Genomic DNA, 50127 nt, shown 5'->3' on the forward strand with positions numbered 1-50127 from the left:
ATTTCGAACCGGGTTGTTCTGTAACGTAAGTTTATTGTAACGATAAAGTTCCGTTTTTTTAGAACTTTCGGCTTCCGCAAATGCGGGCGCGTTAAAAACGGAAAACCAAAAAACTAAGATAAGGCAGGTTCTCCAAATGTTTAGGGAAGTCGGATGGAAAATTTTCTCTTTTTTCGCGAAAAGAAATTTTCCGGTCGAACGGTTCAAAGATGAAAAGAGATTAGGGTTCACTTTTTTTACTTGAACGCTACGCTGGATCACTGACAATTCTTTTATTCTAACTTCATGACTTTTCAGGAAACTCTGATCCAAATCCTCAGCCGCCTTTCCGAAACGGACCCGATCTTCCTCTGGCTCTTTTTCGCGTTTTCCAATTTTGCGGAAAACGTTTTTCCGCCTTGGCCCGGAGATACGATCACAGTGTTCGGGGGTTTTCTCGTGGCGAGAAATCTAAATTCATTCGGCTGGACCGAATTGATCACGAGCACCTTGGTGGGAAACGTATTCGGCGCCTGGATCATGTATCGTTTCGGACAAATTTTTCTGCATTGGGTCAAAGAAAAAGAATTTCCGTTTAAGGATTCTTTATACGATCCGGAATCCATCGAAAAGACCCTCTCTTGGTTTCGAAAGAATTCCATCTTGGTCGTTTTGTTCAGCCGGTTTTCGGCCGGGATTCGATTTTTTGTTTCGATCGTCGCGGGAATGGTAAAGATGAATCCGATTCTTTTTTTCGGATGTTTTAGCGCGGCCGTCGTTCTTTGGTGCGGAGTTTTAATCGTTTCCGGTTTTTATCTGGGTTCTCACTGGGAAAACGTTTTGGTTTTTTTAGAAATTTATAATAGAATCATCATTACTCTAGCGGTTATTGTTGCGATTTTGTTTTTTTGGCATCGAAGGCAAAAGGCCGTAAAACAAAATTCGTAACCTCCTTTGACAAACGATCAAAAAAATTCTTATGATCTTTTCCGTAAAACCTTAAACGAACGGGAAGAATCCTTTCTCAACAAATACGCGTTATGCGTTCTTTTATACGGATCTTAAATCTTAAGAAATTTCCTCCTTTTCCAGCGCTTTTTTGAGTCCTTCCAAAATCAGATCCTTTTCATCCTGATAATCTCCGGGAAGAGTCAGGTTTCGAATCCAATCCATCAAAGCCTGCGGATCGATCACGTGACCTTCCATCCATTCTCCCGCCATTTCGGCCACGATCCGAAATACAGCAGAAGTATCTAATATTCCATTATCTTGAAGTACTACCGCAAATCCCGGCGCTCCTTCCGTGAGAATGTAAGGATGAATCTCTTTTTGTTGGAAAGGATCGATTCCCGCCGGAAGTGCGCTTTGTACGTTCCAGTGCATTTCCTCCTCGTCGGGTCCGTGGGCCGTTTTATTAATGAGAACTAAAGAAACCGAATTTACGTCTCCGTGAATTTTACGGTTTTCCTCTCCGAGTTCTTGAATCGTTTTTGCGGCGTCTCTTGTGATCGCATCTCTTCCTAAAAAGTTTAGGTGATATAGATATTCTTCCAAATTTTGTCCGTGCATCTTACCGCAGAGAATGTATTGATAAAGAATGAAAATCAGATAATCGCTTTCGGTATTGTCCCCGATCAAAATTTCTTTTGCGTTTGTGGGAAGATACAATCTGTCCCGGAGTAAGATCGTAAGTTTGTAACTCATCTGATCAAACAAACTTTGAAACGAAGCCCCCGCAAATTTACGGATTCTTTCCACGGATCCCAAAATTCCATCCGTAATAAACTTAGCGGGATGAGTCACCGAATTCCAAAACTTTTCCACGATTCCTTTGATCGTTCCTTCCAGATATTTGAGATGTAAAGATTCGGTTACGATGGAATGACTTCGGATCGTGGTGAGCAACGTTCTTCTAAAAAAATGAGGACTTGCGGAGATAAAACAAAGCGGGGAGTCGTTCGTCGCCGTCCGAATCTCTCGATAAAGTGCGGGCATTCCCGGGAGCGGAAGTTTTTGTTGGGGTGTTTCGAATAACGTGGAAAGTTTTCCCTTATTGGAATGAATGTCCGTGGCGAGATACGTCTGGTCTATGTCCGAAGTTGTCACATAACCGTCGAAGTTTTCGGAAAGAATTCTGAGTTTTCCCTTTCCGATCAGAGTATGACCGGAAATTTCACTCTTTCCTTTTTGATTTAAGTAGGCGATGTCTTTTGTAAACTGTCTGTACGAATCCGGTTTTCGAAATTGAATTTGAAACGTATACTTGCCGGGCTGGAGAGGTTTCGTAAACTCATGAAAGAAAAATCCTCCGTCGTCACCTTTGATTTCCGGGGATTGATGTACCAAGTTATCGGATTCGTCCCAGATTTCTGCGACTAAGATCGGCTTTCGAACCGGTTCCAATCCGTAATCCAAAAACGGAGTGATCTCGTTTTCCTGACCTTCAAAAAGACCGTTCGTCAAATCCCAGCGGGAATCGTCCCTCATTTCCTCGGTGATTGCAACGTCCACAACCTGACCCCGAACGTAATAACGATTTTCACGTCCGAGAGTCCCGCCGCAGATCGCGATTCTTTTTTTATCCACTAACTTTGCCGCTTCCGTTTTGGATTCTGGTTGTTCGCTCAAGGTTTTAGAACCTGCCTATTTTTGATAGAATGGATGGATTGAAAATTGTACCGAATCGTTCGGAGAGTGAAAGCATAAAAAATGAAATTCTTTGTTTTCTGTACTCCCGAATGAAAAAACACTGGTACGAAGAAGAGAACCCGGATCGTATGAAAAAAAATTCCGTCAAATCTGGATATTCGGGAGCGAAAACGATTTATATCCGAAAGCTCAGGTTCGAAGAGGCCCAAGAGAAACTCGAAAGGGAAATTCAGGAAGCCTTTTTGGCCGGAGAAACTCTAGTCGAAATCATTCATGGAATCGGAGAAGGAATCCTCAAAAAATTAACGATGGATACGATCGGGTCCCACGATTTTTTAAAGGAAGTCGATTATTCCCGGTATGGAATTTCCAATCCGGGTTCCACCTTGGTGGAAGTATTAGGCCCGGATAAGAACACTCTCAAAAGGTATCTCAGATGACAGAAATAAAAACTTCGTTGGAAATTTTAGACGTAACACTGAGAGACGGAGAACAAACGAGAGGTGTCAGTTTTTCTACTTCCGAAAAACTGAATATTGCAAAATTCTTATTACAAAAACTCAATGTGGATCGGGTCGAGATCGCATCCGCGAGGGTTTCCAAGGGAGAATTTGAAACGGTCCAAAAAATCATAGAATGGGCCGAGACCGAAAAACTTACGGATCGAATCGAAATTCTCGGATTCGTGGACGGAAATAAAACCGTAAATTGGATCCGAGACAGCGGAGCCAAGGTTCTAAATCTTCTCACCAAAGGTTCTCTACATCACCTTGAAAAACAGCTAAACAAAACTCCGAAAGAATTTTTTACGGACGTTTCCTTTGTCATCGAATACGCGATCAAAAACGGACTTAAGATAAACGTATATCTCGAAGACTGGTCCAACGGATTTAGAAACAGCCCCGATTACGTTGCGGCCCTTGTGGAACATCTAAGCAAGGAACATATAGAAAGAATTTTCCTTCCGGACACGTTAGGCGTTCTTTCTCCCGAGGAAACGTTTCAAGGAGTGGACGACCTCGTTCAAAAATATCCGAATCTTCATTTTGAGTTTCACGGACATAACGACTACGATCTTTCCGTAGCAAACAGTTTACAAGCGATTCGTGCGGGAGTAAAGGGTTTACACGCTTCCATGAACGGGCTCGGAGAAAGAGCCGGAAACACTCCTTTGGAAGCGCTCGTCACGGCGATCCACGATAAGTCCGAAACAAAGACGAATGTAAACGAACTTTCGATTACGGAAGCGAGTCGCCTCGTGGAAGTGTTCAGCGGAAAAAGAATCTCCGCGAATAGACCGATCGTAGGCGAAGACGTGTTCACTCAAACCGCGGGTGTTCACGCGGACGGAGACAAAAAAGGAAATCTCTACGCGAATCCGATTTTGCCCGAACGTTTCGGTAGAAAAAGAAGTTATGCGCTCGGCAAACTTGCGGGCAAAGCGAGTATTTCCGAAAACGTAAAACAACTCGGGATGGTGTTAAGCGACTCGGTTCTTCAGAAAGTATTACAAAGGGTGATCGAACTCGGAGATCAGAATAAACTCGTAACTCCGGAAGACCTTCCGTTTATCATCGCGGACGTATCGGGAAGAACCGGTGAAAAAGTAATTACTATCAAATCTTGTAATATTCATTCCGGAATCGGAATTCGTCCCCACGCTCAGATCGAACTCGAATACCAGGGAAAGGTTCACAAAGAAATTTCCGAAGGAGACGGGGGTTACGATGCGTTTATGAACGCTCTTACAAAAATCACGAATCAACTCGGAATCGGCATTCCGAAACTCGTAGATTATGAGGTTCGGATTCCTCCGGGAGGAAAAACCGACGCTCTTGTGGAAACGATGATTACTTGGAATAAATCTCCGGACTTAGACGAAGATCTTACTTTCAAAACGATGGGAGTTCATCCGGATCAAACGATTGCAGCGGTACACGCGACCGAAAAGATGCTCAATCAGATTCTCCAACCATGGCAAACTTAAAACTTTTATTGGTGGGAATCGGAAATCCCGGCCAAAAGTATACACATAACCGGCATAACATCGGTTTTGTGATTTTAGATTCGTTTTTAAATTTTTCTTCCGGGGGACATTATCAGAGTAATTCTAAATATTCCCTCGCGAGGACCGACGAGGACGCGGTTACGATTTTTTATCTAAAACCCCTTGAGTTTATGAATCTTTCCGGAAAGGCCGTCGCCGAAATCGCAAAAAAAAACGGAATTCCTCCCGAGAACATTTTAGTCATTCACGACGAGATCGACTTTGAATTCGGAAAATTGAAACTCAAAGGCGGAGGCGGTCACGCCGGTCATAACGGACTCAGAAACATCGTGGAAAAACTAGGAACCAACACATTCTTTCGTTTGCGGTTCGGAGTCGGAAAACCTTCCATAACCTCGGAAGTTCCGGACTATGTACTTTCTAATTTTCTTCCGGAAGAAAGGGAAAAAATCCCGGAGTTAGTCAAAATATCCGTGCAAAAAATCTCCGATTGGATCCGAGAAAGAAAAAACGGATTTCGGAAACTCTCCGATACTCAGTAAGACGGGCGTTGACATTTTCGTAAAATTTGCGAAATGGCGGAAACGCGATCCGTGCAAAGAAGAATCTTTGACGTTTTGAAAATATATACGGAGATTTCCATTGGGCGACTATCCTTTCCAATTTCCCGAATTTACTTCCGAGTCGCTAAACAAAGCGGCTGAGAAATTCATAAACTACTTAAAAATCGAAAAGAATTATTCTCTGAATACGATCAACGCTTACAGTATCGATTTGAAATTCTTCTTCGAGTTTTGCGAAAAGGAACAACTGGATATTTTTCAGATCGAACCCGTGGACATTCGATCTTACTTTGCCTACCTCGCAAAACAACACGAACTCGACCGAAGGTCTCAAAGTAGAAAGTTATCCTCTCTCAGAACCTTTTACAAGGTTCTTCTCCGAGACGATCTGGTCTTATCCAATCCTGCGACTCAGATCAGTTTTCCGAAAGTCAGAAGGGACGTTCCTAAAAATTTCAGAATCATCGAAACCGAAGACATCCTGGAATTCGAAGCGGAAAAAAGTTCGGAAGTTTCCGAGATACGAGACAGGGCCATGATCGAAGTTTTATATTCTTCCGGTTTACGCGTATTCGAGCTCGTAAACGCAAAACTCGGCGCCCTTTCCAAGGATTTAACGATTCTTAAAGTTCTCGGAAAAGGACAAAAAGAAAGATTCGTATATTTGGGAAAAGAAGCCGTGGATTCTTTGCAAAAATATTTGGAATATAGAAACGGTTTTTTCCCGGACGAAGAGGAAATTTTTCTGAATCAAAAAGGAAAGAAACTGACGACTCGGGGCGTTCGTTATATTTTGAATGAAAGAAGAAAAAAAATGGGTTGGGAAAAAACGATTACACCCCATAAATTCAGACACACCTTTGCGACCGATCTCCTCGATGCGGGAGCCGAAATCAGGGCGGTGCAGGAATTGCTCGGACATTCTTCTCTTTCCACAACTCAGATCTATTTGAGCGTGAGTAAGGAAAAAATCAAAGAGGTTTATAGAAGGGCTCATCCACATGCCAGAAAATAAGATTCGTTCCACTACCATTCTTTGCGTACGAAAAAACGGAAAAGTAGCCATCGGAGGAGACGGTCAGGTTTCTATGGGAAACACCGTCATGAAAAACAGCGCGAGAAAGATCAGAAGACTCTACGACGGAAAAATTCTTTCCGGATTTGCGGGCTCCGCCGCAGACGCCTTCACTCTGTTCGAACTTTTCGAAAAGAAAGTTCAGGAATTTGGAGGAAGTCTTTCCAGAAGCGCGGTGGAACTCGCAAGAGACTGGCGAATGGATCGAATGCTTAGAAGACTCGAAGCTCTTTTGATCGTAGCCGACCAAGACGAATCTTTTTTGATTTCCGGAACCGGAGACGTGATTTCGCCGGACGAAGGTGTGATCGCGATCGGCTCCGGCGGTAATTATGCGTTAGCCGCCGCTAAAGCTCTCTACGATCATACGGATTTGTCCGCGAGAGAAATCGTAGAATCGTCCATGAAGATCGCGGCAAACATCTGTATCTACACGAACGATCATATCACCGTAGAAGAAATTCTTTAAAGATAAAAATATATGACAGATCACACCAAAGACCAGGACCTTATGCTGCCGATCGAAGAAGAACTAACTCCTCGGCAGATCGTCACAAAGTTAGACGAACATATCATCGGTCAGAAAAACGCGAAGAAAGCGGTTGCCGTCGCCCTTAGGAACAGGACCAGACGTAAAAAACTGGATCCGGAAATGAGGGAAGAAATTTATCCGAAAAACATCATCATGATCGGACCGACCGGCGTAGGAAAAACGGAAATTGCAAGAAGACTTTCCAAACTCTGCGGAGCTCCCTTTTTAAAAGTAGAGGCCACCAAATACACCGAAGTCGGTTACGTCGGAAGAGACGTGGAATCCATGATCCGAGATCTTGCGGTCATATCCATGAATCTTGTAAAACAGGAATTCAGAACGAGGGTGGAAGAAACCGCAAAACAAAAAGCGGAAGACGCGTTACTCGACATTCTGCTTCCGTTTCCGAGTGAAAACAAACATAACTCCGGACAAATTACAGGATTTGCAGCTTCTCCGCTTCCCGACGAGGAAGAAAGAAAAACTCATTTTCTTGAAACCAGAGAGTTTATGAGAAAGAAATTAAAAACCGGAAAGTTGGACGAGCAAGAAGTAGAACTCGATCTTCCGAATCCTAGTATGTCTCAGATTCCGATGCTTCAAGTTTTCGGAGCGGGGAACTTGGACGACCTCGACAGTCAGCTTCAAAATGTTTTGGGAGATATGATGCCCAAAAAAAATAAAAAACGCAAACTCAAAATCCCCGAAGCTCTCAAAGCTTTGGAAGAATCCGAAGCCGAAAAGCTTCTCGATCCGGATAAGGTGCAAAGGGAAGCCCTTCGAAGAGTGGAAGAAATGGGAATTATCTTCTTAGACGAAATCGATAAAATCGCCGGAAGAGAAGGGAAAAGCGGCGCCGACGTTTCCAGAGAAGGAGTTCAAAGAGATCTTCTTCCGATCGTGGAAGGGGCGACGGTCAACACAAAGATCGGTCCCGTAAAAACGGATCACATTCTTTTTATCGCGGCGGGGGCGTTTCACATGACAAAACCTTCCGATCTCATTCCGGAGTTGCAGGGAAGATTTCCGATTCGCGTGGAACTCGAAAAACTTTCAAGGCAAGACTTTGAAAAGATTCTCACCGCGCCTCGTTCTTCTCTTACAAGACAGTACGAAGCCTTGCTTTCCACGGATGGAATTCAATTGGAATTCACCACGGATGGCATTCAAGAAATTGCAAGAATTGCATACGATATGAACGAGAAACACGAGAATATCGGCGCCAGAAGACTCAACACGATCCTGGAACGTTTACTTGAAGAAGTAAGTTTTGAAGGTCCTGATCTTCCTGAAAGTCAAAGAAAGGTAAAGATCGACGGAAAATACGTTTTGGACCGATTACAGGATGTGATTCAAGACAAGGATCTGAGCCAATATATTCTTTAAACGAACGATCTTAAATTCAGATTTTAAGGTCTTTTGATACAGAGAGTTCACAAAAAATACGTAATTAACGTGAGTTCGACGGCCGCAACATATAATCGCTTTCGCATTTGTTATACCAACTCGCGTTAAAAAATAGTTTCCATTTCCTTAAATTAGGAATCTGAATGTTTTCGAATCGTTTCTTTTGGATTCCACTTTCTCTTGGTTCTAAGATTTGATTTGACTCGTCTTTGAAAAAAAGAATTCTATGGCGTTATGTTTTTTACAATCGAATCGTTCTTTAGGACGATAAAAACAAGTATCATTCAAAATCCGATCTCGATTCTAATTCGTTCTTTGAGATTTGGAAATATTTTCCCGCAGATTCAAAAAAGATCCGAAGGTTTTCGTTTATACTTCGATTTTAAACGATTCAATAAAGATGCGAAATCCTTTCAGACTCGAATTCATCGATTCGAGAGATTCGAAAATTATAATCCAAAGAAAAAACTTCCATTTCTTTGGAAAAAAATTTCCATTTGTATCCTTTTATCGAGCGTTTTGATTTTTACAAACGGTTGCGAATGGATTCAAAAAACCCTCGTGGAAGTTTTAGGAGCGCCTGACAAGTATAAAGTGGAAGGAAATTCTAGTCTTTTACAACCGATTTATTCCGGGAAAGACGCGGCCAAAGAAAGAATTTCGATTTCACTTGAAGAAGTTTCTTCAGGGTTTCATCAACCGACCGATATTCAGTTTCCACCGGGTGAAACGGAAACTTTTTTAATTACAGAACAAAAAGGCGCGCTTCGTTGGGGAAAAGTCCGTAAAAACGAAAATGGAACATTATTGACTTTGAATGTTCTTTCCGAGTCCGAACAAGGTCTGCTCGGTCTTGCGTTCCATCCCGATTTTCCAAAAAACGGAAAACTCTACCTCAATTACGTTCTAAAGGTAAACGGAAAGGATACGAGTCGAGTGAGCGAATGGATCGCTTCTTCTCCAAAAGATTTGGCAAATTCTAAAATAATCTCCGAAAGGATTATTATGGAAGTGGTTCAGCCGTATCCGAATCACAACGCGGGTCAACTTGCGTTCGGGCATGACGGATTTTTATACGTAGGTTGGGGGGACGGAGGTTGGAAGGATGATCCTAAGAAAAACGGGCAAAATCCGAAAACACTTTTAGGAAGTATGCTCCGTATCGACGTAAATTCTTCGGAAAACGGAAAACCGTATAAAATACCCGCGGACAACCCCTTTATCAACGACGTTTGTTGCGCGCCCGAAACCTTCGCTTTCGGTTTTAGAAATCCTTGGAGGTACGGCTTTGATCCAAAAGGAAGATTGATCGTCGCCGATGTAGGACAGGATCTTTGGGAAGAAATCAACATCGTAGAACGCGGAAAAAATTACGGATGGAATATTAAAGAAGCTTCACATTGTTTTGAACCGAAACGGAGTTGTAAGGAGGAAGGTTTAACCGATCCGATTTACGAGTACGGTCGCGAGGAAGGACAGTCGATTACGGGCGGTTACGTATATTCTAATAAAGCAATATCGGATTTGGACGGAAAATACGTTTTCGCCGACTTTGTTTCGGGTAGAATCTGGGCCTTAGAACTTCCCGATCAGATCGGACAACCCGCGAAAAAAGTTTATAGTCTCGGAAAATGGCCCGTTCTAATTTCTTCTTTTGGAAAAGATGCGGCGGGAAAGATTTACTTGAGCGACTTCGGTAGCGGCAAAATTTATCGAATCGATCGTTCTAAGGAGTAAAAAAAAAGGACCAAGAGAAATTCCGAACACAAAGAACCAAGCTGATGTCTAAAAACTTCTTTCCCTTAACCAATGATTTGATGTTTAAGATTTTGTTCGTAAAGGAACCGGAATTACTGATTTCGATTTTAAATAGTGTTCTATTTCCGGACAGGGAACATACGATTCGAAATATAAAAATTCTGAATCCGGAACTTGTAGGTTCTTCTCCAAACGACAAACGTTCGTATTTAGATATACGGGCGCAGGACGAAGACGGAAAGATATTTCACGTAGAAATCCAAGTAGCTCATCAGAGTTCATTCATTAAAAGAAGTATGTATTATCTTTCCGGATTGATTCGGGACCAGTTAAACCGAGGTTCTATGTATTCTGATTTGAAGCCGGTGTATCAGATAAATATAGTTGACTTTGACCTAATTCCTTCGGAGAATTTTCATAGCAAGTTTAAGTTTCGAGAAGAGTCAAATCCAGATATAATCTTAACGGATGATGTGGAGATTCATTTTTTAGAACTGGGTAAGTTCGTAAAAAATGACGTAAGGGATTTAAAGAATAATTTAGAAATCTGGCTGTATGTGTTAAAGCATACTTCTGAGTTGGAGGAAGAAGAAATGAAAATCTTAGTGGATAAAACTCCGGATTTAAGTAAGGCGTTTACAATTTTAGAACAATATTCGAATGATCCTCAGAAACGGAATGAGTTGGAAGCAAAGTTAAAATCCGATCGTGACTATGCTTATGACTTAGCGGCTCGTTTCGAGGCCGGTGAACTTCAGGGGGTTGAAAAAGGTATTGAAAAAGAAAAGTTTGAATCGGCCCGGAGGATGTTGGAAGAAGGTTTGAGGTTAGATGTAGTTCTTAGAATCACAGGTTTGAGTGAAAAAGATCTAAAGGATCTGATATAATGTGTATAATATAACCAAGAAAATAGATCAGACTTCAGTAAAAGTGTTCATCACGAATAAAGTTTTTACTTTAAAAAGAATTTTCTCGCTTCTTCAAACCTGTGTTCTCATTTTTTAATTCACAAAATTTAAGAGTATTTTTAATGAAATAAATAATCTTAAAAGTCAGCGCTTGTAAAGTGTAAAGAGTCAAAAAAAGAATGGGAAATAGATTTCAGAAAACTCTTAAAATTCCATCTTCAAACCGGCGATCGGATATTTCATGTAAACGGTAGTCGTTCTTGCACCGGAGGTGATCGTGAGCAAATCAAGAGGGTTCAGGCCGATGGAATAAAAACCTTCATCAATCATCGCAATTCCGAAACCCGCGCTTTCTTTCTCGTTTAAAAATTCGGGACGAAAAAAATCCGCGGAATTCCCGCGATCAAAGAGTTCTTTGTGTTTAAGTCTGGATTCTTGAATCCTCTGGAAATCCAAATGATGAATGGGAGAATCGTTACGAATCCGAAAACTCAATTCTTCGGAAGTAATACGAATTTTCAGAGAAATATTCATATTGTATTTTTTGATTTTTGCTCGAACGTCGGTGAGAAACGCTTTTTCACTTTCCGTAAGAACCTTCTTTTTTGTACGAATCTTATCTTCCAGAAAAAGAACGCTTTGCACTTGTTTTTTTACTTTCTCAGGAACGATGTAACGATGCATTGCGTCTCTAAGAAGAGAAGTTTCCATGATGATTTCCAAAAGTTCTTCCGCGTCTTGGGAATTGGATTCTCCCTGTTCTAACTTTTTAAGAAGTTCGTCCCTGAAAATTATATGGCGAATGTTTGCCTTGATTGCATTGAGAAGGGCTTCCATAAGTCCGCTAAAAAGATGAAACCCCGCTAATGGGTTGGCTCCGATCTCCGATAAAATCCCGTTTACTAATTCGGACAAGATGTCTCGAGTGGGTTTCGTCAGACCTTTGAGTTCAAGGTGAAAGAATTTTTTTTTCTTAAGAGCTTCGATATTTTTCAAAATCTCGCTGCCTTTAAGCGCCGTTTTCTGGTTTGCCATATATCCCCACCGAGTTTTTTAGGTATCATTGATGCACAAAGTCTTTTACGCAAGTTTGTTTTAAATTATGAAACCAAAATCCGACATTTTTGAATTGATCACACCGGATCTCGGAGATACCGACAAGATCGAACTCGTCTATTGGAATTCGAAGTTAGGTGATTCGGTGGAACCCGGTCAGGAAGTTTTAGAACTCGTTACCGATAAGGCTTGTTTCCCCATGGAGTCTCCCGTGAAAGGAAAGCTAACGCAAATTATAAAAGAGAAAGGATCGATCGTTCGCAAAGGGGATGTGTTGGGAATCTTAGAACTTTTCGAATCCGAATGAAAATCCTTCACCTTTCAGACTTACACTTTCCGACTTCGGTCCCATTCTTTCAACTGAAGGGAAAGATGTTGGTAGGATATTTAAATTATAATCTTAGAAGAAGGAAAAAATATCCTAAGAAAGTTTGGGACTCGATCTTAAATTTCATCCTTGAGACGAATCCGGATGCGATCGTCGTGTCGGGAGATATCACCAACGTATCTCACGAAGAGGAATTCAAAACAGCCGAAAAAATATTAAGCGAACTCCCCAGGAAGAAGGTTTTTTATATTCCTGGAAACCACGATCGTTACATGAGACAGTCCGTGGGAGAAAACGCCTTTTACGAAAAATATTTCTCCGAGCTTTCGGGCGAATCGATTTCGCATAACGCACACTATATTCGCATTAAAAAAATCGGCGGTTTGCACTTCGTAGGCTGGGATTCCAATAACCCCCTTTCGATTCTGAACGCTTACGGAAGGATTCAACCGGAAGTTGTCTTACAGACGAAAAGATTTCTTTCCGAAAAAAAAATCCGAAACTACGTTCTCGTGTGCCATCATCCGATTTGGAACCCGGTCGATAGACAAGAAACCGTACATCATAAATTGCTAAATCGGGAAGAAATCGCCTCCTTATTGAAGGAACGTCCTCCGCTCGTTTATCTACACGGTCACGTCCATACGAACTGGGTAAAATTTCCCGGAAGCGAATTGCCTTATTACGTCGTGAATTCCGCCTCCAGCACGCGCCTTCCGGACAAGAGGCACGAAAGCGGATTTCATCTTTTGGAAATTCAAAAACAGAATGTAAAAATTCAAAGGTATACTTACAATATAGAAAGGTCTAAGTTTACGGAAGCGCCCCTGGTTTCCTATTCGGAAAAGGAATAGAATGTCAACAATCGAAGCGGTTAAAATTCAAAGAGAATTGATCAAGATCAAACATCCAGAACTTAAGAAGGACATCGTATCCCTCGGTATGGTCGGTTCTCTCGATATCCAAGAAGGGGAAACGAATATTCTCCTCAAAACTCCGAACCAGGATAGAAGGATTCAGATCGGTCTTGAAGCACAGATCCGTCAGGCTCTCACCAAACTGGATGGAATCGGAAAGGTGAAGATTAAATTCGAAGTGGACCCCAAACTCATTCTCGATGATTCCAATAAAATTCCGGGGGTCAAGAATGTGATTGCGATCGGTTCCGGAAAAGGCGGGGTCGGTAAGTCGACCGTCACGGTCAATCTCGCGGCAATTGCGGCCTCGCTCGGTTACAAGGCCGGGATTTTAGACGCGGACATTTACGGCCCTTCCGTCGGAAAGATGTTCGGAATCAACGGAAGAGTGGCGTTAAGAGCCGAAGAAGATAAAATTTATCCTCTGGAAAAAGACGGACTTAAACTCATTTCGTTTTCCTTTTTAATCGATGAAAAGCAACCCGTTGTTTGGAGAGGTCCGATGCTTGGAAAAGCGATCGAACAATTTTTATACGATATCGTTTGGGATGAACTCGACTATCTTTTCATCGATCTTCCGCCGGGCACCGGAGACGTTCAACTTTCACTCGCGCAGCTGATCGATTTAAACGGAGCCGTGATCGTAACCACGCCGCAATCGGTCGCGCTTCTAGACGCAACCAGAGCCTCAGCCATGTTCTCTCAAGTAAAGGTTCCGATTCTCGGAATCGTTGAAAACATGAGTGAGTTCATTTGTCCAAAGTGCGGACATGCTTCTGCCATATTCAGTAAGGGTGGAGGTAGGAAGTTGGCCGAATCCTCCGAAGCGCGTTTTCTCGGTGGCATTCCTCTTACGACGGACATCATGAACGCAGGAGAAGACGGTAAACCTTCCGTGCTTAAGGATAAAGAGGGTCCCGTGTATCAGGCTTACAAAACCATATTCGATAACTTAAATGAAGAAATAAAAAAGTGGGAATAATATCCGCTTTGGAGTCTGTTGTAGATAGAGAGAAGGGAGGTGGACCTTGAAGTTTGAAAAGGGATCCGAAAAAAACCCAACCGGAAATTTGATCGTATATTGCAACGTCTTTGGCGAAAACCCTCTCAGCCCAGGTGGAAAGATAATCGCGTCTAACGTGGTGGTGAGTTTTCTAAAAATCGGAGAAAATTTTCCGGTCGTAACATTTCCTCCCGTGTCGTTGGAAAGTTATGAAGAATTGAAGAAGGTAATCTCGGAAAATATAGAAAAATACGACGTGATTAAAATCCGCGACTTCGAGATGCCCGCTTCTAAAGAAGCATCCAATGATTACATCCAGGAAAGAATGGATCAGTTCAACAGCGTTGTGATCAAATACGTTGAAATCTGTAAAAATCGGGAAGTAGGCGGGGGACAGGTTAATTTTCCGGAGGAAGAAAGCGGTGTCAGAGAATATCTGGACGCGCTTGCAAATCTTTCTCTGAAAATCAGGAGATCCACGGGAATCGCGAGGGAAGCGTCCCTAATCAAAATGGATCAACTGGTGGAAAATTTTTCGACCAAACATCCAGAATTCGATTTGGACAATTTTAAAAAGGCTCTTGCCTTACCGGGACAAACCGGAGAAGAGTTGATCGGACTTTATCTTCAGAAATTCAATGCGATTTCGAAAGAGAACTACGAAGACGCATCGACTCTCAAGAAAAAGATTCACGACATAGAGTACTTCGCTTAACAAAAACGATTTCTTATTCTTCGAAATTACGGGGATTCCATCTAGGGTATAGATTCAATTCCATACCCAAAAGCCTGAAAACTCTTTCACTCATAAAATCGCCCAAGTCTTCCAGTGTTTTAGGAATCTGATAAAATCCGGGGGAAGCGGGAAGAATCGTCGCGCCGGCATCGTGAAGTTCCAACATATTTTTGAGATGAATCCGATTGTAAGGGGCTTCTCTTGGAACGAGCACAAGCGTCCTTCTTTCTTTCAACGTTACGTCGGCGGCTCTTTCGATTAGGTTTTCCGTCAAACCCGCGTTAATCGAGGCGATCGTTTTCATGGAACAAGGGAGAATCACCATCGCTTTCCAAGGATTGGAACCCGAGGCAATGTCCGCTCCTATATCCGCAAAATTTCGGATTTCGAATTTGTGGCGAGTATTTACAATCTCGTATTTGGAAACGATAAAGTCCAAAAGTTCCTTTGGAGAAGAAACCTTACATTCCATTTCCTCTCTGAAAACTCGAAGTGACGCCGGACTGCAGATGAAAAACGTAATTCCTTCGGTCGTAAAAAGCGCTTTAATAAATCTTTCCGCGTAAATGGAACCGCTGGCTCCCGCCATGCCTAAAACTAGTTTCATTTTTATCTCCGGAAAATTTATGAAAGCGAATCGTAAACGTTTCGATTTTCAAATCGGTTATTTTCGTAAATCGTCAATTCGACCGATTTTATATCTTTGGAACTTGAATTTCGTGCGAACGCGAAATTAAGGCAAATGTTTTTTATTCGGAAACGATTTCTCCGAATTTTTTTGGCTTCGCACTTACGGGGTTTTAGGTTTAACGCGAGTTCGGTATAACCAATGCGAAAGAGATTATTATGTTGTGATCTATAGGGAGAAACATTGAGTTTCTCGCTTTGCGGCTTTCGTTCGTCTCAGTTCGTTGAACGCGTCTAACGTCTTTTGAAAACGAAAACAGAACTCTCAATCTCCGAGAATCACAAGGTAAAAAATCCGATCCAATAAAAGCCCGCCGAATAGGATTAAGGAAATGAACGAATGGATCCGGTAAAATTTCGGAGGGAAAAAATCATCCCCCGAATTCCTTACAATTTTATGTTCTTGTAATAGAAGAATTCCGGTAGCGGCTAAGAAAATCAAAAAGACCGGTCCCAGATTCGAAATGATTCCCGCTGCGAACAAAAATCCAATACAAAGAACATGGCTGAAAATCGCAATTCTAAGTGAATTCTTTTTTCCGAACCTTGCGGGAATCGAATAAAGTCCTTCCCTTTGATCGAACTCACGATCCTGAAGCGCGTAAAGAATATCGAATCCCGCCAAGTTCAATGCGAGTCCGATCGTCCAAAGCAAAGGTTCGAGAACGATTTCTTCCCGAATCGCGACCCAAGTTGCAAGCGGCGCCAGTCCGATCGAAAAACCTAATATAAAATGACAGAGCCATGTGAATCTTTTCGACAAAGAATAGCCCAAAAGAATCGTCAAAGTCGGAAAAGAAAGACGCCAGGCTAACGGATTGATAAACCAACTCACGATAAAAAATCCGAGAGAGGAAAGAACCACAAAAAGAATCGCCGAACGTTTTGAAATTTTTCCCGCCGGGATTTCACGTTCCTTAGTTCGTTTGTTTTTTGCGTCGATGTCCGTATCGACGATTCGATTGAAACCCATCGCCGCGGATCTTGCGAGCACCATGGAAACCAAGATAAGGATCGAAAGAATCGTCCAATCCGGAACGGATTTTCCGTATGTTTTTAAGAACGCAAGAACGAACGCGATCCCCGCAAAAGGAAGAGCGAACAATGTATGCGAAAACTTGATGAGACTTCCGTACTGCTTGAGAGATGTTAAGGTGGTATTCATAAATCGAATGAGATTTTTAAAATTCCAGATTTCTTTTCCTACATAAAATCAAACTAAAAGCTTAAAAAGCGATGATTTTTTCCGCCTTCCCCAAAGGATATGTTTATGATCGTAACTTTGACAAAAACTTCCACACCGGCAGAAGCGATTCGCTCTTTTTTAAAAAAAATCATTCAAAACCACGGGCAACATTCCCGGTGGTTAAACACGATTTCCTTTTTGGAACATATCGGTTCCCGAAAAATTCTCGCAACCCAAAGCGGTTTCGAGATGGGAGAGATGATTCTCAGGCACGCGTCGGAAGAAGCAAGACACGCCCATTTTTTCAAACGGATGAGCGAACGAGTTTCTCCCGGCTCTTGTCCGGATTATCAAACCGAAAATTTACACTGCGGTTTTTCCGCTTTCTTATACTTTCAAAGACTGGACGGAATGGTTTTGAAAAACCTGACCGCGTTTAGAGGCAAAAAACAATCCTTTCTTTCGTACCTCTATGTTACGCACCTCATCGAAGAAAGAGCCGATTTTCTATATCAAGAATACGATCGGATTTTGGAAGAAAACGGAATTCCGGTCAGTCTGAAAGCGATTCTTAAAGAAGAAGAATCTCATCTTGCGGAAATGCAAAGTGCGCTCCATCGGGAGGATCCCGAATACGAAACGCGTTATGCGTTCTTTCAGGAAAAGGAAGAGAAGAATTATCTGAAGTTCGAACATTCCCTTTTGAAATCCGTCGGATTAAGCTGATCCGAAGATGTTTCGAACCTTCCTCAAACAAAGTTTCATAATTTCCCTATTTTTTTGCATATTCTGTTTTCAGAATGTATTTTCGGAAACGGGCGGTCTCAACGATCGCCCGGTGAGCCTCGTGTTCGTTTGTGAACCTCCTTCCGGAGCGGATAAACCCCGTTATTACAAATCCACTTCCTTATTTTTCAAAAGACTCAAGAACAAACGCGTTCAGGAAAACGGAACGGCGTTTTTCGTCGGATACGGATCTTTTTCCTCCGAGCTTCCCGGAGAACAATTGAACCTGGCCGCGCAAAACGGTTACGATCTTTATATCTTTCCAAAAACCGTATCGGAGAATTTACCGACTTCGACAAACGGCGTTCTCCCTTGGATCGGTTTTCTCGCTGAAAAAAAAGAAGCCGTACAATCTGATAAGAATGTGAAATCTTTTTTTAAAAAAAATAAGAATCGAAAATCCAAAACCGGAAAATTAAAAAAATCTAAACAACGTTTTTTGAATGAAACGAAAGAAAGTGATTTCGAAAATCCTTCCAGTGTGAAAAAAACCGAACAAAAAGGAATTGTTGAATCGAATACGACCGAGTCGGATTCCTCCCAAAAGGAAAAAACAAAACAAGAATCCGTTTCGAAGGATATTTCTCAAACGGAGAGCTCCGGCTCGAAATCGGATATAAAGAAAACAAAATCATCCGAACGTTCTCAGAAAAAAAAGAAAAGTACGGGGAAAGAACGTACTTCCATCAAAAAAGATTCCGAGAAGAAAACGAAATCAACTTCTACCATAAATGATTCGAAGAAAAAAGTAGAATCTTCCTCTAGACGAACTGCAACGAGCGAGAGTTCCGAAAAAAAAGTTGAATCTTCGAAACCACAGGAGACATCGCAGACTACTTCGGCACGACCGACTACTTCAAACGACAAAATCCGAAATGATTCTTTTGAATTGATCTTTGATTCTTTGAAGTTCTGGTTTTCTACCAACACGAATCCGATCGAATTTCCCTGGAACGGAGAAAGAATTCTATTCTTAGCCGGAGACAAAACCGCAGAAGAATGGAGCTCAAGTCTTTCCGAAAAAACGAAAGACATAACTTTCATCCGACTCTTGGATTCTTCCCAAGATTTAAGATTCGACGATGGGATTTATTATACGGGCTGCGCATCTTCTCGGATTCCAAACGAAGTTTCCGTCTTAAATTTTTTCTTTCGAGGGAATCGACTCATTCGACTCAAACAAGAAAGTTTTTCTCTCAATAGCGACGGTTCCGGGAAATCCTGGGAACTGGAATGACGATTTTACTTTTCGCATAGACGTTCCCCGGAAAATCTGGCGTCATGAGTTTGAATTGCGGCATCGTCGGCCTTCCCAACGTAGGTAAATCCACTATTTTTAACGCCCTTACCAAAGCGGGCGCGCAGATGGAAAACTATCCGTTTTGCACCATCGAACCCAACAAGGGAATCGTGGAAGTTCCGGATTTAAGACTGGATCGACTCGCTGAAATCGCAAAACCTCAAAAGATCGTTCCCGCTATCATTGAATTTGTGGATATAGCCGGTCTCGTCAAGGGTGCGAGTCAGGGAGAAGGACTTGGAAATAAATTTCTTTCCCATATCCGAGAAGTGGACGCGATCTGTCACGTTGTGCGCGCTTTCGAAGACGAGAATGTTACCCACGTTCACGGTAAAGTGAATCCCGTCGACGACGCGGCCGTAGTAAATATGGAATTGATTTTTGCGGACTTGGACAGCGCCGATAAACAATACCAAAGAGCCGCTAAAAATGCGAAGAACGGAAACAAGGAAGCGCAGGAAACGGCGGGCGTTCTTGAAAAGATCTTGGACCTTTTAAAAGCGGGAAAACCGGCGAGACTCGCGGATTTAAAAGACGACGAAAAAAAAATTGCGAAGTCCTTTCAATTGATTACCTACAAACCGGTGATGTATGTCGCAAATATTGCGGATAAGGATGCGGCCAAAAAAGACACTCCTTTGCTTCAACAAATCAGACAAATGGCAAAGGAAGAAAACGCGGAACTCGTGATTCTATGCGGTCGTTTTGAAGAGGAAATTTCCGGCCTGGATCGAAACGAACAACTCGACTTTTTAAAAGAGATCGGAGAGACTGAAAGCGGCCTAGATCGTATGATCAAAACCGCATATAAACTTCTGGGTTTGATCACGTTTTTTACCGCCGGTGAAGTGGAAGTGAGAGCCTGGACGACTCCTGTTGGCAGTACGGGACCCAAGGCCGCAGCAGTGATTCATTCCGATTTTGAGAAAGGATTTATCCGAGCCGAGGTTATGAGTTACGAAGACTTGAATAGAGCGGGAACCCAGGCGAAGGTAAAAGAAGAGGGGAAACTCAGAATTGAAGGAAAGGAATATATCGTTCAGGACGGGGACGTGATTTACTTCCGGATCAACGCTTGAAAAAACGGAGGCGATGTGAATTTCTATCGTGAAAAACTCTGCGTTGAGTTTCTTCAGAGCAATCTAAACTCCGACAAATCTTCGGCAAAAAACTTGAAATTTCTCTAAGATCAAACGGGAGAGGATTGCCGTTTTACGATCAAAAAAACAAGTTTGAATAGCGAATCGTAAAGCTCCGCATTGTGAACCGAAAGAATTTTGAATGAAAATTCAAGTCTCGGGTGAAAACAGGATTTACCTTCGCTCCGTGTCTCATTCCATGTAAAGAAATCGATTTTCTTTACGACAGTGAAATCAATAACAAACTTCCAACTTCTCTCCGAACTTAGAACGAATCTGCTTTTTTGGTTTCAGAAAAACAAAAGAGACCTTCCGTTTCGAATCAATAAAAACGCCTATCGAATTTGGGTGAGCGAAATCATGCTTCAGCAGACTCGTGTCACCGCGATGCTTCCGATATACGAAACATTCTTAAAAAGATTTCCGGACCCGAAAGCGCTGCAAGAGGCGTCGGAAGAGGAAGTTATGAGATACTGGAAAGGGCTCGGGTATTATTCAAGGGCGCGAAATTTAAAGAAGGGCGCGAGTCTTCTCGTTGAAAAATACGAAGGTCGTTTTCCGGAAAATTACGAAGAGGCTCTTTCGATTCCGGGAGTGGGAAGTTATACCGCGTCCGCCGTTCTATCAATCGCCTACGGAAAACATCATGCCGTTTTGGACGGAAACGTTAAACGCGTTTTATCAAGATTATTTCTGATCGAATCCGACCCTAATTCAAGTTCCACCAATCAAACCCTGGGAAACTTAGCTCAAGAGTTTTTAACACCCGAGTCGCCCGCAGATCATAACGAAGCGATGATGGAATTGGGCGCGCTTGTCTGCGTTCCGGTTCCGAACTGCTCCGCGTGTCCATTAGAAAATCGTTGTGAAGCAAGAGCCGCCGGAAAGGAAAGAGAAATTCCCGCGTCTAAATCGGTGGAGAATTGGGTGGATCTGGATCTCAATTTTCTTTTTTTGAAATCGGAAGGCCGAATTCTTTTGGTTAAATATACAACTCGAAGATTTTTTAAGACGATCTATTCGTTGCCGTTTCGCTTGGAGGGAAAACATCCCTACGAAAAGGATGAATGGGTGGAAGAAATCTTTTCCGACTCTCGACTGGTGCAAAATTCCTTCCGGGCAAAACACTCGATCACCAACCATAGGATTCAATTGAAGTTCAGCGAACTCGACGAAAGAAACGTTTCTCGAATCGAAAAAATCCTACAAAAGAAAAAAGACATAGAATTCAAATGGGTGGAAGAATCGTCGCTCAAGGAGGAATTTCCATCCTCCATATCCGGAAAACTCGGCAAACTCAGAAATAAAAACAAAAAACAACCGGAACTTCCGGTGGGAATATTATAATATTATGAAAATCAGGTCCACCGGCGCATTCGTAATGGAATTACAAAGACAAAAAGAGTTGCTTGTCATAGAGGAAGAAGTGGATCCAATATTAGAATTGGCTGAAATTCAAAGAAGGGTCGTTTCCAAAAGAGGCCCGGCGATTCTTTTTAAAAACGTAAAAGGTTCCCGTTTTAGCGTCGCCACCAATCTCTACGGGTCCGAAAAAAGAATGAAAATCGCCTTCGGAGAGGACCCGATCAAGTTTGTGCAAAAAATTGCAACTACGATACGGCATATTCTTCCTCCGACTCCGGCTAAAATTTGGGAATTACGAAATATCGCGTTTCAGGCCCTTCGGATCGGGCTCAAAAAAGTAAACACGGCATCCGTTCTGGAAAACACATTAGATTCTTTGCATGAACTTCCGACGATCAAATCCTGGCCGAAGGACGGTGGAAATTTTGTTACCCTTCCCCTGGTTTATACGGAAAGTCCCCAAACCGGAAAAGGAAATCTGGGAATGTACCGGATTCAAATTCATGGTCCGATGGAGACCGGAATGCATATTCAAATCCACAGGGGCGGGGGAAATCATTACCACGAAGCCGAAAAGGAAGGTCGCTCCCTTCCGGTGCATATCTACACGGGTGGCCCTCCGGGTTTGACGATTGCCGCAGTCGCGCCGCTTCCGGAGGAAATCAGCGAATTGATTCTCGCCTCACTCTTGTTAGGTGAAAAGTTGAGGATCAAAAAAGATCCGAATATTTCCCCTCTGCCGATCGTGGCGGACGCGGATTTTTTGATTCAAGGAGTGATTCCTCCCAAAATTCGAAAACCGGAAGGTCCGTTCGGGGACCATTACGGATACTACGCGTTAAAACACGACTATCCGATCGTTCAAGTAAACCGAATTTATCATCGTAAGAACGCGATCTGGCCCGCGACCGTAGTCGGTCGTCCGCCACAGGAAGATCATTGGATCGCGGAATATCTACAAGATCTTTTATCTCCTATGTTTCCCGTCGTGATGCCCGCAGTACGCGGGGTATGGGCTTACGAAGAATCGGGTGTACATTCTCTTGCGGCTGCGATCGTCCAGGAAAGATACGAAGGAGAGGCGTTTACGGGTGCGCTTCGAATTTTAGGAGAAGGACAGCTGTCTCTCACAAAGGTATTACTCGTAACGGATCAAAACGTGGATCTAAAAGATTTTAGAGAAACGTTTATTAGGGTATTAGAAAGAATGAATCCGATTACAGACCTTCATATTTTTGCAAATATTTCCCAGGATACTCTCGATTATACCGGGCCGGAGGTAAACAAGGGAAGTAAGGCGGTGTTTTTGGGTTCCGGCAAAAAAAAGAACGATTTGAAAATCCGCTTCCAAGGAAAGTTCCTTGATTCTTCCTTTAAGGATCCGAAGGTTCCTTATCCAGGAGTTTTAGTCGTTACCGGACGCCAATATAAAACCAAAGACGGAATTCCCGCAAAACTTTTGAAAGAAAAAGCGATTCGGGACTTTTTGTTCGTTTTTATCGTGGACGATGGAGAGGACGCAACTCGTTCCGATCACGATTTCATTTGGTCGATTTTTACCCGTTTCGAACCGGCCGCAGACATCTACGCGGATACGAAATTGATCCGAAATCATCCGGCGTTTTTTCCTCCGATCGTGATCGATTGTAGGATGAAAACCTGGTATCCTCCTTTGACGGAAGCCGACGCAAGGACGATTCGAAAAGTGGACGATAGATTTGGTGGACTGATAGACTCTCTTTAGGAAATTTGAATTCTATGGCGAAAAAAAGATGTATTGTTACCGGTGGAGCAGGTCTCATCGGATCCAATCTCATTCAAGAACTCAACGCTCAGGGGATAGATGATATTCTTGTGGTGGATCATTTGGGAACTTCCTCCAAATGGAAAAATTTGATCGGAAAAAAGTATTCCGATTACCTTGAAAAAGGAAATTTTTTGGACTGTGCGATTCGTTCTTCTTTATTAAAAGATTATGATATTTTGTTTCACCTGGGGGCCTGCTCCTCCACGACCGAAACCGACGCTTCTTATCTGATCGAAAATAACTTCGAATATACTAAGCTTCTTGCGAACGAATCCCTTAAAAACGGAATTCGATTCGTATACGCCTCTTCGGCCGCGACATACGGAGACGGAGTAAACGGATACGACGATAAGACTTCCATCGATTTTCTCAAACCCTTGAATATGTACGGATATTCGAAACATATGTTCGACCTCTACGCTCAAAAACACGGTTTTTTAAATAGAATCACCGGAATCAAATACTTCAATGTATTCGGATACGGAGAAGGACATAAGGGAGATATGAGGAGCGTAGTTCTCAAAGGATACGAACAGATCCGAAAGGAAGGAAAAATTCGTCTTTTTAAATCCTATAAATCGTCCTACAAGGACGGGGAACAAAAAAGGGATTTTTTATACGTCAAGGACGCCGCAAAGATCACCGCCTATTTGGCGTTTGGCGGTTACGGCGGGATCTATAACCTCGGAAGAGGAATTCCCGAAACCTGGAACGATTTGGTTTCCGCAATCTTCGATACTTTAAAACTTCCTAAAAATATCGAGTATATTGAAATGCCCGAAACTCTAAGGGCTAAATACCAATATTACACTTGTGCCGATACGACCAAACTTATAAAAACAGGTTATTCGGAAGGATTTACTCGGTTAGAGGAAGCGGTGAGGGAGTATGTAACCCTCCTCGACGAAGAAGAGGGCACATAACCGATTTTTAAGGATTAACCGTAGATTTTAACGATCGTACGGATCAGATCCTTATATTTTCCGTCTTTCAAATAGTAGAAAACTTGATTGGATTCTTTTCTGCTGGAAAGAATTCCGTTGATTTTCATTTTACTAAGGTGTTGAGAAGCCGCTGATTGGCTGATTCCCAGTAAATCCACAAGTTCGCCTACGCTGTGTTCTTTTTGAGAGAGGAAGAAAAGAATCTGCAAACGGTCAGGGTGAGCGATCCCCTTAATTCCGCGAATTGCCGATTCTAATTGGTTTTTCTTTAATGCTGATTTTTCTTTAGACATTGTTTTACTCTTATTTATATTTCTAAAAGAGGATGCTTTCTCTTTTTAGACCAAAATACCGAATCAAGTTTATTCAATTTTAGTAAACTAGTAAATCTCAATTCGGTAAATTACGGTCTATTTTATTACAATTTTATCTTAATGTAAAGTTCTTTTCTTGCAAAAAATGATTTCCGATTAAATTTTTACTCCACCTGATATTTCTAATACTACTCCGGACACTAAATCGTTGTTAACAATGAATTCGGCGGAGAGGGCAATCTCATAAGGTTCTCCTAATCTACCGATCGGTATAAGTGCTTCCCATTTTTTTAATGCTTCGGGATTCATGTCCTTCATTACCATTTCTGTTTTTATAAATCCGGGAGCAATACCTGCCACACGAATGCCGTATCTACTTAATTCTTTTGCCCATAGTTTTGTCATTGAGGCAACTCCCGCCTTTGCCGCCGAATAATTTGTCTGCCCCGGATTTCCGTGCATCGCAACGGACGCGATCGGAATGATCACACCTTTACTTTTGCATTCTATCATTTGAATGGCAGCCTCTCTTCCGGTTAAGAATACTCCGGTAAGATTAACGTCTATGACCGATTGCCAATTTGCCAAAGACATTTTGGAAACGACTTTACCGGTTTCCTTATCCGTTTTTACCAACAATCCGTCCCTTAAAATCCCGGCGTTCAATACGGCAACGTCTAAACTTCCGAAATGTTTTACGGCAGACTGCATAAGTTTTTCTGCATCTTCTTCTTTGGATACGTCCGCCTTGTAAGAAAAAACTTCCGCTCCTAAAAGTTTGATGTCTTTTTCCGCTTCTTTCAGTTTTTCTTCAGATATGTCCGAAAGAACAATTTTTGCCCCTTTTTTGGCGAAATGTTCCGCCATCGCTTTTCCAAGTCCGCCTGCGGAACCGGTAACGAGTACTGTTTTACCCTTAATGTTCAAGATTGTTTTCCTTTTGTTCTTTGCTTCTTAAGCTGATATAATTTTCCGAAAACGGAATCTCCACCCTCGAAATGGTTTCGTGTTCCCGAGTCATGATTCTGAAAAGTTGAGGATCTATATTCTCACTTTTTAATAAAATCATAATGAGTGCGATTCCAAGTCCCGCTCCTTCGGTATTGTCCATATTATCCATGTAGAACTCCGCGATATCATTGTATGCCATCGCCTTTTTCATTTTCTCCCGCAACCTTTCCTCCTCTTCTTGGATTACCGGAGTATTGTTCGTGACTTCCACCGCGAGTCCTTCATTTGTATACGTAATGTTTAATTTTACTGAAATTCCACGGGCAAGACATCTCTTGCCATATTCATCCACCATTTTCTCCGAGAACTTCGCTTTAAAAGCGGTGATTCCTTTTTCGTAATGTTCAGGATTTCGAATATCCAAACCTTCGTCTTCGAAAAAGACTCTCTTTTGATTCGCCTTAACTCCGTTGATGGACATTTCTTTCGTAATCGTATATAACATTTCGATGTAACGGGTCTGACCGACCTTGGTCAAAATCTCCGTGATGATCTTCAGGACGTAATGTTCCAGTTTGGAGTTCATCCGGGAAGATTGCAGCGTGATTTGGGAGCGCGTTTGGATGAGTTCCGTCAGCTTTTGATCTAAGTCTTGAAAACTTTTTGCCATATTTCTTAAAATCCCCTAGTATAAAAAAACCGAACGCTACAAAATTTCCCTGTCAGTTTCGATAACAAAGAGATGGAATCAATCAAATTCCAGAATTAAGATATTCTAAAAATCGGTAAATCCTCTAAAATAGGGCCGATTCTTTCTTCTATTCTTAAAACTGGAGGATCTAAACTTCCTTTTCTTAAAACCTAAGGGCTGTCGGACTCATAACCTATGGTCGGCAGATTTTTCTCAGAGAATCACAAAAGTTCGTATTCTAAATTCTTCATATTTGAATTTGAAATTTTGTCGGATTCAAACTTATAAGAAGGGAACCTTTATCTTTTGAAAGCCCGTATATTCCGTAGATCGAACGCGTAATTTCAATTTTGTTTTCGGTGCGAGAGCAAAGGAGAATTTCTAAAATTCATGGTTACGGAAGTAAACCAATCTTGAGAGATACAAAAAAATCGTTTTCGAGAAAAAATGATTGCAATCATTTGTATAGTAATTATATGAAGGGTATAATTTGTTAAGTGTTTCGAGGTAAGTATGCTTAAGACCCTGAATATAAGAGATTTTGCCCTGATTGAAGAAGCCTGTATCGATTTTCAAAAAGGAATGACGGTGATTACAGGAGAGACGGGAGCCGGAAAGTCCCTCATTTTGGATGTGATTTCGTCTTTGTTAGGCGGGAAAAGCAGTCCTATGGAAATTCGAACCGGGGCGCCCCGTTATGTGTTGGAAGGAGTGTTCGATCTTTCTAAAAATCCCGTCGCACTGGAATGGTTGAAAGAGAAGGGTTTTCCTTTCGATTCGAAAGAACTTACGCTTCATCGGGAATGTGGCAGAGATGGAAAGTCTCGGATTCTGATCAATCAATCGCTGGCTTCTTCGACCACTCTTCGGGGTTTGGGGGAATTGCTCGCCGAAGTTCACAATCAGAACGATCAGATACTTCTTTTGGATCGAGGCGAACAATTGGATATCATCGATCTTCACGCAGGTCTTGTTCCTCTGAGAAACGAAGTGAAGGAATGTTTTCTCACTTACAGAAGTTTGAAAAAACGTCTGGAGGAATTGCGTAAGAATGAGGAAGAAAAATCCAAACGGATCGAGTTTCTTACCTTTCAAATTCGGGAAATCAAAGAGGCCGATCTTAAGGAAGGAGAGGAGGAAGGACTGATTCAAGAGGAAAATCTTTTGACTCACGGCGAACTTCTTGCGGAGAATTATGAAATTCTATCTTCGTATCTGGCGGACAGCGAGTCTGCGATTCTTCCTTCGTTTCCGAAACTCCTCGGCGCTGCCGAAAAAATCAAATCTATCCAACCGGATTTTTCGAAAACCTTGGATTCTTTGCAGGAAATTTATATTCAACTCAAAGAAATCAATTCGTCCGTTTTGGACGAAAAGGAAGAGGTTTTCTTTTCTCCGGATAGGCTTCAGTTCGTTCAGTCTCGTTTGGATCTGATTTCCAAAATGAAAAAGAAATACGGTTCGGATTTAACTGCAATTCTGGAATGCAAAAACAAAGCGGAACAGGAATTGGAAGCGATGGAAAAAAATTCCAAGAATAAGGAATCGATGGAAGTGGAAATCGAAAAGGTAACTTCCAGACTTGCTTCTCTTTCGATTCAACTTTCCAAAGCGAGAAGGGAATCTCTCATTCGTTTCGAGTCCTCTCTCAAGTCCGAACTGGAACAGCTCGGTATGCCGGGAGCCGCAGTTCAAGTAGTACTGCGTTGGGAGACGAGTCCGGAAGGGGAAATTTCATCTTCCGGTAAAAGTTATATCGTAAACGAATCGGGGCTGGATCAGCTCGAATTTTATTTCAGCCCGAATCCGGGTGAAAAGCCGAGACCGCTTCGTAAGATCGCTTCCGGCGGAGAGGTGTCTAGAGTGATGCTTGCGATTCGTTCTATTTTGGGAGGGCAATCCAACCTAAGGGTTTTGATCTTTGACGAAATCGATTCCGGTTTAGGCGGGGAGATTGCAATGGATGTGGCTCGCAAGCTCAGAAACCTTGCCGCCAATCATCAATTGATTTTAATCACACATTTGCAGCAGATTGCGTCGGCAGCGAATGATCATTTGAAAATCACAAAATCGGTGGAAGGCGGACGTACTTTTTCGAAAGCGGAATTTTTGAGTTTAGAGGAAAGAACCTTGGAACTTGCAAGAATGATTTCGGGTCAGAGAGTTTCAAAAGGCGCTCTTGAACACGCGAAAGAACTGCTGAAAAAACAGGCGGTCTAGTTGCCGATTTCCCGATTTGGATTCCCTATAAAAAGGAGGTACGCGAATTAGAAAACTGTTTGGCAGCTACAAGAGAGTTTTAAACTCTACTCAAGGGGAGAATTTTACTCAAATGTTTTTAGCCAAATCCGATTCTCTAATTTCTGCAATTCCTCCGGAATCCGTACCGATCGTTATCGTTTTAGTTTCCATTATCGGTTTTACAATCATCATCGAAAGGCTCATTTATTTTTCTAAGTGGAAACCGATCCATCCCAACGACTGGCGTTCTCTCAAAGAATTGTTTCGTCAGAAAAATTGGAACACTGCAATCGATTATCTCAAGGGTTTGAACAACGGACCGTCCGTTCTCGTTCTTCAAGCCGGTGTCGAATCTTCGCTTAAAAATTTAGAGGCAGCGGAAGAGGAGATGCTTTCAGCGGGTTTTGCGCAGATTCTAAAAATGGAAAGATTTCTTTCCGGACTCGGGACGATCGCGACGATTTCCCCTCTTCTTGGAGTTTTAGGAACCGTACTAGGAATCATTCGTTCTTTCGAAGAAGGTTCCGGCACGAGAGGAGCTGAAGTAGGGATCAGCGAGGCCTTGATTACCACAGCGATGGGACTTGCGATTGCGATCCCAGCCTATGTTGCCTATAACTACTTTCAAAAGAAAAAGGAAGATACGATTGCGGAAATGGAAAACCTTTCCGGTCAAGCTCTCAAATATCTGAAATAAATATGAAATTCAGAAAGTTTCGATCCTCCACAAGCAGAACGGGCCAAATCGAATTGGCGCCTCTCATCGACGTTATTTCTTTTATCGTTATTTATTTTTTGATGAATGCGACTTTGGAGAAATCGACGGTGATGAAGATCGAACTTCCTCGTTCCTCTTCGACTGCACAAGAAAAGAAAAAGGACGAACTCGTGATTACGATCAATAAGGATGGCAAGGTTTTTTTGGATAAGGATACTGATCCGGTTCCATTGGAAAAACTTACCGAAAAAATCAACGTTTTCCTGGGTCCTCCGGACAAAAGAGAACCGGGTAAAAACCGGGTTATTATCCGTGGCGACGGAACCGCAAGTTATCAAACTGTGATCAAAGTAATCGATAAGGTAAATGAGGCAGGAGTAAGCAAGTTTAACCTAGCCATGGTAAGACAAACTGGTTCCGGAGAAAAATAAATTCCGGTTTGGACGGTTTTGATTCTGGTTGCAAATATCCGGTGGCTTTAGTTTTTACTTTGAAACGAACATTCTCACCAATTTTAAAAGGTTCCGTATTCGCGATCCTTTTAGGACTTTTATTCTATTCGGGTGAACTGACCCAAATTCTTTCCAAACGGAACGACTTTTTCGGGAAGACCATCAAAGAAATCAAATTCAAAGGAAATAAAAATACTCCCGACGGCGATCTTGAATCGATGATTGAGATGAAAGTCGGTAAGACCCTTACCAAAAAAATACTCGATCGGGATTTAAAGAATCTTTTTAACTCCGGTTTTTTCTATTTCGTCGATATTCAAGCGGAAGATTTGCAGGACGGAGTGAAGATCATCTTTGATCTCAAAGAAAGACCTCGTGTAAAGGAACTAGAGTTTGTAGGCGCGGACGAGGTTTTCCCCGCAGATTTAAGAGATAAACTTCCTCTCAAAGACAACGAAGTGATTACACCTCAAAAGATCACAAAGTCCAGAGATTTGATTCTTCAGAAATACAGAGACGAGGGATTTTTCCTAGCGTATGTAAAAGTGGAACTGGGAAAACCCGATCCAAAAACGAATCTGGTTCGAGTCCGTTTTATCATCGATGAAGGAGAAGAGATTCCCGTTTCCAAGATCAACGTTTACGGCAACGAATCCATCGAAACTTCTGAAATTCTTTCCGTCATGGAAATGAAGGAGGAAGGCGTTTTCGAAGGTGGAAATTTTAAGGAATCTTCCTTTGAAAAGGACAAGGATACGATCGTCGCTTATCTGAAAAGTAAAGGTTATTTGGATGCGGAGTTGATCCGGGAAGGAACCAACTGGGAGATACATTGGGAAAATCCGGAAAAAAAAGACCGAAGAGTTATCATCGTAAACATTAAAATTTCCGAAGGTCAGGTTTATTTTTTCAACGGTTATACGCTCAATCACGATATGTCTTTGGACGGAGAAGGAAGACCTCTCTTCCTGAACAAGGAAAAAAATCCTCCGGAAACAACAAAGGACGAATTGAAACCGCTTTTTGTTCCAAAAGAAATCGAAAGAACTCTGGATTACAACGACGGAGACGTCGGAGTGATTTTCGACGAAACCCGTTTTATGCGGGATCGTGGAGCCATGAACGAATTGTACAGTTCTAGAGGTTATCTATTCGCACAGGTGATTCCTCGTAGAAAGGTGATTTCTCTCGATCGCGAAAATTTGGAATACTACGAGAATTGTTACGGCCGTAAATCCGAGGAAGAAAGAAAAATCTGCGAAAACGAATATTCCCAACTTCATATCAAACGTCTGAGGCAACTCTATAACACCAAACCGGAGTTACACGGTAAAAAATTCGTTCACGTGGATTTTAATATCCGAGAAAACAATCTCGCCTATGTGGAAAACGTCGTCATCAAAGGGAATAAAAAAACTCAGGATCGTGTGATTCGAAGGGAACTTCTTTTTAAACAGGGAGATCTGTTCAACTCCATTCTGGTCAATCGATCCCGGGAAAGAATCTACAACCTGGGTTATTTTAAGGAAGTGAACTTTAACATGAGGCCGGGTTCGGATCAGACGAAAATGAATCTGATCATCGAAGTTCTCGAACAACCCACCGGAACGGTTTCCATGGGCGGCGGTTACGGGACGATCACCGGATTTTCCATTTTTACCGAAGTCGGTGAAAACAACTTAAACGGAACGGGTCAAAAAATTTCGGGACGTCTTGAATTCGGTCCGTTTCGAAGACTCTTTCAGATCACTTGGACGGAACCTTGGCTTTACAATAAACCTTGGTCTCTTTCTCTTTCTATTTTTTACTCTTCTAGAATCTACAACGTGGGCGCCGTTTCGATTACGGAAAACAATAACCAACAATCCATCAAGGAACAGGCCGTTTACTCCAGGGACGGGGTCGGTTTTACGGTCGGGATCGGTCATAGGATTTTTATCAACTGGACTCATTTTCACAGATATTCTCCGAGTATCTACGCTTCCACAAATCCTTCTTCCCTTGTGTCGGATCAGGTTCTTGCGGAGGTTCGTAGAGGTTGGCAGTTCCGTTCTCAGGTTTCGAACGGAATCGTGTATGACATTCGGGATAACGTTTTTAATCCTACACAAGGTTACGATTTACTTTTTCAGATGGACAACGTCGGTCAGGCTCTCGGCGGTCAATCCCACTTCGATCAATATAGGATTCTTGCGGAGTACTACCACACTTGGTTCGATTACAGCCTTTTCGGACTTTTTAGAAACAACGCACTCAGACGTTGGAGAGTCGTTCAAGAATTCAGAAGTTCCTCGCTTTTTACCTATCAAAGAGTTCCGTATTACGGAAAACAGGATCCGATTCAAAAGCCGTACATTCAGTTGCAGGACTTACAGTTCTTAGGCGGTTACGAATCTCTTCGCGGTTGGTTTTATAACGACGCAAAATATCCTACCGAATGGAGGGACGGGGCCGCGACTAGGATGATCTTCGGTTCGGAACTTCGTTTCCCGATCGAACCCACCTTACTTTGGTTAGTCGCCTTTTTCGACGCGGGGGCCTTGTATGAGGAAGTCAACCGAGCGACCGGGGTCCGAAGGGATTTGTTCACCACCTATGACCAAAGGGTAAGAGAAGCTCAATTGAAAGATCCGGTCGGATATGCGCTTGCCAATAACTACAATCTGAACGCTCTTCGAAAAGCCGATTATACGTACGAAGAACTCAATAATCCGGCTAACCTCGTACTTTCCGGAAATAATGTCGCTTTGGATAAGTTCCGATTTTCCTGGGGAATCGGTCTCAGAATTCAGATTCCGGTTCTTCCCCTTCGAATTTACTTCGCGCAGAAACTGAAATACACTGGAGTTGCGGATCATCCCTTTACAAAATTTGAATCCGATAATGCGTTTCAGTTTGTATTCGGGATCGGCGATTATAGGTTTTGATCGTGGATTCCTCCTTCCTTGTCGGTCTGAACGAAGAACAAAAAAAAGCCGTCTTACAAGTAACCGGTCCCGTATTGATCTTAGCGGGAGCGGGCTCGGGCAAAACTCGAGTCATCACACATAGAATCGCAAATCTTCTCGTCAATCACGGGATCGATAGAATCTGCGCTGTGACCTTTACCAATAAGGCCGCAGCGGAAATGTTAGAACGGGTAAAACACTTAGTTCCGTTTTTACCTGCAAATCTTCAGATCAAAACGTTCCATTCTCTTTGTCTTTACATTTTGAGAAGGGAAGCGGCTTTTTTCGGATTTGACGGAGGGTTCACCGTTTACGATACGACTCTTCAAGAATCCCTTCTCAAACAAGTCGTAAAGGATCTTTCCTTGGATCCGAAGTTCTACAAACCTTCCATGCTCGGAAACTACATCAGCGGTTTGAAAGACAAGATGTTGTCTCCGGAAGCTTATCTGGAAAGGGAAGGTCGCACCGATTTTTCAAAGGCAGTTTCGGCGATTTACAAGGAATACGAAAAGAGAAAGGATTCGAGCCGTGCCTTCGACTTCGGAGATCTCATCTGGAAAACGGTTCAACTTTTTCAAAAGTTTCCAGACGCGATCGCCAAATACCGCCACAAATGGGAATACGTGATGGTGGACGAATACCAGGATACGAACAAGGTACAATATGAACTCGTACTTCTTCTCGCGGGTGAAAAAAGAAATCTCTGCGTCGTTGGAGACGACGATCAATCTATCTATTCCTGGAGAGGCGCCGATATCGGAAATATACTGAACTTCGAAAAGGATTTTCCTGAAACCGTGGTTATCAAACTCGAGGAGAATTATCGTTCTTCTTCGAATATCATACTCGCGGCTTCGAAAGTGATTTCGAACAACACACAAAGAAAACAAAAAGAAATCTTTACGAACAATCCGAAAGGTTCGCCGGTCGTATTAAACGAATTCGAAAACGAATCCGAGGAAGCGCACGGAGCGATTCAGAGAATTCGCTCCGCGTATTCCGGCGGAACCGAATATAAGAATATTGCAATATTCTACAGAACTAACTCTCAGTCCAGATATTTCGAGGAGGCTCTTAGAAACGCGGGAATTCCGTATAAAATTTTCGGAGGTTTTCGATTTTTCGACAGAGCGGAGATCAAGGATTTTATTGCGTACTTGAACGTGGTTTCCAATCCGCTCGACAGTGTTTCTCTCTTACGAATCGTAAACTATCCTCCGAGAGGAATCGGAGATTCCGGAATCGAAAAAATCCGTGAATTCTCACTGGAAAAAGGCATTTCTCTTTTGGAAACCTTGGGACAGGAAGACATTCCTCTTAAAAAAGCGGCCAAGTCAAAGGGAAGAGAACTTTATAATCTATTCGGCGATTTGATTGAAAAATCCGAAAAGGGTTCTTCTCCTTCCGAAATCGCATTAGAACTTTTGAATCTTTCCGGTCTCATGTCCCACTTAAAGGACGAAGGATCGGAAGAATCGGTCGCTCGTTTGGAAAACCTTCAGGAACTCGTCAACTCGATCGAGGAATACGAAAAAAATTCCAATTCTCCCTCTTTGGAAGAATACTTGAATCAAATCAGTTTGATCACAAGCGAAGAAGATACGAAAGAGCTAACGGACTACGTGAACCTCATGACGGTGCATAACGCGAAAGGTCTAGAATTCGAAATCGTTTTTCTTTCTGGATTGGAAGAAGGCACATTTCCCCATAGCATGAGTTTGGAGGATTCTCATTTCGGAGACGAAGAGGAAAGAAGACTTTTTTACGTCGCTCTCACACGCGCTCAGGAAGAATTGTTCCTGAGTTATTGCAGGACTTCCAGAAAATTCGGAAAAGTCGAAGATCGAATCCCATCCCGATTTTTATCCGAGGTTCCAAGAGAATGTTTTGGAGATAGAGGTTATGCAAGCCGAGAACGCACGGCAAGAAGGCCGCAAGGGCCGCCTCTTGCATCCAAGGTACGAGAAACCGAAGAAGAATTCGATTCCGGTTTTTCTCCGCCGCCGTCTCCGGACAACGCCTTTCTAAAACCGGGAGATCGAGTCAAACACAAACAATTCGGAATCGGAACCATTTTGACGGTTTCAGGCAGGGAAAAAAATACGAAAGTTGCGATCCGGTTCGGAAACGTGGAGAAGAACTTTTTTGTTGCCTACACTCCGCTTGAGAAATTATAAGGAAGGGGTAAGTTTGTCCGTTTTAAAATCCGATATTAATAACGGAAACAGGAAACTCAGATGAAGAATATACTCGCAATCTCTCTTATATTTCTCTTTGCCTTTGCCGGCCTTCAGGCGGGAAAGTCGCAAGGTCTCGTGGAAGAATTCAACAAGGTGGAAGAATTCAACAAGAACGTAAAACTTTCGGACGTAATGAAAAAAGCGACTTTGGAAAAGAATCTTCTTTCCGCAGTAAAGTATACGCTTCATCATAGATATCTCGAGTATAAGGAAATCACGAAGGATTTGAACGCGGAAACTATGCTCTACGAACCGCAAAAGGGAACGTATACGGTTTACGTAAAATTCAAAAAATATCTTTTCTTTTACAGTTTCAAAATGGATCCCGAAATTTATCTTCAAACTCCCGAAAACGAAGTGTTTTATCTTCGTCCCGAGAATTTAGACGACCCGCATAAGGAAAATACGACCACCGACGGTAAAGCCGGAAAGTAATTTCCGTTTCGAGTATTTTCTTTTTTGAATCCGATTCAATATCTTCAGCCCGCGGTAGATTCCGTTTTGGAAGCGGGCAAAATCGTATTAGAAATCTATCATTCCGATTTTAAGGTCACCGATAAGGGAAAAAACGATCCCGTCACCGAAGCCGACCTAAAAGCCGGGTCCCATATTTCCGAAAAATTACATTTTTCGAATATTCCAATTCTCTCCGAAGAGGATTCAGAAAAAAAGGATATTTCAAAATTAGAAGCGGCTTGGATCTTGGATCCGATCGACGGAACCCGCGAATTCGTACATAAAAATCCGGAGTTTGCGATCAGTCTGGGTTTATCCGTACGAGGAAAAGCGATCCTAGGAGTGATTTTTAATCCGGTTACGTGCGAACTGATCTACGGAGCCGAAAATTTAGGCGTCGTTTATCAAAAGGCGAAAACGATACCCGATTCGTTTTCCATTGAGTCCCGAAACTTTATAAAAATGTTAAACGACTCCGAGCCTGCAAAGAAAGTCCTCATTTCTAAAACCGAGGAAAGAGAAGGATTGTTTTCCTCCTCCATGATTCCTTCCGGTTGGGAGTTTTCTGCGATGGGTTCGATCGCATATAAACTCGGCTTGGTGGCGGCGGGAAAGGCCGCGCTTTCGGTTTCCTTAAAACCGAAAAACGATTGGGATATATGCGCAGGAATTGCACTTGTAAAGGCGTCCGGAGGTTCCGATCTGGAAATTCGATCCGGTAAACCCTATGAATTTCAAACGAAGAACGGTAGAGGGGAAGGACTTATCGCAGGACATACTCCGTCTCTAAAGCAGGTTTGGGAAAATTCGAAATCGTCCTTTCAATCCGGTTTGCGGGACTGGAATTGATTTTTTCGGTAGATATATGAAAAAAAAAGAATATTCAAAAAAAGGAATTTCGCCGATAAGGATCGGCATAGATGCCAGGCCCTTTTCCACTCCCGTTTCCGGCGTGGGTAAGATGATTCATAGCGCTCTGCTTGATTTGGGAAAGGATCCAAGTTTCGAATTTTATCTTTTTTCTCATAGAGATCTTCATCCTAGTTATGCGAACCTTCTGAATCTTCCCGGAATTCGTTTTATTAAGGGAGAGGGATTTTTTTCCAAAAAAGGAGGGCTTTATTTTGCGATCGCTCTTCCGCTTCAACTGAGAAAAATTCCGCTCGATCTTTTCTGGGGAACCCAACAAGTATTTCCTCCTTTTCTTTCCAAAAAAACGGCGACCGTCCTTACATACAACGATTTGGTTGCGTATCGTTTTCCGGATACGATGAGAACTCTCGCGAGAATTCAGCAAAAGTTCTATCTTTCCCGTTCGGTCCGACGCGCGGACAAATTGCTTCCGATTTCGGAATCGACTCGAAACGAGGTCGCGGAGTTCTTTCATATCCCGTTCGAAAAGATGCAAGTGGTTTATCCCGGAATCGAACTTTCCGAATTTAAGGGTTTACTTAAAAAAAAACCGGGCGAAAGAGTGGATTCCCTCCCTAAAAAATTTTTTCTTTCGGTTTCAACCGTCGAACCCCGAAAAAATTATCAATTTTTATATAACGCATACATTGAATATTCAAAATCTGTAAAATTAAGTCAAAAGATCTCTTGGGTAATCGGCGGAAAGGCCGGTTGGGAGGACCCGGCGTTTATCGAAACTCTTCGAAGTCAGGACAGCCAAGCGGCCGGGATCTTTTGGATTGAAAGTCCGACAGACGTAGAACTTGCTCACATGTATCGTAAATGTTCCTTATTCGTATTTCCTTCCCTATATGAAGGATTCGGGATTCCGCTTTTAGAGGCATTAAGTTTTCAAAAACCGGCGATCGTTACAGATCTTTCGGTGTTTCGGGAAATCGGTGGGAATAAAATTCGGTATTTGAAACTCGAAGAAAACCTTTGGACTCAAGCGCTTTTGGATTTTTCCAAAAAACCGTATTCCGGAAAGAAAGTGGATATTCAAAAATTCTATCGAAGTGCTGCCGCAAAGACGATCGTAAATCAAATCCGAGAAGTTCTGAAATCGAAGAACCCGGTCTAAGCTCGTTGAACGGAAATGTGGGAACTCCCGCAAAATTCAAGATCTACTGTAAAATGTGGGAACTCCCGCAAAATTCAAGGTCTACCGTAAAATGATGACTAAAGTTGATTTTACGATAAACCTAAAACCATTTCTTCCAACCGTCGAGTCGAGTAAGGGTTCCGGAAAATTCCAATCCGATCTTAGAATCGATCTGGAGATGAATTCTTTTCCGATCCAAAGGTTGGAGTTTCGCAGAAAATCCTTCTTCCTCATTTTGAAAGTGAAGATAATCCGGAAGGAACTCGAGTTTTCGTTTTTTCTTTGAATTTGTCTCGGTCAGACTCAGAGGTATCAAAAAAGATTTTGAACTTTCCTTTCCTTCTAAGAGGATCAAAAGTCGATTTTCCTTACATTCCAATTTTGCCCTTCGATTTGTCTCCGAAAAATAGGGTTCCTTTTGTGCGGGAGTGGAAATCATTCCTGAACCGGAAAATCGATCGTTCTTAAGATAGGATAGAAATTCTTCAGGACCTGAGAAATAATTATAGAAGATCGGGTTCACTGGAGTGAACCTAATTTGAAGGGAACCGTTTTACTGAAAAGATTTTTTCCTTTTACTTTCCTACCGTTTCTTTTACTAGGATGGGTTATGTGGAATTTTCGTCCGATTTTAACGTTCGTTGTTTTTCTGGTAGTCTCTTGTAATTTTTCCAAGGAAGAATCGATTCTCTATAAACTTTCCTTATACGATTTGGACGAACGTCCCGTTTCTCTCAAGGAATATAAGGGAAGGGTTTTACTCTTGGATGTTTGGGCCTCTTGGTGCGAACCTTGTAAGGATGCGGTTCCGGTTTTGGAAAAACTTTCTAAAGATTTGCAAGGGAAGAATGGCGTTCTTTTAGGAATCAATACCGAACCGGAACTTTCCAAAGAGGAACACTTGAAAGCTGCACGCGAGTTCGGAATGACATATCCGTTTTTTGTGGATCGAAATTTTACGTTCATCAATCAGTATAAGGTGGAAGGGCAACCGGCTCTGATCGTATTTAGCCAGTCCGGAACCCTATTGAAAATTCAGTACGGCATTCAAGAAAAAGATTATCCGAAGTTAAGGGCGAGTTTTTCGAATTGGTTCGATGCACCCTAGGTATTGTATAACAAAGTAAATAAAATAGAACCTTCCTAAAGGCATTTCTAAAAAAAGGGTTTATTTCTCAGGTTCCCTATTTACCCTTGAATCCTTACCGACAGCTTCTTTGTCGGAATTCCCAGTTGTGATAACGAAAGATACCAGGAGTTAAATGAAGTTTGATGGCGGAAAACCTAGCGCAGCTATTTCGTGAATCTGCGGAAAAATATCGGGACCTACCGGCTTTCTTTTCCAAGGATTCTAAAAAGGATTATTACCCTACGACTTACGGCCAATTGTATGAGCAAGGAATTCAACTTGCCGAAGCTCTGATCGAATTAGGCGTTCAACAGAAACAAAGAGTAGGTTTGTTCGCTGACAATCGAATCGAATGGATCATCGCGGATTATGGCGTGATCCTTGCTGGCGCGGCTAACGTTCCCCGTGGAACCGATGTTACGGATTCAGAAATCGTTTATATTCTCAATCACTCGGAAGTGGAAGTGGTTTTTATCGAAAACGATAAGATGCTCGAGAAATTCAACCGAAACAAGTCTCAGCTGACGAACGTGAAAACCTTAATTATGCTGGACCCGATGAGCAACGCTCCCGGCTTATTGAAGATGCAGGATCTGATTGAAAAAGGAAAAAAACTTCGGACGGACGGATCCAAAAAGGCGGAAGAGAGAGTCGCCGCAATCGATTCGGAAGACTTATTCACGTTGATTTATACGTCCGGAACTACCGGACTTCCCAAGGGTGTAATGTTGAAACATTCCAACATGATGCATCAGGTAAACTATGTAAGCCCGATGTTGGACATCAAATCGGACGCTCGCCTTCTTTCCATCCTTCCGATTTGGCACGTATTCGAAAGAGTCGTAGAATACGTTTGTCTCGGACTCGGCGCGGCGACGTATTACACGAACGTAAGAGATCTTCGTCAGGATTTGGCTACAGTAAAACCTACGTTTATGGGTTCCGCTCCAAGACTTTGGGAAAACATCTATAACGGAATTTATACCAGAATCAACGATCCCGCTCAAACTCCCGCGTTTCGCAGAGGTCTTTTTAAGCTCGCGTATTTCTTTTCCAGAAAGAAAAATCAAGCGCTCCGTTTTTTGAAAGGAATCGAGGTGGATTATACCGGAAGAAATCCGATCGTATCCTTCTTTTACGGAATTCTAATGTTTATCCAGCTTCTTTTAACGGGACCGTTCACTCTGACCTTTCTCGCAGGCGCGTTAGGCGCTTATTTCGCTGGAACCGAACTGTATTTTCTGACTTCTCCTCTTTACACCGTTGCGGGTTTGGCGCTTATTTTGAACAGCTTTACGTTGGACAAAATCGTTTTGGCTAAGATCAGAGCGGCTACGGGCGGTCAGTTAAAAGCGTCCATTTCCGGAGGCGGGGCGCTTCCGAGACACGTGGACGAATTTTTCGGTAATATCGGAATCAATGTTTTGGAAGGTTATGGTATGACCGAAACTTCTCCGGTGATTTCCGTCAGAACTTTTGAAAAGCTCATCATAGGTTCCGTGGGTGTGATCGTTCCAAAAACGAAACTTCAGATCCGCAATGATAACAACGCAGTCTTGACCGAAATCGACGAAAATGGAAACATCACTCAAGGAAAACTAGGATTAAAGGGAGTTGTCTTCGTTCAAGGTCCTCAAGTGATGAAAGGTTATTTCAAAAACGAAGAAGCTACTTCCAAGGCGATCGTGGACGGTTGGATGAATACCGGAGATATGGGAATGATCAATTTCAAGAAAACCCTAACTCTTACCGGTCGTGCTAAGGATACCGTGGTCCTTCTCGGCGGGGAAAACGTCGAGCCGGTACCGATCGAAAACAAACTTCAGGAATCCGCTTACATCAGCCAGTGTATGGTGATCGGACAGGATCAAAAGAATTTAGGCGCGCTTGTAGTTCCGGATTTCGAAAAACTTCAGGAATGGGCGCAAGAAAACGGGATAAATGAATCAAACAAAGAAAAATTGATCGAAAACCCGAAGGTTTACGATCTTTACAGAAAGGAAATCAAGGCCTTGAACAATACCAAAAACGGATTCAAGTCCTTCGAACAGGTGACTCCTTTCATCTTGATTTCGAAGCCGTTCGAAGTGGGCGATGAACTCAACAATATGATGAAGATGAAACGTCATGTGATCACGGAAAAATACATCGACAAGATCAAGAAAATCTATTCTACGAACCAAGATTAGAATTTTCTAATTTTTAATCCGAGGCCGACCTTCAGGTCGGCTTTTTTTATTTCTTCGGAGAATCTCCCGTCCTACCGATAGAATTTGTATGACCGGAACTCATCAACAAATTCAAAAATACTCGGTGTTTTCCCCTTTCGGACACGGAGATTTATATGCCCTTGACAATCTTTACCTTTCTCCGCTTAGAGAAAACGAGATTTGGGACTTTTCCAAAGTAACCGAATTTTCTTTGTTCAATCTGGGTTTTCTTTGTATGAGAGCGATCCTTGCCGATTATTGCGAGAGTAAGATTACCGTACAAGGCCTTAGTTCCGGATTCGTATTGGGGCTTTCCAAAATCGAAGAATTTGAAAACTGGAATCTTTTTCAAACCAAAGGTTTTATCCCGAAAGTGTTTGGAAAAAAATTTCCGATGAGGATGAGTTCGACAATCCACGAAATTTTGAACCCCGCTCTTGCTACGTACGAAAAAGCCTTGTTTGCAGAATGGGATCCGAAGGCGGTTACCATCGAAGGATGTTTTGAAAATCGGGAAATCTTGATCGCTGGAGTCGCTCTTCCCGAAGATGAAAAAAATCTTCCAAAACTTCTCAAAAACCTCATTCAAGCCGTTGCGGGAAGCTGCGGAAAATTTTACTTAAGAACGGACAAACATTCTTATCTTTGTCTGAAAAAAGAAAAAGATAATATAGGTCCGGTTTTCTTTCAGGAGAAGGAAAAGATCTGGAATTCTTTCGTATTTTTAATTTTGGAAATCGAAAAGTCTTAACTAAGATGTTTGCTAAAGAGGAAGGCCTCTATACTTTCGTAGTTTTCTTCTTCAGAAAGTTCTAATATCTTTTTAACGAGTGTTCCCGCCTGATGTAGGGAAATCGATCGGATGATCTTTCGAATCGGATTTAAGAACGGAATCGAAACTGAAAGTTCCCGGATTCCGATCCCGATTAAGAAAATCGTAAAGTCCGTATCGGACGCGAGTTCTCCGCAAATACTGAGAGGTTTGTCGTAATCCCTTGAAACTTCCACGATTCGGATCAAGGCTCTCAAAAAAGCGATATGATAAGGATTGTACAAAGACGAAACGTGAATATTGTTTCGATCCACGGCCATGATGTATTGAAGCAGATCGTTCGTTCCCACGGAAAAAAAGTCTGCTTCCCTGGCGATTAGATCCAAGGCCGCGACCGCTGCGGGAGTTTCGATCATCGCACCGATCTTGATTTTCTTATTGTATTTTTCTTTTTTGGCGCTTAGTCTGCGCTTACATTCTTCCAAGATTACACGGGTTCGAATGATTTCCGCCGGTCCCGTGATCATAGGAAGTAAAATACTCACGTTTCCGAAAGCGGAGGCTCGCAAAATCGCCGTTAGTTGTTCGGAAAACCATTCCTGGTTGGAAAGTGAGTATCGTATACCTCGGTTTCCTAAAAACGGATTTTCTTCGAGTTCACCCGTAGAAAACTTATCGGCTCCGATATCGAATGTGCGGATGATTACGGGTTTGTCCAACATTCCTTCCGCGATCGCTTTGTAAGCGAGGAACTGTTCTTCTCCGGAAACGTTGCTGTCTTGGTATTTTAAAAATAAAGACTCACTTCTAAAAAGCCCTACACCTTCGGCTCCGAATTTGATCGCCTGTTCGCAGTCGAGTTCGGTTTCAAGATTGCATTTGATCCTAACTCGGATTCCGTCCTTACTTACGGCTCTTATTTTTTTGGTTTCGCTTTCTTCCACGGGATAAGAAGAAGAGAATCCGTAATACTTCACTTCTTCCAGAGTCGGAAAGCGGACCGCGTTTCCGGACTCGGCGTCTAAAAAGATAAATTCGTTGTCTTTGACGTGTGTGGAAAAATCTTTCAGTCCTACGATCGTAGGAATCCCGTAGTTTCTGGCTAGAATCGCCATATGTCCTGTTTTTCCGCCAAGGTCGGTCGCGATTCCGCGAATGCGGGTTTTATCCATAAGAATCATCTGAGAAGGAGTGAGATCCCTCGCGACTAAGATCAAATCCTCTTTCAAACCGGAAAGAAAAGAGTCTTCTTCCTTTTTGCCGGCGAGGAATTCGATCAATCGATTGGAGACGTCTTGGAAATGATCCACTCTTTCCCGGAAGAATTCGTTCTCCATGGCTTTGAATTTTTCGGAGATTTCATGAGTTACGTTTTGCACGGCCAGAATCGCATTCTCTCCGAATTCCAAGATTCTTTTTCGAACCGAGGTGGCAAGACCCGGATCCGAACAAATCATAGCCTGTGTTTCTAAAATTTCCTGAACTTCTTTTTGATCCGGTCCGGAAGTTTCGAGGGAAGTAATCAGGATCCGTAAACTGTGGAGACTTTCTTCCAAAGCAACGTGGAACTTTTCTACTTCTTCTTCCTTTTCGGATTCGTGGACGTAGGTTCCCGTGAGAATTGTATTTCGTTTTTTTCCGGTTTTTAAGACCTTACCGTATAGTTTTCCTGGAAAGGCCGTAATTCCTGAAAAAACTATACGCTTGGAGGGGATCATTCTAGAACGAAGTTTAAACTCGACTACAGAATTCCCCAAAAGAAGAATCTGACAATTCTTTTCCGGGTCGGAAGCGAAACGTGTAAAATTCCGGTCTTATACCGACCGGAATCACAAAGTCGAGAAGTTTAGACGACTGCCACTTTTCTTTTGAATAGTGGGATTCTACGACTTTTGTATTTGCTGATCTCATCTCCGGTTACGCTACTCATCACGAGTTTAGCCATGGAAATATCCAGGGCATGTCCCGCTTTGGATGCGAGATAATGCCCAATAATCGGACGACCCGCAATGGAAATGTCTCCGAAAAGGTCCAAAATCTTATGACGAACACATTCGTTTTCAAAACGGAGTTGTTGGTTCAAATACCCGTCCTGGGTCAAGACGATCGCGTTGTCCAGGGAACCACCCATCGCGAGACCTCTCGCTTGGAGTGCCTCCACGTCCTTGAGAAATCCGAACGTTCGTGCCGGGAGAATTTCCTGTTTGATCGTTTCTCTGTCCAGGGAAATCGTAATGTTTTGTCCTTTGAGTAGGGGATGATTGAAGTCGATCGTGTAAGTTACTTTGAGTTCGTTGCTGGGGAGTAAAACAAGATATTTATCCCCGTCCACGACCCAAAGAGGATTTTTAACGTAAATCGGTTCTACGATTTCGGGATATTCTACGATTCCCGCCGATTCGAGCGCCTGTAAGAAGGGAAGCGAGGAGCCGTCCATGATCGGAACTTCCACTGCGTCGATTTCTAAAATCAGATCCGTCAAACCGAGCGCATAAACCGCAGCCAAAAGATGTTCCACAGTTTGGATCTTATGGAGTCCGTCTCCTAAGGTAGTCGCGTTACTTGTATCGACCACGTTGCTGAGTTCGGCGGATATCGAGGCTTTTTCCAAGCCTTTTCGGTATTCAAAAACGATTCCCGTGCCAGACGGCGCCGGATGAGCGATTAGATTCACTTCCTTTCCGGAATGAAGCCCGATTCCTTTGATTCTAACTGTATCTTGTATGGATTTTCTATATAGGGTTTCTTTCATAGTTTTGAATTTTCGATTTTCCGAAAGACCTTCTATCAAAAGACGGCCTGTAAGGATTCGAAGTTCGCTTTTGAGTTTGTTAAGAGAAAAAATCGGAATTCTTTTTCAAATCCGAGATTTCGTCTCCTTAGTCTATTAAGCAAACTCTATGCCAAAAGATCTATTAAAATCGATTTTTTTAGGCTTTCAAACCCGGTTTTCCGACCTAATCCGACATAATTTGAAATCAATTTCCCTTTTTCTGTCTCTTTTTTACAACTGTGTATCCCGAGGACCACGGTTATGGTCGCATTGTCCGGCCTTTTCCTGACGTCTTTTCCTAGGGCGCTACAGCTACACCTGACATCTGATCCCTATCCACTGAAAATCTAAAACGAACTTCACGTTAATCACTAAAAAAAAACGGATGTTACCAGGGAAGTTCCTCTCCGTTCTGATGAAAAAATTTTCCGGAGTTGCTTAAATTCAAGGACTCGATCCGTTTTATAAGACCTTGCGCGCTTTCGGTTGTAGGAATTCCTTGGCCTCCGGTCATCCGAGTCGCTACCATGCCCGGATGAAAGATTCCGACGGAGATTCCTTTCGCGCTTAAATCACGGGCCAAATTTACCGCGATCGCGTTCAACGCAGCCTTGGAAGCTCTATAACCATAATAAGAACCGGAATTATTGTCGGCGATCGAACCCATCCTACTCGTAAGGAAGACGAGTTTCGCGTTCGGATTTAAAGAGGAAAGCAAAGCTTTCGCCATTTTGAGAGGCCCCAAGGCGTTCACTAAAAATTGTGTGTAAACGTTTTCCTCATCCAAACTTTGCAGGTTATCGGGAATCAAAATTCCCGCATTGTTGATAAGAATATCAATTTTCGTATCGAGTAGTTTGGCGGATAGATCTCGAATCGAGTTCGAATTCAAAACGTCCACACCGTCCATGATGCGAGTCGGTTTTAAACGAATCAAATCTTGGGAAGATTTTCTACATACGGCGAAAACTTGATCTCCTCGAGAGAGAAATTGTTTGGTGAGTTCCAGACCGATTCCTCGATTGGAGCCGGTAATCAAAACGTTTCTTTGAATCATTCTTCCTCCAAACTAAGAATGAAGAGCGGTTCTGAAAGTACTTTTCCGATTGACGTTTAAGTCAATTTATTTACATTGCATCATCTATGAATTACGAGATCATTCACAAACCTTCGTATTCTTTTCTGAAAGTAAAACTTTCTCCGGGCCAAACGATCAAAGCCGAATCGGGGGCTATGGTTTATATGACTCCGGGTATCAATGTGGAAACGAAAATGGGGAGCGGATTTCTTTCCGCAATCTCCAGACGATTTTTCGGAGGAGAATCTTTTTTCTTCAATATCTTCAAAGCACCCGCTGCAGGAGCGGAGATCGGTCTTGCTCCCGAACTTCCGGGTGACGTAGTCGGATTGGATCTGACCGAGACGGGACTTTTCGTGGAAGCCGGGGCTTACCTTGCATCCGATGAAACGATTACGATGAAACCGAAGTTCGGCGGGCTGCGTTCCTTTTTCGGAGGAGAAGGGGTTTTTCTTTTGGAAGTTATGGGAAAAGGAAAGTTGTTCTTAAACGCCTACGGCGGAATTCTTCCGATCGACGTTCAAGGATCTTATACGATTGATACGGGACACGTCGTTGCCTTCGACAAAAGTCTTCAGTATAAAATCGCAAAGGCCGGAGGAAGTTGGAAGTCCACTCTTTTCGGAGGAGAAGGTTTGGTGATGGAATTTACGGGGCACGGAAAGGTGTTGATTCAAACGAGAGTTCCATCGGGTTTTCTGTCCTGGCTCACGGGTCTTCTTCCTAGTTAATAAAAAGGGAATATTATGAATATTGAAATTCTTAGCAAACCATCCTACAGTTTTGCGAAAATTCTTCTGAACGGAGGGGAATCGATCAAAGCCGAATCCGGCTCCATGATGTCCATGAGTTCGGGAATTACGATCCAAACCCACAAAGCGCAACAAGGCGGATTTTTAAAAAGTTTAAAGGCGGCGTTCCTCGGAGGAGAATCTTTCTGGATGAACACGTTTACCGCTTCTTCCGGAAACGGAGAGGTTCTGCTTGCGCCGACTCTTCCCGGAGACGTGGAAAGAATCGAGTTGTCCGGAACGGTGTACGTTCAATCCAGTTCCTTTCTCGCTTCGTCGCCGAATATAGAAATGGACACAAAGTTTCAAGGACTCAAAGGATTTATCAGCGGAGAATCCTTATTCTTCCTCAAACTTTCCGGAAACGGTCCTCTGTTGATTTCGAGTTACGGAGGAATCGACGTGTTGAACGTGGACGGAGAAATGATCGTGGACACGGGGCATATCGTCGCATTTGACGAGGGTTTAAATTACGAGATGACTAAGTTCGGGGGTTGGAAGTCCTTTTTTCTGGGCGGGGAAGGACTTGTGGCTCGTTTTAAAGGGAAAGGGCGCGTTTGGATTCAATCCAGAAATGTTCCTTCTTTGGGTAGTTGGTTTAGAAACCAGTTACCTCCGATCAAAAGATAAGGGAGCAGAAAATCGTGAAACACGAAATATTATTAAAACCTGATTTTCCAATCGTTCAAGTTCAATTAGAAAACGGAGAATCCATCCGAGCCGAATCGGGCGCGATGGTGGCGATGAGTCCCGCCATAAAGATGGCGACTAAGGCCGAAGGCGGAATCTGGGCTTCCGCCAAACGCGCGTTACTGAGCGGCGAATCCTTTTTCCAAAATACGTTCAAAGCCGAAGGTGGCAAGGGAACTCTTTTTTTGACAAGTGCGACTCAAGGTGATATCGAATACCGTAAGATGAACGGAGAAGAACTCATTCTAAGCAGAGGCGCATATGTCGCGGGTTCCGAATCTCTTACGATTGATAGTAAGTGGGGTGGATTCAAAAGTTTTTTTTCCGGAGAAGGTTTGTTCTTTTTGAAAGTAAGCGGAGCGGGAGATCTTTTCTTTTCGAGCTTTGGGGCGATTCATACGATCGACGTTAGCGGCGAGTATGTCGTGGATACGGGTCATATCGTAGGTTTTGAAGGAACTTTGAATTATACGATTCAAAAAGTCGGGGGACTCAAATCTCTTTTCTTGAGCGGTGAAGGTTTAGTGGCCGTGTTTTCCGGAAGCGGAAAGTTGTACATCCAATCCAGAAACCAAAACTCGTTTGCTGCTTGGGCCAATCAATGGAGAAGAGTGGAAAAATCCTCATCCTCAAGTTGAGTCCGTTATAATCGTGTTTTCTAAAATAGAATTGGGCGCATGGTCGGCGGATCTTTCCGATAAAAAGAAATCTTTTGAGAGTTCCGACCATCAGGCTCTCTACTTCGGTCAATAAATTTCAAACCTATCTATTTCAAAAAAGGACCGAATCACAAATTTATTGATCCTGTCGAAGCGCCCATAGAAGAAAGCGAGACGCTTTAGTTGTTCATCGATCCTTTGCGCGGTGATTTTCTAAAACGTCAAAATGGGATTCTTACCCGAAAAACAAAATGAAATCCATAAAATCGTAATATTAGAATCATAACTTTACTCACAAATACGGTAAGGTCATTCCTATCCGCAAAAACCGGCCCCTAAAATCAAAGAACGACTTGGAAATCGACCTTTGACTTAAGAACTCCGTTTATATGTACTTCCAAGGTATGTTTTCCGGGAACGTGGACTCGGGTCGTCATCTGTTGAAACGATTGTTTCTTTTCGTAACGGACCGATTCATTCGGAAGGAAAAGCCTTTCTTCGATTTGAAAGACTTTTTTGGACGTCTTTCCGGAAACTTTCGCATATTGAATCTTGTATTCGATTCTGAGACGAGTTTGTCGCGATTCGTCCGATTGTACCGTAAAGTCGAAAGATAGGCTTTCACCGATTTTGACAGTCTTAGATTTCAATTTGAAATTTAGGATTTTTGCATTTACTTTGGAACCAAAGCCGAAAATTTTAAGGGCTCTTTGATTTCCCGCTTTTAAAAGACCGCGTAACGCGTGTTTTAAAAGTGTATCCCTTTCTTTTGAAAACCCGATCCATTTTTCCGCAATCTCTAAAACTAAATCCGGATGGTCTTTGGAAATATCGTTCAGATGGTTGGCGACGCTTCTACGCACCACTTCATCCTCGTCGTCTTTCAGATTTTCCAGAATCGGAAGAGTTCTCCGAGGATCTTGTTTTAGACCCGGAATTCCCATTCCCCAGGGAAGTCTAGGTCTACTTCCTTCGGAGGATAATCTACGAACGCCAGAGTTCTCGTGTAAAGACCATTTCAACATTTGTTTCCAGACGAGTTCCGGATGTCGGATTAAAAAAGGTCGAATCGAAAATTCGCAAGAAATCAATTTGGTAATTCTTTCGATCGCTTGCATGGATTCTTTCGGGTGATCCATTCCAAGAATTTCTACGACGTCGCCCAAAAAGATCGTAAGAAAAACTTCCTTTCCTTTAAAGGATTCCTCGAACGAATCCGTAATCTTAAGCAAGGGTTCCATAGTTTTTGGAAACGGCTTCGGCAGGGCTTCCGCCAAAATTTCTCCGATTCTGCGAATCCTTTGTTTCAGTTCGAGTCGCCTCCAGTCTTTTTGTTTGAATCTTCGAATCCATTCATCCCGGGGAACGGAAGGAAGTTCCTCCGAAAAGGAAGTCGCAATTCTTTCCAATACATTTTTTGAATATAGATCTTTGAGTAATTCGGCCATATAAGAAATTCCGGAAGTCTTTTAAAAAACTTTCTTTTAGTTAACGTGAGTTCGGCATAACAAATGCGAAAGCGATTATATGTTGCGACCCATAGGAAGCGAACGCATTGAGTTTCTTATTCGCCCAAATTTTTTTATGCCGAACTTACGTTAGTTAACAAAATTTCGTTCTTTTTCATAAACGCAACCGTTTTGTTTTAAGGGATTTTCGCATTAGGGAGTTTCCCTATGGACATTTTTCCGTGAATTCGATAAGATTTATCCATATTCGATGGGTCTAATTTTTTAGGAGGCCTTTGTGGACGCTAACGCAAAATTCTTCTTCTATTTCGGGTTATTGGGAATGATGTTTTTTTTATCAGCAGGTTGTTATACCGGTCCATATCGACACTACGACGATTGTCGCACAATGGACGCCGCATATTCTCAGAATTGTGATCGATATATCAACGATTACGGTTATCGAAATCAACCTTATCCGTATTATTATGGAAATAACCCTTATTACGGTGTTGGAAATGGCGGCGGAGGATATAAACAGAATCCTTTTCATGTTCCTTCCGGTAGATTTCACAATTTCGCAAGACCGTCTAAATGGAGACTTTAAGAGGCGATTTTTACATTAGAGTTGTTGAAAAATTCAATAGTCGCGATTAACAAAACTGCTTCAATTGTCCATTTCAAGGAAACAGAAACAAATGGAGAATTAATTCTTCAACAACTCTATTATAAAATTGATACAGTATATTAAAATTTATGAATATTTTATATTTCGTTTGAAGTCGTTTTAAGGACTTATTTTAATTTGTTGCGATAAACTGTAATAATTTTGTTGAAGTTTTTGAAATCACTCAGAAAAAAAATTAGGTCGATTGTCATTTTATTATAAAACTTGTTCTTAAATTTATCAAACGGGACCCGAGTTTGAAAAAGAACCCTAAGCAATTCTCCTCTGTATGAATCCGGAAAAAGTATTTTCGATCGAAACAATTTGGAGTTGGAAAGTTCCAACTACTATCAAACTAACTTCTTGCCACTTGAAATGTGGGAACTCACACGTTTTAAGGGATCATGAGTCAGAAATTAGATTTCAGGACTTTACAAGGGAAGAGTTGAAAAATTCCACCCCTCTCAGACTAACCTCTCGTCACTTGAAATGTGGGAACTCACACATTTTAGAGTGACACCTATGATTCAAGAAAGTAGGAACACTTACAAATTAGGTTAAAGTTTTTTTAGAAAAAAGAGGTAAACTTCTTCTTTTGCCGGTTGAATTCGATCCGTTCCAATACGTTCCGAGAACCGTATTTGGTATGGGAACTCTATTACTTAATTCCGATTGTAAAATCAGTTCGACTCTTGGGGAGAATCGTTCCG

47 protein-coding genes (1 of these 47 cut by a window edge) are annotated in these 50127 nt (G+C 42.4%); 34 read left to right on the forward strand and 13 right to left on the reverse strand.

The annotated features are described in order from the left end of the window. On the reverse strand, positions 1–297 hold the 5' portion of the coding sequence (locus LEP1GSC194_RS08075) for a hypothetical protein (protein WP_051185255.1). 318 nt of this gene lie to the left of the window's left edge; only the first 297 of its 615 coding nucleotides appear in the window; its start codon is at positions 295–297; its stop codon lies beyond the left edge, outside the window. Between LEP1GSC194_RS08075 and LEP1GSC194_RS08080 the strand changes: the two genes are divergently transcribed. Then, positions 286–927, forward strand: a complete 642-nt coding sequence (locus LEP1GSC194_RS08080; protein ID WP_020773164.1) for a DedA family protein — start codon at positions 286–288, stop codon at positions 925–927. The genes LEP1GSC194_RS08075 and LEP1GSC194_RS08080 overlap by 12 nt on opposite strands. A gap of 120 nt (positions 928–1047) precedes the next feature. On the opposite strand, the gene LEP1GSC194_RS08085 is transcribed toward LEP1GSC194_RS08080, so the two are convergent. Continuing rightward, positions 1048–2607, reverse strand: coding sequence for a phosphatase domain-containing protein (locus tag LEP1GSC194_RS08085; protein ID WP_020773110.1), 1560 nt, complete (start codon positions 2605–2607; stop codon positions 1048–1050). Positions 2608–2756: 149 nt separating this feature from the next. On the opposite strand from LEP1GSC194_RS08085, the gene LEP1GSC194_RS08090 reads away from it, so the two are divergent. The 8 genes from LEP1GSC194_RS08090 to LEP1GSC194_RS08125 all read left to right on the forward strand — a co-directional run bounded on the left by LEP1GSC194_RS08090 (position 2757) and on the right by LEP1GSC194_RS08125 (position 10858). After that, a complete protein-coding gene (locus tag LEP1GSC194_RS08090) occupies positions 2757–3068 on the forward strand; it encodes a Smr/MutS family protein (protein ID WP_036041796.1) in 312 nt (103 codons plus the stop codon). Then, a complete protein-coding gene (cimA, locus tag LEP1GSC194_RS08095; RefSeq protein WP_020773091.1) occupies positions 3065–4615 on the forward strand; it encodes a (R)-citramalate synthase CimA in 1551 nt (516 codons plus the stop codon). The genes LEP1GSC194_RS08090 and cimA overlap by 4 nt, the downstream gene beginning before the upstream one ends. Then, complete coding sequence (pth, locus tag LEP1GSC194_RS08100; protein WP_020773117.1) at positions 4603–5178, forward strand: aminoacyl-tRNA hydrolase; 576 nt, start codon at positions 4603–4605, stop codon at positions 5176–5178. Before cimA ends, pth begins: the two co-directional genes overlap by 13 nt. 85 nt (positions 5179–5263) lie before the next feature. Further along, positions 5264–6214, forward strand: coding sequence for a site-specific tyrosine recombinase/integron integrase (gene xerA, locus LEP1GSC194_RS08105; RefSeq protein WP_173644580.1), 951 nt, complete (start codon positions 5264–5266; stop codon positions 6212–6214). Next, positions 6201–6743: an ATP-dependent protease subunit HslV gene (hslV, locus tag LEP1GSC194_RS08110; protein WP_017809456.1), complete on the forward strand. Its 543-nt coding sequence runs from the start codon at positions 6201–6203 to the stop codon at positions 6741–6743. The genes xerA and hslV overlap by 14 nt, the downstream gene beginning before the upstream one ends. Positions 6744–6755: 12 nt before the next feature. Then, positions 6756–8192: an ATP-dependent protease ATPase subunit HslU gene (gene hslU, locus LEP1GSC194_RS08115; RefSeq protein WP_036041785.1), complete on the forward strand. Its 1437-nt coding sequence runs from the start codon at positions 6756–6758 to the stop codon at positions 8190–8192. Between the two features lie 255 nt (positions 8193–8447). Beyond that, entirely contained in the window at positions 8448–9950 is a 1503-nt protein-coding gene (locus LEP1GSC194_RS08120) for a PQQ-dependent sugar dehydrogenase (protein WP_020773157.1), read from the forward strand. 44 nt (positions 9951–9994) lie between these two features. Then, positions 9995–10858 carry an Rpn family recombination-promoting nuclease/putative transposase gene (locus LEP1GSC194_RS08125; RefSeq protein ID WP_020773155.1) on the forward strand — a complete coding sequence of 288 codons (864 nt, stop codon included), beginning with the start codon at positions 9995–9997 and terminating at the stop codon, positions 10856–10858. A 225-nt stretch (positions 10859–11083) separates the two neighbouring features. On the opposite strand, the gene LEP1GSC194_RS08130 is transcribed toward LEP1GSC194_RS08125, so the two are convergent. Beyond that, positions 11084–11914 carry a hypothetical protein gene (locus tag LEP1GSC194_RS08130; protein WP_020773112.1) on the reverse strand — a complete coding sequence of 277 codons (831 nt, stop codon included), beginning with the start codon at positions 11912–11914 and terminating at the stop codon, positions 11084–11086. A 67-nt stretch (positions 11915–11981) separates the two neighbouring features. Between LEP1GSC194_RS08130 and LEP1GSC194_RS08135 the strand changes: the two genes are divergently transcribed. From LEP1GSC194_RS08135 to LEP1GSC194_RS08150, 4 genes are read left to right on the forward strand one after another with little or no spacing between them, the layout of a single operon-like run. Beyond that, entirely contained in the window at positions 11982–12242 is a 261-nt protein-coding gene (locus LEP1GSC194_RS08135) for a lipoyl domain-containing protein (RefSeq protein ID WP_020773114.1), read from the forward strand. Further along, on the forward strand, positions 12239–13117 hold the full coding sequence (locus tag LEP1GSC194_RS08140; protein WP_020773138.1) for a metallophosphoesterase family protein: 879 nt from the start codon (positions 12239–12241) through the stop codon (positions 13115–13117). Before LEP1GSC194_RS08135 ends, LEP1GSC194_RS08140 begins: the two co-directional genes overlap by 4 nt. Before the next feature lies 1 nt (position 13118). Next, positions 13119–14162, forward strand: a complete 1044-nt coding sequence (locus LEP1GSC194_RS08145) for an Mrp/NBP35 family ATP-binding protein (protein WP_020773140.1) — start codon at positions 13119–13121, stop codon at positions 14160–14162. 46 nt (positions 14163–14208) lie between these two features. After that, complete coding sequence (locus tag LEP1GSC194_RS08150; RefSeq protein WP_020773156.1) at positions 14209–14898, forward strand: hypothetical protein; 690 nt, start codon at positions 14209–14211, stop codon at positions 14896–14898. Between the two features lie 13 nt (positions 14899–14911). Here LEP1GSC194_RS08150 and LEP1GSC194_RS08155 read toward each other — a convergent pair whose 3' ends face one another. Beyond that, on the reverse strand, positions 14912–15526 hold the full coding sequence (locus LEP1GSC194_RS08155; RefSeq protein ID WP_020773093.1) for a UbiX family flavin prenyltransferase: 615 nt from the start codon (positions 15524–15526) through the stop codon (positions 14912–14914). A gap of 345 nt (positions 15527–15871) precedes the next feature. Further along, positions 15872–16771, reverse strand: coding sequence for a 4-hydroxybenzoate octaprenyltransferase (locus LEP1GSC194_RS08160; protein ID WP_036041786.1), 900 nt, complete (start codon positions 16769–16771; stop codon positions 15872–15874). 105 nt (positions 16772–16876) lie between these two features. Here LEP1GSC194_RS08160 and LEP1GSC194_RS08165 point away from each other — a divergent pair, with 105 nt between their 5' ends. The 6 genes from LEP1GSC194_RS08165 to rfaD all read left to right on the forward strand — a co-directional run bounded on the left by LEP1GSC194_RS08165 (position 16877) and on the right by rfaD (position 24112). After that, on the forward strand, positions 16877–17518 hold the full coding sequence (locus LEP1GSC194_RS08165) for a ferritin family protein (protein WP_017810022.1): 642 nt from the start codon (positions 16877–16879) through the stop codon (positions 17516–17518). Positions 17519–17525: 7 nt separating this feature from the next. Further along, complete coding sequence (locus LEP1GSC194_RS08170; RefSeq protein ID WP_020773097.1) at positions 17526–18815, forward strand: hypothetical protein; 1290 nt, start codon at positions 17526–17528, stop codon at positions 18813–18815. 44 nt (positions 18816–18859) lie between these two features. After that, positions 18860–19957, forward strand: coding sequence for a redox-regulated ATPase YchF (ychF, locus tag LEP1GSC194_RS08175; RefSeq protein WP_020773128.1), 1098 nt, complete (start codon positions 18860–18862; stop codon positions 19955–19957). Between the two features lie 288 nt (positions 19958–20245). After that, complete coding sequence (mutY, locus tag LEP1GSC194_RS08180) at positions 20246–21364, forward strand: A/G-specific adenine glycosylase (RefSeq protein WP_020773145.1); 1119 nt, start codon at positions 20246–20248, stop codon at positions 21362–21364. 4 nt (positions 21365–21368) lie between these two features. After that, the gene (locus LEP1GSC194_RS08185; protein WP_020773150.1) at positions 21369–23126 is read left to right on the forward strand and encodes a UbiD family decarboxylase; all 1758 of its coding nucleotides are present in this window, start codon (positions 21369–21371) and stop codon (positions 23124–23126) included. Between the two features lie 14 nt (positions 23127–23140). Then, the gene (rfaD, locus tag LEP1GSC194_RS08190) at positions 23141–24112 is read left to right on the forward strand and encodes an ADP-glyceromanno-heptose 6-epimerase (RefSeq protein ID WP_020773134.1); all 972 of its coding nucleotides are present in this window, start codon (positions 23141–23143) and stop codon (positions 24110–24112) included. A 14-nt stretch (positions 24113–24126) separates the two neighbouring features. On the opposite strand, the gene LEP1GSC194_RS08195 is transcribed toward rfaD, so the two are convergent. From LEP1GSC194_RS08195 to LEP1GSC194_RS08205, 3 genes are all read right to left on the reverse strand, one after another. Next, positions 24127–24426 carry an ArsR/SmtB family transcription factor gene (locus LEP1GSC194_RS08195; RefSeq protein WP_000031888.1) on the reverse strand — a complete coding sequence of 100 codons (300 nt, stop codon included), beginning with the start codon at positions 24424–24426 and terminating at the stop codon, positions 24127–24129. 177 nt (positions 24427–24603) lie between these two features. Then, positions 24604–25374: an SDR family oxidoreductase gene (locus LEP1GSC194_RS08200; RefSeq protein ID WP_020773103.1), complete on the reverse strand. Its 771-nt coding sequence runs from the start codon at positions 25372–25374 to the stop codon at positions 24604–24606. Further along, entirely contained in the window at positions 25364–26068 is a 705-nt protein-coding gene (locus LEP1GSC194_RS08205; RefSeq protein ID WP_020773108.1) for a hypothetical protein, read from the reverse strand. The genes LEP1GSC194_RS08200 and LEP1GSC194_RS08205 overlap by 11 nt, the downstream gene beginning before the upstream one ends. 534 nt (positions 26069–26602) lie before the next feature. Here LEP1GSC194_RS08205 and recN point away from each other — a divergent pair. The 8 genes from recN to LEP1GSC194_RS08245 all read left to right on the forward strand — a co-directional run bounded on the left by recN (position 26603) and on the right by LEP1GSC194_RS08245 (position 37179). Beyond that, on the forward strand, positions 26603–28309 hold the full coding sequence (gene recN / locus LEP1GSC194_RS08210) for a DNA repair protein RecN (RefSeq protein WP_020773152.1): 1707 nt from the start codon (positions 26603–26605) through the stop codon (positions 28307–28309). Positions 28310–28421: 112 nt separating this feature from the next. After that, positions 28422–29027 (forward strand): MotA/TolQ/ExbB proton channel family protein, encoded by a 606-nt coding sequence (locus LEP1GSC194_RS08215; protein WP_020773173.1) that lies wholly within the window; start codon positions 28422–28424, stop codon positions 29025–29027. A gap of 2 nt (positions 29028–29029) precedes the next feature. Beyond that, positions 29030–29479: an ExbD/TolR family protein gene (locus LEP1GSC194_RS08220; protein WP_017807627.1), complete on the forward strand. Its 450-nt coding sequence runs from the start codon at positions 29030–29032 to the stop codon at positions 29477–29479. A gap of 41 nt (positions 29480–29520) precedes the next feature. After that, positions 29521–32427 (forward strand): BamA/OMP85 family outer membrane protein, encoded by a 2907-nt coding sequence (locus LEP1GSC194_RS08225; protein WP_036041798.1) that lies wholly within the window; start codon positions 29521–29523, stop codon positions 32425–32427. 2 nt (positions 32428–32429) lie between these two features. Then, the gene (locus LEP1GSC194_RS08230; RefSeq protein WP_036041800.1) at positions 32430–34628 is read left to right on the forward strand and encodes an ATP-dependent helicase; all 2199 of its coding nucleotides are present in this window, start codon (positions 32430–32432) and stop codon (positions 34626–34628) included. Positions 34629–34688: 60 nt separating this feature from the next. Continuing rightward, complete coding sequence (locus tag LEP1GSC194_RS08235; RefSeq protein WP_020773132.1) at positions 34689–35126, forward strand: LIC11625 family surface-exposed protein; 438 nt, start codon at positions 34689–34691, stop codon at positions 35124–35126. Between the two features lie 24 nt (positions 35127–35150). Then, the gene (locus LEP1GSC194_RS08240) at positions 35151–35996 is read left to right on the forward strand and encodes a 3'(2'),5'-bisphosphate nucleotidase CysQ (RefSeq protein WP_020773168.1); all 846 of its coding nucleotides are present in this window, start codon (positions 35151–35153) and stop codon (positions 35994–35996) included. A gap of 16 nt (positions 35997–36012) precedes the next feature. Beyond that, a complete protein-coding gene (locus LEP1GSC194_RS08245; RefSeq protein ID WP_020773126.1) occupies positions 36013–37179 on the forward strand; it encodes a glycosyltransferase family 4 protein in 1167 nt (388 codons plus the stop codon). A gap of 121 nt (positions 37180–37300) precedes the next feature. On the opposite strand, the gene LEP1GSC194_RS08250 is transcribed toward LEP1GSC194_RS08245, so the two are convergent. Beyond that, entirely contained in the window at positions 37301–37723 is a 423-nt protein-coding gene (locus LEP1GSC194_RS08250) for a hypothetical protein (RefSeq protein WP_020773092.1), read from the reverse strand. Positions 37724–37810: 87 nt separating this feature from the next. Here LEP1GSC194_RS08250 and LEP1GSC194_RS08255 point away from each other — a divergent pair, with 87 nt between their 5' ends. The 3 genes from LEP1GSC194_RS08255 (at position 37811) to LEP1GSC194_RS08265 (ending at position 41290) form a co-directional block, all read left to right on the forward strand. Then, entirely contained in the window at positions 37811–38308 is a 498-nt protein-coding gene (locus LEP1GSC194_RS08255) for a TlpA disulfide reductase family protein (protein ID WP_036041802.1), read from the forward strand. Between the two features lie 164 nt (positions 38309–38472). Then, positions 38473–40518 carry an AMP-dependent synthetase/ligase gene (locus LEP1GSC194_RS08260; RefSeq protein WP_036041790.1) on the forward strand — a complete coding sequence of 682 codons (2046 nt, stop codon included), beginning with the start codon at positions 38473–38475 and terminating at the stop codon, positions 40516–40518. 88 nt (positions 40519–40606) lie between these two features. Further along, positions 40607–41290: an LIC11631 family protein gene (locus tag LEP1GSC194_RS08265; protein WP_020773123.1), complete on the forward strand. Its 684-nt coding sequence runs from the start codon at positions 40607–40609 to the stop codon at positions 41288–41290. Here the strand turns inward: LEP1GSC194_RS08265 and ptsP are convergent. The 3 genes from ptsP to LEP1GSC194_RS08280 form a co-directional block, all read right to left on the reverse strand. Then, positions 41287–43029, reverse strand: coding sequence for a phosphoenolpyruvate--protein phosphotransferase (gene ptsP, locus LEP1GSC194_RS08270; RefSeq protein WP_051185256.1), 1743 nt, complete (start codon positions 43027–43029; stop codon positions 41287–41289). The genes LEP1GSC194_RS08265 and ptsP overlap by 4 nt on opposite strands. A gap of 128 nt (positions 43030–43157) precedes the next feature. Then, positions 43158–44063 (reverse strand): UDP-3-O-acyl-N-acetylglucosamine deacetylase, encoded by a 906-nt coding sequence (gene lpxC, locus LEP1GSC194_RS08275; protein ID WP_020773127.1) that lies wholly within the window; start codon positions 44061–44063, stop codon positions 43158–43160. Positions 44064–44472: 409 nt separating this feature from the next. Continuing rightward, positions 44473–45141 carry an SDR family oxidoreductase gene (locus tag LEP1GSC194_RS08280; protein WP_020773170.1) on the reverse strand — a complete coding sequence of 223 codons (669 nt, stop codon included), beginning with the start codon at positions 45139–45141 and terminating at the stop codon, positions 44473–44475. A gap of 86 nt (positions 45142–45227) precedes the next feature. Here LEP1GSC194_RS08280 and LEP1GSC194_RS08285 point away from each other — a divergent pair, with 86 nt between their 5' ends. Genes LEP1GSC194_RS08285 through LEP1GSC194_RS08295 form a run of 3 tightly spaced genes read left to right on the forward strand, consistent with a single transcriptional unit; the run spans position 45228 to position 47281 of the window. Next, the gene (locus tag LEP1GSC194_RS08285; protein ID WP_020773090.1) at positions 45228–45893 is read left to right on the forward strand and encodes a TIGR00266 family protein; all 666 of its coding nucleotides are present in this window, start codon (positions 45228–45230) and stop codon (positions 45891–45893) included. A gap of 15 nt (positions 45894–45908) precedes the next feature. After that, positions 45909–46583: a TIGR00266 family protein gene (locus tag LEP1GSC194_RS08290; protein ID WP_020773121.1), complete on the forward strand. Its 675-nt coding sequence runs from the start codon at positions 45909–45911 to the stop codon at positions 46581–46583. 14 nt (positions 46584–46597) lie between these two features. Next, a complete protein-coding gene (locus LEP1GSC194_RS08295) occupies positions 46598–47281 on the forward strand; it encodes a TIGR00266 family protein (RefSeq protein ID WP_020773133.1) in 684 nt (227 codons plus the stop codon). A 362-nt stretch (positions 47282–47643) separates the two neighbouring features. On the opposite strand, the gene LEP1GSC194_RS08300 is transcribed toward LEP1GSC194_RS08295, so the two are convergent. Beyond that, positions 47644–48750 carry a DNA alkylation repair protein gene (locus LEP1GSC194_RS08300; protein ID WP_020773131.1) on the reverse strand — a complete coding sequence of 369 codons (1107 nt, stop codon included), beginning with the start codon at positions 48748–48750 and terminating at the stop codon, positions 47644–47646. Positions 48751–49048: 298 nt separating this feature from the next. Here LEP1GSC194_RS08300 and LEP1GSC194_RS22225 point away from each other — a divergent pair, with 298 nt between their 5' ends. Next, entirely contained in the window at positions 49049–49357 is a 309-nt protein-coding gene (locus LEP1GSC194_RS22225) for a hypothetical protein (RefSeq protein ID WP_036041793.1), read from the forward strand. Positions 49358–50127: the final 770 nt, after the last annotated feature.

The sequence above is a fragment of the Leptospira alstonii serovar Sichuan str. 79601 genome (assembly GCF_000347175.1).
Lineage (GTDB): Bacteria > Spirochaetota > Leptospiria > Leptospirales > Leptospiraceae > Leptospira > Leptospira alstonii.

Excerpts from the sequence above, each read along its gene's own strand:
- LEP1GSC194_RS08080 (WP_020773164.1), top strand. The coding sequence starts at position 286 with ATGACTTTTCAGGAAACTCTGATCCAAATCCTCAGCCGCCTTTCCGAA.
- LEP1GSC194_RS08090 (WP_036041796.1), top strand. The coding sequence starts at position 2,757 with ATGAAAAAAAATTCCGTCAAATCTGGATATTCGGGAGCGAAAACGATT.
- cimA (WP_020773091.1), top strand. The coding sequence starts at position 3,065 with ATGACAGAAATAAAAACTTCGTTGGAAATTTTAGACGTAACACTGAGA.
- pth (WP_020773117.1), top strand. The coding sequence starts at position 4,603 with ATGGCAAACTTAAAACTTTTATTGGTGGGAATCGGAAATCCCGGCCAA.
- hslV (WP_017809456.1), top strand. The coding sequence starts at position 6,201 with ATGCCAGAAAATAAGATTCGTTCCACTACCATTCTTTGCGTACGAAAA.
- hslU (WP_036041785.1), top strand. The coding sequence starts at position 6,756 with ATGACAGATCACACCAAAGACCAGGACCTTATGCTGCCGATCGAAGAA.
- LEP1GSC194_RS08120 (WP_020773157.1), top strand. The coding sequence starts at position 8,448 with ATGTTTTTTACAATCGAATCGTTCTTTAGGACGATAAAAACAAGTATC.
- LEP1GSC194_RS08125 (WP_020773155.1), top strand. The coding sequence starts at position 9,995 with ATGTCTAAAAACTTCTTTCCCTTAACCAATGATTTGATGTTTAAGATT.
- LEP1GSC194_RS08130 (WP_020773112.1), bottom strand. The coding sequence starts at position 11,914 with ATGGCAAACCAGAAAACGGCGCTTAAAGGCAGCGAGATTTTGAAAAAT.
- LEP1GSC194_RS08135 (WP_020773114.1), top strand. The coding sequence starts at position 11,982 with ATGAAACCAAAATCCGACATTTTTGAATTGATCACACCGGATCTCGGA.
- LEP1GSC194_RS08140 (WP_020773138.1), top strand. The coding sequence starts at position 12,239 with ATGAAAATCCTTCACCTTTCAGACTTACACTTTCCGACTTCGGTCCCA.
- LEP1GSC194_RS08145 (WP_020773140.1), top strand. The coding sequence starts at position 13,119 with ATGTCAACAATCGAAGCGGTTAAAATTCAAAGAGAATTGATCAAGATC.
- LEP1GSC194_RS08155 (WP_020773093.1), bottom strand. The coding sequence starts at position 15,526 with ATGAAACTAGTTTTAGGCATGGCGGGAGCCAGCGGTTCCATTTACGCG.
- LEP1GSC194_RS08160 (WP_036041786.1), bottom strand. The coding sequence starts at position 16,771 with ATGAATACCACCTTAACATCTCTCAAGCAGTACGGAAGTCTCATCAAG.
- LEP1GSC194_RS08165 (WP_017810022.1), top strand. The coding sequence starts at position 16,877 with ATGATCGTAACTTTGACAAAAACTTCCACACCGGCAGAAGCGATTCGC.
- LEP1GSC194_RS08170 (WP_020773097.1), top strand. The coding sequence starts at position 17,526 with ATGTTTCGAACCTTCCTCAAACAAAGTTTCATAATTTCCCTATTTTTT.
- ychF (WP_020773128.1), top strand. The coding sequence starts at position 18,860 with ATGAGTTTGAATTGCGGCATCGTCGGCCTTCCCAACGTAGGTAAATCC.
- LEP1GSC194_RS08185 (WP_020773150.1), top strand. The coding sequence starts at position 21,369 with ATGAAAATCAGGTCCACCGGCGCATTCGTAATGGAATTACAAAGACAA.
- rfaD (WP_020773134.1), top strand. The coding sequence starts at position 23,141 with ATGGCGAAAAAAAGATGTATTGTTACCGGTGGAGCAGGTCTCATCGGA.
- LEP1GSC194_RS08195 (WP_000031888.1), bottom strand. The coding sequence starts at position 24,426 with ATGTCTAAAGAAAAATCAGCATTAAAGAAAAACCAATTAGAATCGGCA.
- LEP1GSC194_RS08205 (WP_020773108.1), bottom strand. The coding sequence starts at position 26,068 with ATGGCAAAAAGTTTTCAAGACTTAGATCAAAAGCTGACGGAACTCATC.
- recN (WP_020773152.1), top strand. The coding sequence starts at position 26,603 with ATGCTTAAGACCCTGAATATAAGAGATTTTGCCCTGATTGAAGAAGCC.
- LEP1GSC194_RS08215 (WP_020773173.1), top strand. The coding sequence starts at position 28,422 with ATGTTTTTAGCCAAATCCGATTCTCTAATTTCTGCAATTCCTCCGGAA.
- LEP1GSC194_RS08220 (WP_017807627.1), top strand. The coding sequence starts at position 29,030 with ATGAAATTCAGAAAGTTTCGATCCTCCACAAGCAGAACGGGCCAAATC.
- LEP1GSC194_RS08235 (WP_020773132.1), top strand. The coding sequence starts at position 34,689 with ATGAAGAATATACTCGCAATCTCTCTTATATTTCTCTTTGCCTTTGCC.
- LEP1GSC194_RS08245 (WP_020773126.1), top strand. The coding sequence starts at position 36,013 with ATGAAAAAAAAAGAATATTCAAAAAAAGGAATTTCGCCGATAAGGATC.
- LEP1GSC194_RS08255 (WP_036041802.1), top strand. The coding sequence starts at position 37,811 with ATGTGGAATTTTCGTCCGATTTTAACGTTCGTTGTTTTTCTGGTAGTC.
- LEP1GSC194_RS08260 (WP_036041790.1), top strand. The coding sequence starts at position 38,473 with ATGGCGGAAAACCTAGCGCAGCTATTTCGTGAATCTGCGGAAAAATAT.
- LEP1GSC194_RS08265 (WP_020773123.1), top strand. The coding sequence starts at position 40,607 with ATGACCGGAACTCATCAACAAATTCAAAAATACTCGGTGTTTTCCCCT.
- ptsP (WP_051185256.1), bottom strand. The coding sequence starts at position 43,029 with ATGATCCCCTCCAAGCGTATAGTTTTTTCAGGAATTACGGCCTTTCCA.
- lpxC (WP_020773127.1), bottom strand. The coding sequence starts at position 44,063 with ATGAAAGAAACCCTATATAGAAAATCCATACAAGATACAGTTAGAATC.
- LEP1GSC194_RS08280 (WP_020773170.1), bottom strand. The coding sequence starts at position 45,141 with ATGATTCAAAGAAACGTTTTGATTACCGGCTCCAATCGAGGAATCGGT.
- LEP1GSC194_RS08285 (WP_020773090.1), top strand. The coding sequence starts at position 45,228 with ATGAATTACGAGATCATTCACAAACCTTCGTATTCTTTTCTGAAAGTA.
- LEP1GSC194_RS08290 (WP_020773121.1), top strand. The coding sequence starts at position 45,909 with ATGAATATTGAAATTCTTAGCAAACCATCCTACAGTTTTGCGAAAATT.
- LEP1GSC194_RS08300 (WP_020773131.1), bottom strand. The coding sequence starts at position 48,750 with ATGGCCGAATTACTCAAAGATCTATATTCAAAAAATGTATTGGAAAGA.